Source organism: Vibrio sp. 10N.222.55.A1 (assembly GCF_041473835.1).
GTDB lineage: Bacteria > Pseudomonadota > Gammaproteobacteria > Enterobacterales > Vibrionaceae > Vibrio > Vibrio crassostreae_C.
In genome coordinates this window covers 1-57,671 of sequence record NZ_JBFRSX010000012.1, presented here as the reverse complement: position 1 = coordinate 57,671, position 57,671 = coordinate 1, and the positions used below count along the sequence as shown (strand labels likewise).

At 43.5% G+C, this 57,671-nt stretch carries 49 protein-coding genes and 1 pseudogene (1 of these 50 running past the window's edge); 20 read left to right on the top strand and 30 right to left on the bottom strand.

Translation table 11 applies throughout. The features are described from left to right. The 9 genes from AB4493_RS03625 to cobB form a co-directional block, all read left to right on the top strand. A protein-coding gene (locus tag AB4493_RS03625) for a 4Fe-4S dicluster domain-containing protein (RefSeq protein ID WP_372154526.1) crosses the window boundary here: on the top strand, window positions 1-1,517 show its 3' portion. The gene continues 151 nt to the left of window position 1, outside the view; 1,517 of the gene's 1,668 nt are visible here — the last part of the coding sequence; its start codon lies beyond the left edge, outside the window; its stop codon occupies window positions 1,515-1,517. Between the two features lie 9 nt (window positions 1,518-1,526). After that, window positions 1,527-2,165 carry a molecular chaperone gene (locus tag AB4493_RS03620; protein ID WP_017059621.1) on the top strand — a complete coding sequence of 213 codons (639 nt, stop codon included), beginning with the start codon at window positions 1,527-1,529 and terminating at the stop codon, window positions 2,163-2,165. Between the two features lie 78 nt (window positions 2,166-2,243). Then, window positions 2,244-2,444 carry a twin-arginine translocation signal domain-containing protein gene (locus AB4493_RS03615; protein WP_008217926.1) on the top strand — a complete coding sequence of 67 codons (201 nt, stop codon included), beginning with the start codon at window positions 2,244-2,246 and terminating at the stop codon, window positions 2,442-2,444. A gap of 10 nt (window positions 2,445-2,454) precedes the next feature. After that, window positions 2,455-5,310 carry a formate dehydrogenase subunit alpha gene (locus AB4493_RS03610; protein ID WP_372051345.1) on the top strand — a complete coding sequence of 952 codons (2,856 nt, stop codon included), beginning with the start codon at window positions 2,455-2,457 and terminating at the stop codon, window positions 5,308-5,310. Window positions 5,311-5,321: 11 nt separating this feature from the next. Further along, complete coding sequence (fdh3B, locus tag AB4493_RS03605; protein ID WP_004742271.1) at window positions 5,322-5,930, top strand: formate dehydrogenase FDH3 subunit beta; 609 nt, start codon at window positions 5,322-5,324, stop codon at window positions 5,928-5,930. Window positions 5,931-5,943: 13 nt separating this feature from the next. Beyond that, window positions 5,944-7,017, top strand: a complete 1,074-nt coding sequence (locus AB4493_RS03600; protein ID WP_372154525.1) for a formate dehydrogenase subunit gamma — start codon at window positions 5,944-5,946, stop codon at window positions 7,015-7,017. Then, entirely contained in the window at window positions 7,001-7,417 is a 417-nt protein-coding gene (locus AB4493_RS03595; protein WP_048658737.1) for a hypothetical protein, read from the top strand. Before AB4493_RS03600 ends, AB4493_RS03595 begins: the two co-directional genes overlap by 17 nt. A gap of 378 nt (window positions 7,418-7,795) precedes the next feature. Beyond that, entirely contained in the window at window positions 7,796-9,016 is a 1,221-nt protein-coding gene (locus tag AB4493_RS03590) for an ammonium transporter (RefSeq protein ID WP_017059625.1), read from the top strand. A 256-nt stretch (window positions 9,017-9,272) separates the two neighbouring features. Continuing rightward, the gene (gene cobB, locus AB4493_RS03585) at window positions 9,273-10,007 is read left to right on the top strand and encodes a Sir2 family NAD+-dependent deacetylase (RefSeq protein ID WP_017063867.1); all 735 of its coding nucleotides are present in this window, start codon (window positions 9,273-9,275) and stop codon (window positions 10,005-10,007) included. A 94-nt stretch (window positions 10,008-10,101) separates the two neighbouring features. Here cobB and AB4493_RS03580 read toward each other — a convergent pair whose 3' ends face one another. From AB4493_RS03580 to potA, 5 genes are all read right to left on the bottom strand, one after another. Further along, window positions 10,102-11,139: an extracellular solute-binding protein gene (locus AB4493_RS03580; protein ID WP_017059627.1), complete on the bottom strand. Its 1,038-nt coding sequence runs from the start codon at window positions 11,137-11,139 to the stop codon at window positions 10,102-10,104. A 210-nt stretch (window positions 11,140-11,349) separates the two neighbouring features. Next, on the bottom strand, window positions 11,350-12,384 hold the full coding sequence (locus AB4493_RS03575; RefSeq protein ID WP_017059628.1) for an extracellular solute-binding protein: 1,035 nt from the start codon (window positions 12,382-12,384) through the stop codon (window positions 11,350-11,352). Window positions 12,385-12,533: 149 nt separating this feature from the next. After that, window positions 12,534-13,304 carry a spermidine/putrescine ABC transporter permease PotC gene (gene potC / locus AB4493_RS03570; protein WP_017059629.1) on the bottom strand — a complete coding sequence of 257 codons (771 nt, stop codon included), beginning with the start codon at window positions 13,302-13,304 and terminating at the stop codon, window positions 12,534-12,536. Further along, a complete protein-coding gene (potB, locus tag AB4493_RS03565) occupies window positions 13,304-14,161 on the bottom strand; it encodes a spermidine/putrescine ABC transporter permease PotB (protein ID WP_017059630.1) in 858 nt (285 codons plus the stop codon). Before potB ends, potC begins: the two co-directional genes overlap by 1 nt. Continuing rightward, window positions 14,145-15,260 (bottom strand): spermidine/putrescine ABC transporter ATP-binding protein PotA, encoded by a 1,116-nt coding sequence (gene potA / locus AB4493_RS03560; RefSeq protein ID WP_017059631.1) that lies wholly within the window; start codon window positions 15,258-15,260, stop codon window positions 14,145-14,147. The genes potB and potA overlap by 17 nt, the downstream gene beginning before the upstream one ends. Window positions 15,261-15,589: 329 nt before the next feature. Here potA and AB4493_RS03555 point away from each other — a divergent pair, with 329 nt between their 5' ends. The 4 genes from AB4493_RS03555 (at window position 15,590) to ttcA (ending at window position 19,235) form a co-directional block, all read left to right on the top strand. After that, window positions 15,590-16,405 (top strand): membrane protein, encoded by an 816-nt coding sequence (locus tag AB4493_RS03555; protein ID WP_017063864.1) that lies wholly within the window; start codon window positions 15,590-15,592, stop codon window positions 16,403-16,405. Next, a complete protein-coding gene (locus tag AB4493_RS03550) occupies window positions 16,398-17,249 on the top strand; it encodes a glucosaminidase domain-containing protein (protein WP_372154524.1) in 852 nt (283 codons plus the stop codon). Before AB4493_RS03555 ends, AB4493_RS03550 begins: the two co-directional genes overlap by 8 nt. A 122-nt stretch (window positions 17,250-17,371) precedes the next feature. Then, the gene (locus AB4493_RS03545; RefSeq protein ID WP_017063862.1) at window positions 17,372-18,022 is read left to right on the top strand and encodes a DUF2987 domain-containing protein; all 651 of its coding nucleotides are present in this window, start codon (window positions 17,372-17,374) and stop codon (window positions 18,020-18,022) included. 319 nt (window positions 18,023-18,341) lie between these two features. Further along, window positions 18,342-19,235 carry a tRNA 2-thiocytidine(32) synthetase TtcA gene (gene ttcA / locus AB4493_RS03540; RefSeq protein WP_017059635.1) on the top strand — a complete coding sequence of 298 codons (894 nt, stop codon included), beginning with the start codon at window positions 18,342-18,344 and terminating at the stop codon, window positions 19,233-19,235. A 104-nt stretch (window positions 19,236-19,339) separates the two neighbouring features. On the opposite strand, the gene uspE is transcribed toward ttcA, so the two are convergent. From uspE to ccoN, 10 genes are all read right to left on the bottom strand, one after another. Beyond that, window positions 19,340-20,290, bottom strand: coding sequence for a universal stress protein UspE (uspE, locus tag AB4493_RS03535; protein WP_017070547.1), 951 nt, complete (start codon window positions 20,288-20,290; stop codon window positions 19,340-19,342). Window positions 20,291-20,422: 132 nt separating this feature from the next. Beyond that, window positions 20,423-21,169, bottom strand: coding sequence for an FNR family transcription factor (locus AB4493_RS03530; protein WP_017059637.1), 747 nt, complete (start codon window positions 21,167-21,169; stop codon window positions 20,423-20,425). Between the two features lie 86 nt (window positions 21,170-21,255). Beyond that, entirely contained in the window at window positions 21,256-21,930 is a 675-nt protein-coding gene (locus AB4493_RS03525) for a sulfite exporter TauE/SafE family protein (protein ID WP_017059638.1), read from the bottom strand. Continuing rightward, window positions 21,920-22,156 carry a cbb3-type cytochrome oxidase assembly protein CcoS gene (gene ccoS, locus AB4493_RS03520; RefSeq protein ID WP_017059639.1) on the bottom strand — a complete coding sequence of 79 codons (237 nt, stop codon included), beginning with the start codon at window positions 22,154-22,156 and terminating at the stop codon, window positions 21,920-21,922. Before ccoS ends, AB4493_RS03525 begins: the two co-directional genes overlap by 11 nt. Continuing rightward, the gene (locus AB4493_RS03515; protein WP_136974290.1) at window positions 22,156-24,528 is read right to left on the bottom strand and encodes a heavy metal translocating P-type ATPase metal-binding domain-containing protein; all 2,373 of its coding nucleotides are present in this window, start codon (window positions 24,526-24,528) and stop codon (window positions 22,156-22,158) included. The genes ccoS and AB4493_RS03515 overlap by 1 nt, the downstream gene beginning before the upstream one ends. 5 nt (window positions 24,529-24,533) lie before the next feature. Next, a complete protein-coding gene (locus AB4493_RS03510; RefSeq protein ID WP_017059641.1) occupies window positions 24,534-25,013 on the bottom strand; it encodes a FixH family protein in 480 nt (159 codons plus the stop codon). 108 nt (window positions 25,014-25,121) lie between these two features. Continuing rightward, window positions 25,122-26,096 carry a cytochrome-c oxidase, cbb3-type subunit III gene (gene ccoP / locus AB4493_RS03505; protein ID WP_017063857.1) on the bottom strand — a complete coding sequence of 325 codons (975 nt, stop codon included), beginning with the start codon at window positions 26,094-26,096 and terminating at the stop codon, window positions 25,122-25,124. Continuing rightward, window positions 26,096-26,269 (bottom strand): CcoQ/FixQ family Cbb3-type cytochrome c oxidase assembly chaperone, encoded by a 174-nt coding sequence (locus tag AB4493_RS03500; protein WP_004733679.1) that lies wholly within the window; start codon window positions 26,267-26,269, stop codon window positions 26,096-26,098. Before AB4493_RS03500 ends, ccoP begins: the two co-directional genes overlap by 1 nt. Window positions 26,270-26,278: 9 nt before the next feature. After that, window positions 26,279-26,899: a cytochrome-c oxidase, cbb3-type subunit II gene (ccoO, locus tag AB4493_RS03495; RefSeq protein ID WP_017059643.1), complete on the bottom strand. Its 621-nt coding sequence runs from the start codon at window positions 26,897-26,899 to the stop codon at window positions 26,279-26,281. A gap of 11 nt (window positions 26,900-26,910) precedes the next feature. Further along, window positions 26,911-28,344 carry a cytochrome-c oxidase, cbb3-type subunit I gene (ccoN, locus tag AB4493_RS03490; protein WP_009846707.1) on the bottom strand — a complete coding sequence of 478 codons (1,434 nt, stop codon included), beginning with the start codon at window positions 28,342-28,344 and terminating at the stop codon, window positions 26,911-26,913. A 252-nt stretch (window positions 28,345-28,596) separates the two neighbouring features. On the opposite strand from ccoN, the gene AB4493_RS03485 reads away from it, so the two are divergent. The 5 genes and pseudogenes from AB4493_RS03485 to AB4493_RS03465 all read left to right on the top strand — a co-directional run bounded on the left by AB4493_RS03485 (window position 28,597) and on the right by AB4493_RS03465 (window position 34,218). Continuing rightward, on the top strand, window positions 28,597-28,962 hold the full coding sequence (locus AB4493_RS03485; protein ID WP_372154523.1) for a hypothetical protein: 366 nt from the start codon (window positions 28,597-28,599) through the stop codon (window positions 28,960-28,962). A 114-nt stretch (window positions 28,963-29,076) separates the two neighbouring features. Beyond that, window positions 29,077-30,261 carry an FIST signal transduction protein gene (locus AB4493_RS03480; protein WP_017063855.1) on the top strand — a complete coding sequence of 395 codons (1,185 nt, stop codon included), beginning with the start codon at window positions 29,077-29,079 and terminating at the stop codon, window positions 30,259-30,261. Beyond that, entirely contained in the window at window positions 30,261-31,982 is a 1,722-nt protein-coding gene (locus tag AB4493_RS03475) for an ATP-binding protein (protein ID WP_372154522.1), read from the top strand. The genes AB4493_RS03480 and AB4493_RS03475 overlap by 1 nt, the downstream gene beginning before the upstream one ends. Before the next feature lie 512 nt (window positions 31,983-32,494). Next, window positions 32,495-33,169, top strand: a complete 675-nt coding sequence (locus AB4493_RS03470; protein WP_108100428.1) for a hypothetical protein — start codon at window positions 32,495-32,497, stop codon at window positions 33,167-33,169. Between the two features lie 446 nt (window positions 33,170-33,615). Next, window positions 33,616-34,218 (top strand): annotated as a pseudogene (locus AB4493_RS03465) (DUF2971 domain-containing protein). 100 nt (window positions 34,219-34,318) lie between these two features. Here the strand turns inward: AB4493_RS03465 and AB4493_RS03460 are convergent. The 4 genes from AB4493_RS03460 to matP all read right to left on the bottom strand — a co-directional run bounded on the left by AB4493_RS03460 (window position 34,319) and on the right by matP (window position 36,888). Next, complete coding sequence (locus AB4493_RS03460; protein ID WP_017066879.1) at window positions 34,319-35,539, bottom strand: hypothetical protein; 1,221 nt, start codon at window positions 35,537-35,539, stop codon at window positions 34,319-34,321. A 144-nt stretch (window positions 35,540-35,683) separates the two neighbouring features. After that, window positions 35,684-35,995 carry a hypothetical protein gene (locus AB4493_RS03455; protein WP_017059671.1) on the bottom strand — a complete coding sequence of 104 codons (312 nt, stop codon included), beginning with the start codon at window positions 35,993-35,995 and terminating at the stop codon, window positions 35,684-35,686. A 105-nt stretch (window positions 35,996-36,100) separates the two neighbouring features. Next, complete coding sequence (locus tag AB4493_RS03450; protein ID WP_372126218.1) at window positions 36,101-36,409, bottom strand: DUF3634 family protein; 309 nt, start codon at window positions 36,407-36,409, stop codon at window positions 36,101-36,103. Between the two features lie 23 nt (window positions 36,410-36,432). After that, window positions 36,433-36,888 carry a macrodomain Ter protein MatP gene (gene matP, locus AB4493_RS03445; protein ID WP_010440786.1) on the bottom strand — a complete coding sequence of 152 codons (456 nt, stop codon included), beginning with the start codon at window positions 36,886-36,888 and terminating at the stop codon, window positions 36,433-36,435. A gap of 189 nt (window positions 36,889-37,077) precedes the next feature. Here matP and AB4493_RS03440 point away from each other — a divergent pair, with 189 nt between their 5' ends. Together AB4493_RS03440 and fabA are read left to right on the top strand one after the other, a co-directional pair. Then, the gene (locus AB4493_RS03440) at window positions 37,078-38,730 is read left to right on the top strand and encodes a Lon protease family protein (protein ID WP_017066880.1); all 1,653 of its coding nucleotides are present in this window, start codon (window positions 37,078-37,080) and stop codon (window positions 38,728-38,730) included. Between the two features lie 70 nt (window positions 38,731-38,800). Then, entirely contained in the window at window positions 38,801-39,316 is a 516-nt protein-coding gene (fabA, locus tag AB4493_RS03435) for a bifunctional 3-hydroxydecanoyl-ACP dehydratase/trans-2-decenoyl-ACP isomerase (protein ID WP_017059675.1), read from the top strand. A gap of 252 nt (window positions 39,317-39,568) precedes the next feature. On the opposite strand, the gene rmf is transcribed toward fabA, so the two are convergent. The 11 genes from rmf to AB4493_RS03380 all read right to left on the bottom strand — a co-directional run bounded on the left by rmf (window position 39,569) and on the right by AB4493_RS03380 (window position 57,571). Then, window positions 39,569-39,742: a ribosome modulation factor gene (gene rmf / locus AB4493_RS03430; RefSeq protein WP_017059676.1), complete on the bottom strand. Its 174-nt coding sequence runs from the start codon at window positions 39,740-39,742 to the stop codon at window positions 39,569-39,571. 161 nt (window positions 39,743-39,903) lie between these two features. Further along, window positions 39,904-41,640, bottom strand: a complete 1,737-nt coding sequence (locus AB4493_RS03425; protein ID WP_372082593.1) for a DUF3466 family protein — start codon at window positions 41,638-41,640, stop codon at window positions 39,904-39,906. A 9-nt stretch (window positions 41,641-41,649) separates the two neighbouring features. After that, window positions 41,650-43,566 carry an ABC transporter ATP-binding protein gene (locus AB4493_RS03420; protein WP_017068914.1) on the bottom strand — a complete coding sequence of 639 codons (1,917 nt, stop codon included), beginning with the start codon at window positions 43,564-43,566 and terminating at the stop codon, window positions 41,650-41,652. Continuing rightward, window positions 43,544-43,804, bottom strand: a complete 261-nt coding sequence (locus AB4493_RS03415) for a glutaredoxin family protein (RefSeq protein WP_019823251.1) — start codon at window positions 43,802-43,804, stop codon at window positions 43,544-43,546. The genes AB4493_RS03420 and AB4493_RS03415 overlap by 23 nt, the downstream gene beginning before the upstream one ends. Window positions 43,805-43,829: 25 nt before the next feature. After that, window positions 43,830-45,950 (bottom strand): bifunctional 23S rRNA (guanine(2069)-N(7))-methyltransferase RlmK/23S rRNA (guanine(2445)-N(2))-methyltransferase RlmL, encoded by a 2,121-nt coding sequence (gene rlmKL, locus AB4493_RS03410; RefSeq protein WP_372154521.1) that lies wholly within the window; start codon window positions 45,948-45,950, stop codon window positions 43,830-43,832. Between the two features lie 508 nt (window positions 45,951-46,458). Then, entirely contained in the window at window positions 46,459-47,007 is a 549-nt protein-coding gene (locus tag AB4493_RS03405; protein WP_017059680.1) for a cell division protein ZapC, read from the bottom strand. Between the two features lie 206 nt (window positions 47,008-47,213). Beyond that, window positions 47,214-48,224 carry a quinone-dependent dihydroorotate dehydrogenase gene (gene pyrD / locus AB4493_RS03400; protein WP_017063847.1) on the bottom strand — a complete coding sequence of 337 codons (1,011 nt, stop codon included), beginning with the start codon at window positions 48,222-48,224 and terminating at the stop codon, window positions 47,214-47,216. A gap of 330 nt (window positions 48,225-48,554) precedes the next feature. Further along, on the bottom strand, window positions 48,555-53,396 hold the full coding sequence (locus AB4493_RS03395) for an NAD-glutamate dehydrogenase (RefSeq protein ID WP_372154520.1): 4,842 nt from the start codon (window positions 53,394-53,396) through the stop codon (window positions 48,555-48,557). 228 nt (window positions 53,397-53,624) lie between these two features. Further along, entirely contained in the window at window positions 53,625-53,843 is a 219-nt protein-coding gene (locus tag AB4493_RS03390) for a DUF2835 domain-containing protein (protein WP_081325156.1), read from the bottom strand. 219 nt (window positions 53,844-54,062) lie between these two features. Continuing rightward, the gene (pepN, locus tag AB4493_RS03385) at window positions 54,063-56,669 is read right to left on the bottom strand and encodes an aminopeptidase N (RefSeq protein WP_372154519.1); all 2,607 of its coding nucleotides are present in this window, start codon (window positions 56,667-56,669) and stop codon (window positions 54,063-54,065) included. 218 nt (window positions 56,670-56,887) lie between these two features. Further along, window positions 56,888-57,571 carry a hypothetical protein gene (locus AB4493_RS03380; RefSeq protein ID WP_017059686.1) on the bottom strand — a complete coding sequence of 228 codons (684 nt, stop codon included), beginning with the start codon at window positions 57,569-57,571 and terminating at the stop codon, window positions 56,888-56,890. Window positions 57,572-57,671: the final 100 nt, after the last annotated feature.

Below are 57,671 nucleotides of genomic sequence, written 5' to 3'. Positions count from 1 at the left end.
TCATCGAAAGTGCTGCGGCGCAATTGCCTCAGTTAACAAGCCTGACACTGCTTTCAACCGATGGTGTAAAAGCTACGAATACTGAGTCAGAGCTTTACTACGCGAACGCGGTTCAAGTTTCTGGTTTCCTTGGTACGTTCGAAGTTCTTATCGAGAGCAAAGGCCTAACCAATAACCTAGCGAAAGTGGCGATTAATCATGACTGCTTTGATGTGGTTTTGGATTTATGCCTAAGTAGCTGTATGACAGAAGAAGTGCCTGTACCGGGTTATTACCCAGTAGGTCGTGGCTATCCAAAACTTGCTGAAGCACTGGAAGAGATTCCAACGCTTATGGGCACATTTGATAAGCCTAAGTTCTTCCGTCTCGACACTGACCTTTGCGCGCACAGTTCTCGTGGCGTAAAAGGCTGTGAGCGTTGTGTAGATGCTTGTCCTGCTGGCGCACTATCAAGTGAAGGCTCTGATAAGACGGGTCACAAGATTGAGATTAACCCTTACCTATGTCAAGGCGTTGGTACTTGTGCAACTAGTTGTCCTACAGAAGCGATTACCTATGCGCTGCCAAACCCTGATGACACTCAAAAGTTTATTGAACGTACGCTAGCTAATTATGAGCAAGCGGGCGGTCTGGATCCAATCGTACTTATCTGTAGCTCTCGTCATGAGACTTACAATGTAATGGCGCTAAAAGCACTGCCAGATAACGTGATTCCAATTGTCGTAGAAGAACTGCCATCTATTGGTATCGATACTTGGTTTGCAGCTTTAGTTAATGGCGCAACTCAGGTTCTGTTTGCCGCATCTCGCTTTATGCCAGAAACGATCATTCGTGTTCTAAATAACGAAGTAGGGATTGCTCAAGAACTACTAGATCAAATCGGTATTCCAAAAGAAACCATCGATATTCTGTACTTAGAATCTCTACGTGAATGTCCTCCAACACTTTGTGTGGATTCACTCGACCTTGCACTTGGCGGTCTTCAAGGCAACAAGCGCCAACGTCTATTTACAGCACTTGATGCGATGTCTTCAGCTCGTATTCCTGTTGAAAATATTGTTGAGCTTCCGTCAAACGCACCTTACGGCAACGTTTCGTGTGATAGCAAAGATTGTACGTTATGTATGAGCTGTGTGGCTGTGTGTCCGACACGTGCACTTCATACCGACGGGGCTTCTCCATCACTTAAATTTGTAGAACAAGACTGTATTCAATGTGGCTTGTGTGAAAAGGCATGTCCTGAAAATGTTCTGACTCTTACGCCTCGTATGAACTGGGTAAAAGAAGAACGTCAAAAAGCAGTTGTGATTCATGAAGAGAAAGCTGCGGAATGTGTACGTTGCCATAAACCATTCGCACCTCAGTCTATGATTGACATGTTACAGAACAAGTTACGCGGTCACTCTCACTTTTCAGATGAAGCAGCGATTAATCGTATTGCTATGTGTGAAGACTGCCGTGTGGTGGATATGTTCGATTCAATGGCTCAAGACCCATTGAAACAATTGAAATACTAGGAGTTAGCCTTGGAAACGAATTTGGATCAGGCACAAGAACAGACACTAAGAACTGAGATCTATTTGGTTCTATCCGCACTGTTTCGCAGCGCACCTTCTGAAGAGGTGATCGACTTTCTAAAAACACTCGATATTGAAGCGTCTGAAAGCGCAATGCAAAAGGCTTGGATTGCCATTCAACAAGCGGCAACAGAATCAAACCGTGAAGCTCTTGAAGACGAATATCAAGATTTGTTCATCGGTATTGGGCGTGGAGAAGTCGTTCCATTTGGTTCTTGGCATCGCACTGGCGCCATGATGGAAAAACCATTGGCAGAGATTCGTCATGACTTAGAGCTTTTAGGCATTGAGCGTGACGATCAAGTGAAAGAGCCGGAAGATCATATCGCAGCACTGTGTGAAGTGATGGCGATGCTAACGGCTGAAGAAGAAGCACTGCAACAGGCGGTATTCAATAAGCACCTTGGCCCTTGGTTTAACTCTTTCACGCGTCAGCTTGAAGGGGCAGAAAGCGCGAACTTCTACAAATCGGCCGCTCAACTGTGTGAAGCATTCTTAACGTTAGAACAAGTGCGTTTTAGCGTGAATACAAAAAGCAGTAAGCACAAATTAAAGATTGATGTGAAAAACGTCACTGATTACGAGTAATCGAGCAGTACGCGATTATATCGATAGAGGGGCATTAAGCCTCCAAAAAAAGATCTACCGTAAGGTAAGGAAGCAATGATGAAAGATAATAAAGATATAAATACAAGCCGTAGGGATCTACTCAAAGGCTTGACGACTGCAGCCGTTGCTGGTGCCGTTGTCGCTGGTACAACTAAAGTGGCAACCGCTTCAGAAACTGTTGAAATTTCGAAAGAAGACGTGAAGAAGACAGGGTATCGTGAGACGCAACACATTCGCGATTACTACGACACACTTTAGGAGATAACGGATGAAACTTGTCAAACGCTCCGATAGTGTGAGCAAAGAAACCAATCAGCTAGGTGTGTCTCGACGTGCCTTCATGAAAAACACTTCATTAGCTGCTGGTGGCGCAGTGGTAGGCGCAAGTCTATTTGCACCAGGTATGATGAAGAAAGCACAGGCTAAATCAGTCGATCCAGAAGCGAAAACAGAAGTGAAACGTACTATCTGTTCTCACTGTTCTGTGGGTTGTGGTATCTACGCTGAAGTTCAAAATGGCGTATGGACAGGTCAAGAGCCTGCATTCGATCACCCATTCAACGCTGGTGGACACTGTGCGAAAGGTGCAGCACTTCGTGAGCACGGCCACGGTGAACGTCGTCTTAAGTACCCAATGAAATTGGAAGGCGGTAAGTGGAAGAAGCTTTCTTGGGAACAAGCGATTGAAGAGATCGGTAACAAAGCGCTAGAACTTCGTAAAGAGTCTGGCCCTGATTCAGTTTACTTCCTAGGTAGTGCGAAACACAGTAACGAGCAAGCTTATGCATTCCGTAAGATGGCTTCGCTTTGGGGCACCAACAACGTTGACCACCAAGCACGTATTTGTCACTCAACCACAGTAGCCGGTGTTGCGAACACTTGGGGTTACGGTGCAATGACAAACTCGTTCAATGACATGCACAACTGTAAATCGATGCTGTTCATTGGTTCAAACCCAGCGGAAGCTCACCCAGTAGCGATGCAACACATCTTGATCGCGAAAGAGAAGAACAACTGTAAGATCGTTGTTGCGGATCCTCGTCGTACGCGTACTGCTGCGAAATCAGATCACTACGTTTCTCTTCGTCCAGGTTCTGACGTTGCGTTTATCTGGGGTGTGTTATGGCACGTCTTTGCAAACCAATGGGAAGACAAAGAGTTCATTAAACAACGTGTATTCGGCATGGACGAGATCCGTGAAGAAGTCGCGAAGTGGAACCCAGCAGAAGTTGAACGCGTAACTGGTGTTAGTGAAAAAGACGTATACCACACCGCGAAACTACTTTCTGAAAACCGTCCGGGTTGTATCGTTTGGTGTATGGGTGGTACTCAGCACACGACTGGTAACAACAACACACGCGCTTACTGTGTACTTGAGCTTGCGCTAGGTAACATCGGTAAATCAGGCGGCGGTGCAAACATCTTCCGTGGTCACGATAACGTACAGGGCGCAACTGACCTTGGCGTACTGTCAGACACACTTCCAGGCTACTACGGCTTGTCTGAAGGTTCTTGGCGTCACTGGTCAAAAGTTTGGGATATCGACTTTGACTGGGTGAAAGGCCGTTTCGACGACAACGCATACGGCGGTCAAAAACCAATGAACAGTGCAGGTATTCCTGTATCTCGTTGGGTTGATGGCGTACTTGAAGACAAAGACAAGATTCGCCAACGCGAAAACATCCGTGCCATGTTCTACTGGGGTCACGCGGTGAACTCTCAGACTCGTGGTCCAGAGATGAAAAAAGCGATGCAGAAGCTGGATATGATGGTTATTGTTGACCCATACCCAACGGTTGCAGCGGTAATGAATGATCGTACCGACGGCGTTTACCTGCTACCAGCAACGACTCAGTTTGAAACCTACGGCAGTGTAACGGCGTCAAACCGTTCTCTACAGTGGCGTGACAAGGTTGTTGATCCTCTATTCGAATCTAAACCTGACCACGAAATCATGTACCTGCTTTCTAAGAAGCTTGGTTTCTCTGATCAGCTGTTCAAAAACATCCGTGTTGAGAACAACCAACCACTGATTGAAGATATTACACGTGAATTCAACAAAGGTATGTGGACAATCGGCTACACAGGCCAAAGCCCTGAGCGTTTGAAAGAGCACCAACAGAATTGGCACACATTCCACAAAACGTCTCTAGAAGCAGAAGGCGGTCCAGCAAATGGCGAGACTTACGGTCTACCTTGGCCATGTTGGGGCACACCAGAGATGAAACATCCGGGTACACACATCCTTTACGATACGTCTAAGACGGTTGCTGAAGGTGGTGGTAACTTCCGTACTCGTTTTGGTGTTGAGTTTGAAGGTCAAAGCCTACTGGCAGAAGACAGCTACTCGAAAGGCTGTGAGATCAAAGACGGCTACCCAGAGTTCAGTGACAAACTACTGAAACAACTGGGTTGGTGGGATGATCTAACTGCAGAAGAGAAAGCGGCTGCTGAAGGCAAAAACTGGAAGACTGACGTTTCAGGTGGTATCCAACGTGTGGCAATTAAACACGGCTGTATCCCATTTGGTAATGCGAAAGCACGTGCGATTGTTTGGACATTCCCAGACCGTGTACCACTGCACCGTGAGCCACTTTACACGCCACGTCGCGACCTAGTTGCTGATTACCCAACGTGGGACGACAAAGAAGCTATCTTCCGTGTTCCTACGTTGTACAAATCCATTCAAGACCAAGATAAGTCTGGTGAATACCCGATTATTCTTACGTCTGGTCGTCTGGTTGAGTACGAAGGTGGTGGTGAAGAAACACGTTCAAACCCATGGCTAGCAGAACTTCAACAAGAGATGTTTGTTGAAGTGAACCCGAAAGACGCAAACGACATTGGCTTCAAAGATGGCGATGATGTTTGGGTTGAAGGTGCTGAGAAAGGCCGCATCAAGGTGAAAGCGATGGTTACTCGTCGTGTTAAACCGGGTTTGGCGTTCTTGCCGTTCCACTTCGGTGGTAAGTTCGAAGGCGAAGATTTGCGTTCTAAGTACCCAGAAGGCACTGATCCTTACGTTATTGGCGAAGCAGCCAATACAGCAACCACATATGGTTACGACCCTGTCACCTTGATGCAGGAAACGAAAGTAACCCTTTGTAATATTCGTAAAGCGTAAGGAGTCTTAAAATGGCTAGAATGAAATTTCTTTGTGACACCAAGCGTTGTATCGAATGTAACGGTTGTGTCACTGCATGTAAGAATGAAAATGATGATGCTCTGGAATGGGGTATTCAACGTCGTCGCGTTGTGACACTGAACGATGGCGAACCAGGTGAAAACTCTATCTCAGTAGCGTGTATGCACTGTACTGATGCCCCTTGTATGGCAGTTTGCCCGGCAGACTGTTTTGAACATACGGAAGACGGCATCGTACTTCACAATAAAGATCTGTGTATCGGTTGTGGTTACTGCTTGTTTGCTTGTCCGTTTGGCGCACCTCAATTTCCTAAACAGGAAGCCTTTGGTGAGCGCGGTAAAATGGACAAATGTACCTTCTGTGCTGGCGGCCCAGAAACAGAGCCAGGTTCTGTGGAAGAACGTCAGAAGTACGGTGCGAACCGTATTGCTGAAGGCAAGCTACCAATGTGTGCTTCTTTATGTTCGACCAAAGCACTGCTAGCGGGTGATGCAGAGAAAGTCTCTGATGTATTCCGCCAGCGTGTTGTTGAACGTGGTGCGAAGGGTGCAGGCTGGACAGACGGCAATGACCTTTCTTACGATGCGACTAAGAGCTAAGTAGGAGAGACATATGCTTACAATGTTTAAGCGTCTCTTCCTTGTTGTGCTGCCAATGTTGGCAGCACTAACAATGCTGTCTCCTTTGAGTCATGCATCTGAGACGAACTCATCACAAACTCAATCGAGCTCTGCTCAACGAGAAATCACACAACTTGCTGGCGCCGATTTTTGGCGACAAGTGAGAAACGGTGAGGAAGGTTACACCACATCTCAATCAGCTGAGCATGGTGTGTTGATCAGTACTCCAGGTCAAACGTGGTACATATTGAAAGAGAAGTGGATGTCACCAGCCGGTGCCGTCGCTATCTTTGGCAGTATTGCTTTCGTGACTTTGATGTACGTTGTGATTGGCCCGCTAATGCTAAGCGCGCCAAGAACAGGCCGTAAGATCAAACGTTGGTCTCGACTAGACCGTGCCTTGCACTGGAGTATGGCGTTTACCTTCTTAACACTGGCGTTCAGTGGTTTGATGTTGGTTTACGGTAAGCACTTCTTGAAGCCGTACATTCCAACAGACCTTTGGGGCTTCATCGTTCTATTGGCGAAGCAATACCACAACTACATCGGCCCGATTTTCTATGTGCTGTTGATGGCTGTTCTCATCAAGTGGTGGCGCAAGTCTATTTTCAAGATGGTCGATGTACAGTGGTTCATGAAACTGGGCGGTATGGTTGGGAAACATAAAGGTACTCATCCATCTGCAGAGTTTTCGAACGCGGGTGAAAAAGCACTGTTCTGGCTATTGATTGTTATGGGTAGTGTGGCTGCGATCAGTGGCTTGGTTTTAGACTTCCCAATCTTCGGTCAAACCCGTCGAGATATGGAGCTCTCAAACCTAGTCCACATGTTGGCTGCTTTGATCCTTATCTGTGGTTTCGTGTTCCACATCTACATCGGCTTGTTCGGTATGGAAGGGGCACTAGAAGGCATGGTAACAGGCGAAGTTGATGAGACTTGGGCTAAAGAGCACCATGATCTTTGGTACAAAGAAGTGATGGAACAAGAGAAAAACGGCGTTGAACAAAGCGCTAACGCAGCAACAGAGAAAACGGAAGGGGTGAATAAGAATGAACAAACCTCATAAAGGTATTTGGGTCGCTTACATACTAAGCTGCTTTACGCCATTTACTTGTCTTCTCTCTGGTGTGGTTGCCATCATCTACGCGGGCTATCGTTTAGATAAAGGTGAAGACGGCGAAGTAGTGGATACCCATTACTACGGCTTGATTCGCTCGTTCTTCTTGAACTTGACGTTCTTTGTTGTACTTATCGTGACAGTAGCGACCTCTAATGGCGTGTTGATCGGTGTGAACGATTACTGGTATCAAAATCATATTATCGATGACATCGCTTACTACATACCGTATGTAGGCATGTTGTTCGGTGGTGTTGCGATTGTGGTTTGGTTTATCCGTATGTATCAAGGCATGCAGCGTTTAAGTCAAAACCTACCGCAAAACCCGTCGACAGGACCAAACCTGTAACGCTGAGACGTTAATGACATATCTAAAGAAAGCCCAGTGATTCATTGAACTGGGCTTTTTGTTTTTAAGTCCCCGGAACCGTAAATAGTTGTCAGCCGCTATCTGCATCAGAACCTACTTATTGACCGCTTCAATATGGTGCAACTCCCTTATTTGGTGCAATTGTCGTTGCGATTTTTTTTTGGTGTAAAGGACCATAAAAGTGCACCTAAATATTTAGACTTTAATAATCAATAAGTTAAAAACAAAACCTGTTGCACGAAAATTACCCCTCATACTTGGAACGCATCTTGCGTTCACTGTTGAGTCTTTAATTAATTACAACATTGAATCGCACGATATCAGTGCAAATCAGATAAAGCGAAGGAGAATGCTTTAATGAGTGAAACGGTGACTCAAGTTCATAGTGCAGTACAAACCCTTACCCAAAGTTCAGATACTTTATTCCTATTACTCGGCGCAATCATGGTCTTCCTGATGCATGCTGGCTTTGCGTTTCTCGAAGTCGGTACCGTGCGAAAGAAGAACCAAGTCAACGCGCTGGTTAAGATCCTTTCCGACTTTGGTGTCTCCGCCATTGCTTACTTCTTTATCGGTTACTGGGTTGCTTACGGTGCACACTTTTTTGCAGACGCAGAAACACTTTCGCAAGGCAACGGATATGAACTGGTTAAGTTCTTCTTCCTAATGACATTCGCAGCGGCAATTCCTGCGATTGTTTCTGGTGGTATCGCAGAGCGTGCTCGTTTCTATCCAATTTTGATTGCGACACTGTTTACGGTTGGTTTCATCTATCCATTTTTTGAAGGCATCATTTGGAACGGCAACTTTGGATTCCAAGATTGGCTAGAAGGTCAGTTTGGTTACGTGTTCCATGACTTCGCAGGCTCGGTAGTGGTTCACGGCGTAGGTGGTTGGATTGCTTTGGTCGCAGTTTACTTCTTAGGGATGCGTAAAGGTCGAATCCGTGCAGGCAAACACACCAACTTCGCACCATCGAATATCCCATTCTTAGCACTAGGCTCTTGGATCTTATGTGTGGGTTGGTTTGGCTTTAACGTGATGTCAGCTCAAGCGATCAATGGCATCAGCGGTCTCGTGGCAATGAACTCTCTCATGGCCATGGTTGGCGGTATTCTTGCGGCTCTAATTGCAGGTAAAAATGACCCGGGCTTCATCCACAATGGTCCTTTGGCTGGTCTCGTCGCTATCTGTGCGGGCTCAGATTTGATGCACCCACTTGGCGCTTTGGTGACGGGCGGTGTGGCAGGTGCGCTGTTTGTTTACCTATTTACTTATATGCAAAACAAAACACAGATCGATGATGTACTGGGTGTATGGCCTCTACACGGCGTATGTGGTGCCTGGGGTGGCGTTGCTGCTGGTATCTTCGGCCAACAAGCTTTCTGGGGTCTAGGCGGCGTGAGCTTTGCTTCTCAGTTGATTGGTACAGTCGCAGGTGTTGCTGTTGCTTTCGTCGGCGCGTTAATCGTATACGGTGTGTTGAGCAAACTAACAGGCCTACGCTTAAGTGAAGAAGATGAATTCAACGGTGCGGATCTTTCTATCCATAAGATCTCTTCTATCAACGAAGACTAACGTTGTTCACTTGGTGGGGTAAAGCACATCAAGTAGACAACTGTTGAACAGAACTAAGCGGCTTCGGTCGCTTTTTTGTTTCTATGGATAGCAAAACAGAGAATTTGAGTAACAACAACCACAACTATCAAGCGAGTTATGTCACAAATAGCCAATGAATTCAGTTGCCTAAGACTATGGTCTAATCCCCAAAACTATTGTTGGAATTTGAACAGTGCTAAGCTGTTACAAAGTGACATATCTAAAAGGACGTTATATGCATTTCCCATATCGAAATATCGTAATTCTTACTGGCGCTGGCATCTCTGCAGAGTCGGGGATACAAACATTCCGAGCACAAGACGGGCTATGGGAAAACCACAAAATCGAAGATGTAGCGACGCCTGAAGGGTTCGCAAAAGATCCTGACTTGGTACAAGCCTTCTATAACAAGCGTCGTCACGGCCTGCAAAGTGAGAGCATTCAGCCCAATTCAGCCCACAAGGCGCTAGGAGAGCTCGAAGACAAGCTTGATGGCAAAGTTACCATCATTACTCAAAACATCGACAATTTGCACGAGAGAGGCGGTAGCAACAACATTATTCACATGCATGGTGAACTTTTAAAAGCGCGTTGCAGTGAATCCAATCAAGTTGTAGAGCACAAAGGCGATATTGAAACGGGTGAACTTTGTCATTGCTGCCAAATCCCTGCACAAATGCGTCCACATATTGTTTGGTTTGGCGAAATGCCACTAAGAATGGGCGACATTTATTCCGCACTGGAAGAAGCGGATCTGTTTATCTCTATCGGAACTTCAGGTGTTGTTTATCCAGCGGCAGGCTTTGTTCACGATGCGAAAATGCATGGTGCACATACTATCGAGATAAACCTCGAACCAAGTGCGGTTGAAAGTGAATTTGAAGAGAAGCGCTACGGCAAGGCGAGTATCGAGGTGCCTAAACTGGTTGGCGAGTTATTATGTACAGAGAAAGGTTCTTTAACGGCCTAAGCCTTGTCTTTAATAACACACATCAGTTTCTGAATCTGAAAAAATAAAGCGGCTTACGCCGCTTTATTTACTTAACTTCTTAACTAACAATAACTTAGTTGTTTACTTTAAGTTTTTGGAAGTACTCGTCATAAATAACGCTCGCTTCACCAACTTCATCTTGCCACACACCGTTATCCATCACTGATTGTGGTGGGAAAACGTTCTTGTCTTCAGCAAATTCTTTAGGAAGAAGAGGGTAAGCGGTTTTAACTGGTGTCGGGTAACCGATCTCTAGAGCAATTTTCGCAGCGTTCTCTGGGCGAAGAAGGAAGTCGATCATCTTATGAGCCGCTTCAGTGTTCTTAGCGCCTGCTGGAATTGCTAGGCTGTCCATCCAGAAGATAGCGCCTTTTTCTGGCCAGATAATGTCAATCGTTGCGCCTTCTTGGCGTGCCATGTAAGCAGAACCATTCCAAAGCATACCAAGAGACACTTCACCTGCTAGGTAAGGGTTCGCTGGGAAATCTGAGTTAAATACCAATACGTTTGGCATTAGCTTACGAAGTTCTTCGTAGGCTTCTTTGATTTCTTCAGGGTTAGTCGTGTTTGGAGAGTAGCCCAGTTTAGATAGAGCGATATGGAAAACCTCACGAGAGTCATCCATCATCATCAGTTGACCTTCCCACTGCGTATCCCACAGATCGCCCCAGTTTTTAACTGAAGACTTGTCTAGCATGTCTGAGTTGATACCAATACCCGTCGCACCCCAGATGTATGGGATTGAGTAGTTGTTATTTGGGTCAAATGGCTTATCTAAGTAATTTGGATCCAAATCTGCAAAGTGGCTTAGCTTGGTTTTATCAAGCTCTTGAAGCATGCCTTCTTTACGCATCTTAGAAACGAAGTAAGTAGAAGGAACCACTAAGTCGTAACCCGTACCTTGAGTTTTTAACTTAGCGTACATGCTTTCGTTAGACTCATAAGTTGAGTAGTAGACTTTAATGCCCGTCTCTTCTGTGAAGTCTTCTAGTACTTCATTTGGAATATATTCAGACCAGTTGTAAAAATACAGTTCTTGGTCAGCTGCGAAAGAGGGTGTAGAAAGTAAAGTAGCAGCACACAATGCGCCGGTATACAGTGTTTTTTTCATTACTGTTCCGTTCATTTGTTTGATTTGGAGCTGGGTAGTGAACCCAAGGTAAAGGATTTCGAAAAATCGCGCTATATTATAGCAGCGATATAATAAAATAGGCAGCCTAAGCTGCCTATTCATTGATATTCTTATTTTTAACTTATTGATTATCTACGTTGACCTGTTAAGTAAACTGGTTACTTAGCCACAGTTAGATAATAAGCTAAATTACTGACCTGCTTTAAGTTTCATGAAGTAATCTTCATACTTCACTGTCTTATCGCCAACCGCAGCTTGCCATTCAACACGATCAAGGTCTTCTTGCGATGGGAATAGCGCAGGGCTATCTTTGAACTTCTCGTTAGACGCTTTAACGGCCGTTAGGTAGCCTGTGTCACGAGAAATTTGCTCAGCAATTTCAGGGCGAAGTAGGAAATCAATCATCTTATGAGCTGCTTCTACGTTTACCGCACCAGAGCTAATCGCAAAGTTATCAACCCAACCGATACCGCCTTCTTTAGGGAAAACTAGTTTGATTGGTAGACCTTCGTTTTGCGCTGCAGCAGCAGAACCGTTCCACAGCATACCAAGACCCACTTCACCAGACATGTAAGGCGCGCCTGGGTTGTCTGAGTTAAATACTAGAACGTTTGGCATAAGCTTTTGTAGCTCAGCGTACGCTTCGTCGATCTCTTTTTCGTTGGTTGTGTTACCAGAGTAACCTAACTTACGCAGTGCGATGTGGAACACTTCACGAGTGTCGTCCATCATCATCAGTTGACCTTCAAGCTCTGGCTTCCATAGATCAGCCCAGCTTTGGAAATCTTCTGGATCGTACATGTCAGTGTTAACAGCAAGACCTGTGATCGCAACTACGTGTGGAATAGAGTAGTCGTTGCTTGGGTCGTACGGCTTATCTAGATAGTTAGTATCTAGATTCTTGAAGTTGTTCAGCTTAGTTTTGTCGATCTTTTGTAGCATACCTTCGTCACGCATCTTAGATACGAAGTAAGTCGACGGCACAACTAGGTCATAGCCTTTGTTGTGTGTTTTTAGCTTTGCGTACAGGGTTTCGTTCGACTCGTAAGTCGAGTAGATCACCTTGATACCAGTTTCATCAGTGAACTGTTCTAGAATCTCACTGTTGATGTAAGGTCCCCAATTCATGAATACCAATTCTTTGTTATCTTTTGCAAATGATGGTGCAGATAACATTGAAAGCGCACATGCACTACCAGCTAATAGAGTAGCCCATTTTTTCATTGACGTTAGCTCCAAACTAAACGTTGCCCGAAGGCAGTAGATAGAAAAACAGAATGGCAATTTACCATTCTGTTTATGATTAACACTTTTTTTGAACTTGAAGTCTCTTAACTTCTTAATCAAGCCAGTCTCTATATAGAGTAGGAGACTTACTTGATTTTTTCTCTCGCTAATGACTGAGAAATGATCACCAGTATTAACGACACCACTAACATCACTGTTGCTAGGGCGTTTACCTCAGGAGAGATACCCACTTTAACCATTGAGTAAATCTTCAGTGGTAAGATTTCATACGTTGGGCCGGTTACGAAAGAGCTAATGATTACATCGTCCAAAGACAGAGTGAAGCTCAATAACCAACCCGCAGCAACCGCTGGCTTAGCAAGAGGCAGAATGATCTGTTTTAGAATCGTCCATTCACTTGCACCTAAGTCTTTTGCTGCTTCTAGCATCTTCACATCAAAGCCATTCAAGCGACTGTATACCGTTACTACAACAAACGGTAGACAGAAGGTAATGTGAGCAGCAAGTAGGGTAAAGAACCCAAGTTGAACACCCATTACCAAGAATAGCGCAAGAAGCGAAATCGCCATTACGATATCTGGAGACATCATTACGATGAACAGCATGCCATTTACGATGCCTTTACCTTTAAATTGGTAACGGAATAGGGCTACTGCTGTAAGGCTCCCGACAATCGTTGCGGCTGTTGCTGAGAACACCGCTACGTTGATCGAGTGCCACGCAGCCTGCATTAGGCTGTCGTTGTTAATAAGCGCGTCATACCATTTAGTGGTGAAGCCACCCCATTTCATACCAAACTTATTGGCATTAAACGAGTTGGCGATCAATACGATAATAGGTAGGTATAGAAAGGCGTATACCAGCGCCATAAAGCTGAACTTAACTGTGCGCCCCATTAGTCTAGCTCCACTTTCTTGTTCAATAGCTTACCTGCTCGGTAGTAGGCATACAGCATCACAGCCATTGCCATGGTCAGTGCGATACTCGTCGCTGCACCAAACGGCCAGTCTCGAGCGTTGAGCACTTGGCTCTTAATCACGTTACCAATCAATAGGTTCTTAGCTCCGCCTAATAGGTCAGAGATGTAGAACATACCTAACGCTGGCAGTAGCACTAACAAACAGCCGCCAATAATGCCCGGCATTGTTAGTGGTAGTACCACTTTCAATAGCGTTTGCAGTTTGTTCGCACCTAAATCTTTAGCCGCTTCTAAATACGTATCGTCCAGTTTTTCAATCGCTGAATACAGCGGCAGAATCATAAACGGAAGTAGGATGTACACTAAACCGATCATTACTGCGGTTTCTGAGTACATGATACGTAGCGGTTTATCAATGATATCTAACGCTAACAAGCTTTTGTTCAAGACACCTTGCGTACCCAGTACAATTTTTAATCCGTATGTACGAATCAAAGAGTTCGTCCAGAATGGTACTATCACTAGGAACAACATGATTGGACGCCACTTCGCCGGCATTTTTGCCACGATGTAAGCGAATGGGTAACCAATAATCAAACAAAGTAGGGTTGCGACAATTGCCATATAGAAAGAGTGCATCAACACTTTAAAATACAGCGGGTCAGCCAAACGCACGTAGTTATCGAGAGTGAAGGTCATCTCGATCAAGTTCGCTTCATCACGAGTTAAGAAGCTAGTACCAATGATCATGATGTTTGGAATCATCACGAACAACACTAACCAACCTGTGATTAAAGCAACAATTGCGTTTTGTAAATTAAACTTCTTGCTCATCTTCTAATACCACTTCCCAGCTCTCAACCCAAGTTACTGCAACTTTTTGGCCCAGTGAGTGATCAACATCAGGGTCATCTTCGTTGAAGAATTCGCTAACCATGACACGCATACCAGATTCAAGTTCTACGACTGAATCTAATGTCATGCCTTTATAGGTTCGCTCGACAATGTGGCCAACAATACCGCGTTGCTCTGACTCTTTAATTTCTTCGATTCGAAGATCTTCAGGGCGAAGCAATACTTGCAGTTTTTGACCCGGTGTTACGTCTTTATCGTGATAGATAATGGACTCTTCACCTTCGATTGTCGCAACAATGCGTTTTTCATCTTGACGAGATTTCGCTGTCGCTTCGAATACGTTAATTTCACCAATGAAACGCGCTACAAATAGGTTCTTAGGCTCTTCGTAGATCTCTCTTGGTGTTCCGTCTTGTTCAATCACGCCATCACGCATAACAATAATACGGTCAGACATAGACAGCGCCTCTTCTTGGTCATGCGTTACAAAAATGAACGTGATACCAAGTTGGCGTTGTAATTGTTTCAGCTCGATTTGCATCTGTTTACGTAGTTTGTAATCCAGAGCAGATAGAGATTCATCCAACAAAAGAACTTTAGGCTTATTAACGACAGCACGAGCGATTGCGATACGTTGCTGTTGGCCACCAGATAGCTGGTGTGGCTTTCGTTGTGCCATTTGTTCTAGGCGCACCATTTTCAAAGCATCCATTACACGAGGTTCAATCTCGCTGTTTGGAACTTTCTGCATGCGTAAGCCAAATGCCACATTGTCGAAAACGGTCATATGCGGGAATAGGGCATAGCTTTGGAATACAGTGTTTACATGCCTTTGTTCAGCAGGAACTTGGGTTACGTTTTGTTCAGCTAATAGTATTTGACCACTATCTGCCGTTTCAAAACCCGCAATCATTCTTAGCACGGTTGTTTTACCACAACCTGATGGGCCTAAAATCGTGAGAAACTCACCATGATTTACGTTTAAATCCAGATTGCCGATGACTTCCTTACCATCGAAACTTTTACTGATGCCAGTTAGCTGTACTACTGGCTTTCCTACTGATTTTTTAGCGTTCAACGTCTGTTTTTCTCCACCTTGGTTCTATTTGAGACCTGTTGCTATACACCTTTAAGGCGCGCATCATAATCACCAAAAACGTGAATTCAAAGCATTTTTTACCTTTCGAAGATAAAAAATTTCGCAGGTAAAAGTAAACATCCTTTACCATACTGTTATTTACTGGGTTTACACCCTAACAAGTGTCTAATTATTAACCATCAAGACGCAAAAGCAAGCCTTGTTACAGATTCATATTTTAGTTTGTATCCGACATATGAGTATAATGAAGGTAATTTTTTATCAATAAGTTAGGTGGCTTCGCTTAATCGGCACACCTAGGTATCAATATGAACAACGACATCGAAAAAGATTTTAATTTGGGCGGTAGTATCAACCGTGCACTTTCTGGCGATTATGAGCTCAAAGCAACGGCTGTATTCCAAGAAGCTTGGAAACATACGATAAGTCACTTTCTTTCGTTTTCCCCAGCGATTATTGCTTTGATGTTTGTGCAGCTCGCTATCTTTTATATCGCACTAAAACTACAGCTTGGTGATCCCGCGGTTATCTTAGATGCAGTTATCGACCCAGAGTCGTTTACGCCACAAATCGTTGAATCGATTTTTATCGCGAACTTTAGCTATGAAGTGATCAGTGCGCCTATCTATGCGGGTATCTGTTTAATGGCAATGAGTCACGCCGCTGGCCTACAAACCAAAGTACGCCACATCGGTAAAGGTTTGCAGTTTACGGTTCCGGTTATTCTAGTGACTTTGTTTAGCCTAATGCTTCAAGGCATCGCAGGTATGATTCTGCCGTTCTTGTCTATCTACTTCTCACTGGCGTTCAGCCATTCGATTCTGCTGATTTGTGATAAGAAAGTGCCGCCAATGCAATCGCTGCTGCTTTCTCTGCGTGCTGTCAACAAAAAAATCTTCACCGTTGCTTCTATCTACCTATTAGTAATGCTGATGTTCATCGTCGCGGCAATGATGTACGGCATTGGCCTTATCTTCGTTTTACCTTTCTTCTTCCACGTGAAAGGGATTCTTTACCGCGAGATGTTTGGCATTAAACTCAAACTGATCGCGTCAGACAGACCAAAGAGCGACGACGACCACAACGGTAGCAACAATAAAGACCCACAGGTATTCGATGCATAACAACTCTAAATTAAGCGCAAGTAAATCACTTGCGCTAAAAGTGACAGCATTAGCCTTAGTTGGCTCGATCTCGTTAGTTGGCCCAATGCTTTACCAACAAGAAGAAGAGCGCAGGCGAGCGGGGCAAAAGGCTCCAGACTCAGAGCAAAACTTTGGTGACTTGACCGTCTCTTCTGATAAGCCAAATTTCGCAGCGATTGAAGATGTAAATAAAAAGAAAGACACCTTCTTTTCTTATCTTCGCCCAAGTATCAACATCGAAAACAAGCGAATCACCAAAGAACGTGCGTTTCTAACCAAGTTTTCAGAGACGGGGTTGAACAATGTTGACTCTGAAGACGCGTCATACGCAAAGAGACTAGGGAAGCTGTATAGCCTGCCTGTACCTTCATCGGGCTTAGATGACGCTTGGCTGAAAGAAATGTTGAATCGTGTAAACGTGCTACCTGAAGCGCTTGTGTTAACTCAGGCGGCCAATGAATCAGCTTGGGGTACATCTCGTTTCGCCACTAAAGCAAATAACTATTTTGGACACTGGTGTTACACCAAAGGTTGTGGCCTTGTTCCGCTACAACGTAACGAAGGTAGCTCGCATGAAGTCGCAACATTCTCTTCAAGCCAAGAATCCGTACATCGGTATTTCATGAACCTTAATCGTAATCGTGCTTACGCCGATCTAAGAGTGATTCGTGCAAAACTTGATGCGCAAGGTGATGATCTTTTAACAACCGCAACGGCGACAGAGCTCACCAATGGCTTGTTAAAATATTCTGAGCGAGGTTCCGACTATGTGACTGATTTACAAGCTATGATCCGTCACAACGAGGTATACTGGAAAAAGTAACTCATTTTGATACCAACTTGGTTGCCTTCGATAGTCGGCTTATACCAGTAATATCACAAAAAGAGCAGCTCATTGGCTGCTCTTTCTATTTATAAACGCTCAACTTCGACAAGATTATAATAATGAAAAAGACAGCACTCGCTTTATTAGCCTCATTAAGCCTTGGGGTTTCTCTTCCTGCTTCAGCGCAAGAATACATGTTCACGTATTCTAAGCTTTATACTCAGCTGAAAAACAACACCAAAGAAGGGCATGATGATGTCAAAGTTGCGGTCTTCTTTGTTGATCAACAAGCTCAGCAAACCTGTCACATCAGCAAAGCTTGGATGGAAAAAGAAGAGCACTACGAAGAGCTAAAAGTCTCTCCGGCCAATGAACTGCTTCTACCGGTAGATCAAAACCTACGCTCAGCAAACCCTCTTATCTTTGTACAAACTCAAGAACAGGAATGTGCGTATTCTTTTGTGGTGATGACTCAAGAGCCTTTAGCTGGCACAGTAGAAGTTGCACAGATAGAAAACCTATTACCACAGATGCAGGCGATGCTTGAAGACGTCAGCGGTATGTTCTCTGGTTGGTTCACGCCAGATATCCAAGGGTTAACGCTAGAGTTCGCTAATAAGCTGGAAGGCAACATCGAGCTTTCAAATGGCAAGCAACTACCAATCAAAGAAGGACGTGCGAAATTCACCTTAGAAGAACTGAATGGAAGTGACAGCATCACGTTGCCAGAACCAACAGTTCGCGTATTGCCGTACATTCCCGCGCAATAATTTTTAACAGAATCATTGTTAGTGAAGTAAAAGCTTAGCGAAATCATCCCCCTAAGTTTTTGCGACATATCTTAAAGCAGCCTCATCGAATAAGATCAGGCTGCTTTTCTTTATCTATGATACCAACCGAGAGCTTGTGAAGCCGCGTTTCTCTGCCGTTTAGGCGCTTATCGAACAATAAAAGCAGAATCTTTCTATTACTCAGCTTGTTTATCCGGCCGTTACTATTTCAACATCAAATAAAAATCCGTATAATCCACGCCCTAAAACAGTCCCACTAGCAATCTACAGTCGGTAATACGACGGTGTGAGAGTCGCAATGAACCAAAACGATAATAGAAAAGAAACACTTGAATTCAACAAACTTCAGAAACGTCTGAGAAGAAATGTTGGAAATGCCATCATCGACTACAACATGATCGAAGAGAATGACGTAGTAATGGCATGTATTAGTGGCGGTAAAGATTCATTTGCGATGTTAGATATTTTGCTACGTTTACGTGAAGCAGCACCGATCAAATTTGATGTTGTGGCAGTAAACCTAGATCAAAAACAACCTGGGTTCCCTGAACACATTCTTCCTGAGTACTTTGAAACGCTGAACATTCCTTACTACATCGTAGATAAAGACACGTATTCAGTGGTTAAAGAGAAAGTGCCAGAAGGTAAAACAACGTGTGGCCTATGTTCTCGTCTTCGTCGTGGTACTTTGTACTCATTCGCAGAGAAGATTGGTGCAACTAAGATCGCTCTGGGTCACCACCTAGACGACATCGTTGAGACCATGTTCCTAAACATGTTCCACGGTGCGCGCTTAAAGGCTATGCCACCAAAGCTTCGTTCAGATGATGGTCGTAACGTTGTTATTCGTCCACTGACTTACTGTCGTGAAACGGACCTAATCAAATACGCAGAACATAAAGAGTTCCCAATCATTCCTTGTAACCTATGTGGCTCTCAAGAGAATCTACAGCGTCAGAACATTAAAGCGATGCTAATTGATTGGGATAAGAAAACGCCAGGTCGTGTTGAGAAGATCTTCAAGTCAATCCAGAACGTAAGTCCAAGCCAACTGGCTGACCGTGAGCTGTTTGACTTCGTGAACCTTCCACTAGACCGTAGTGAAGACCGCAAAGCGTACGAATTCGAAGAAGCTGAAATTTCATCTTCTAACATCGATGAGTCAATGTTCATCGACGTAACGAACGTATAATAAGAATAATCGTTGTAGAGCAGTAGATGCGCCTACAACAGACAAACAAAAACGCCTCAAGCAATGCTTGAGGCGTTTTTTTATAAGTTAAACTTTTCCCTGACCTAACCTTTCGAAAGGTTAGGGTCTAGTGGGCTGACGTAACCAGACGGTTTAAGAGCCAACACATCACAGTTAATCTTATCGATAACATGTTCCGCGGTATTACCAATAAACACGGCAGACAAGCCAGTACGACCCGTTGTACCCAGAATCACCATCGCAGCGTTATTTTCAGAAGCGACGCGAGGAATAACATCTTCTGGCAAGCCTTGTTCAACCACAGTTTGTTCTTCACACATACCGTGCTTCTGGCGCAATGCTTTCATTGCCGTTAAGTGATGGCCACGAACCGCATCGGTATAAGACGTTGGATCAAACTCTGGCAGTTCAATGGTAATATTCGCAGGTGTCACAGGGTAGGCATTCACCAAGAACGGTTCCGCATCCAAACGACCGGTGATCTCTAGCAATCTGTCGACCATTGTATCGTTAAGCTCTAAATGAGCTTCTGTTTCAGAACCTACATGAACGGAAGCAAAAATCTTCGCGTGATCTGGCCAGAAATCGTTTTTAACCAATAGCACTGGGCTAGGGCACTTTCTCAATAGATGCCAATCGGTTGGAGTGAAGATGACAGATTCCAAAGTATCATGCTTACGCGTGCCTTTGATTAAGATGTCGTGTTCGCCACTGTAAACCTCGGCTATGATCGCTTCGTACGGGCGGTTGTGCCAAACCACTTGTACGTTAAATTCAATAGAATCATCTAGGTAAGGTTCTGCGACTTTATTCATCCAAATTTCGCGTTGATGAATTACGCCTTTGCGCATTGCGTCTCTTTCATCGATAGAGAGCATAGATGTCATTTCATACGAGAAGTCGTATATCGACAAAAAGAAAGTGATGTGGCTTGTTGAGGTGCTTTTCTTAGCAAGTTGGATAGCACGAACTAGAGCAGGTTGCTCATCGTGATTAATGTCTGCGACAACTAAAATTTTGTTATAGATACTCATAACTAAGCCTACTTTTCAGACCGAACATATAAATAATGTAGCGTAGTTATGGAGAGATTAAGAGAAATATAAGAGGTTTTAAGAGAGAAACATGATGTAGCTCATTATTGAACTACATCATTGATATCTAGACTATTCTTTTGAAACGCCAGCAAGTTCCATCAACGCATCGTGATCTTCGATAGTGATATATTTGCCTTTAACGCTCAAGATGTCTGCTTTTTGGAAGCGACCTAGAAGACGGCTGATTGTTTCAACAGTCAAACCAAGGTAGTTACCAATATCGCCACGAGTCATCGTTAGGCGGAACTCACGCGGGCTGAAGCCACGTTGAGAGAAGCGAGTCGAAAGGTTGTAAAGGAATGCAGCAAGACGCTCTTCCGCGTTCTTCTTAGAAAGAAGCAGAATCATTTCTTGGTCACCTTTAATCTCGTTACTCATCAGGCGCATAATTTGCTGACGCAATTTAGGCATTTTTCCTGATAGGTCATCAAGAATCTCATATGGGATTTCACATACCATAGAAGTTTCTAGCGCTTGTGCAAAACTAGGGTGTTGGTCACCAGTAATCGCATCGAAGCCAACAAGATCGCCCGCTAGGTGGAATGCAGTAATCTGCTCATCACCTTGCTCGGTAATCGTGTAGCTCTTGATCGTTCCAGAGCGAATAGCATATAGAGATTTAAGCTCGTCACCGGCTTTAAATAACTCTTGGCCTTTTTGAATAGGCTTTTTTCTCTCAATGATCTGATCAAGTTGATCGAGTTCAGATTCATTCAAAGTAAACGGAATACAGAGCTGGCTAATACTACAATCCTGGCAATGGATCGCACAGCCACCAGACTGAACACGTTTCGTCACAGGCTTTTCAGAAATCATAACAATCTTTCACTATTTGATATACGTCAATATTTTAGCATTCCTTTATCCAGTTGGGTAGTAAAAAAACCGGATTTAAAGATCACCTATACGGTATAAATAATGAGCTGCAATGCCATATATCCGGTATAGAAACCGTAAAGGAGGATTAAAATTGCGCCTAATTGGCGAAATAAGTCAGCTTGTTGCAGTTTTTTGAGGAAATTAGCGCCCATGCCTACTGTGAGCATTGCTGGAAGCGTACCTAAACCGAAAGCAAGCATGATACCGGCACCGTTGTACCAACTTCCTGATACGGCCGCCCACGTAAGCATTGAGTAAACTAAGCCACATGGTAGCCAACCCCAAATAAAGCCAAACGGCAAAGCATGGCTAGGGTGCTTCAAGGGTAGAAATGATTTACCTAAAGGAGAGATATAGCGCCATAGTTTCTGCCCGACTTTTTCAAAGAACAACAAGCCGAACCACCATTTACCGATATACAAACCTAAGACGATCATAAAGCCAGCTGCAAATAATCGCAGCCAACCTAGCAGAGCGTTAAAATCGCTTAGCTGACCTATCGAAGAGATTGCACCGCCAATCACACCACCAATCACGGCATAACTTAGCAAGCGCCCTAGGTTATAAAGTAGGGGAATAACAGGGGAAGGTTTACTGTTGCCAATCGAAAGAAGCGACGCAATACCACCACACATTCCCATGCAATGGCCTGCGCCGATCAATCCAACAACAAAGGCTCCGATCCAATCAGGCGTCATCGTTCTTTTTGTCTACGTTAGTTTGGCTTTCGCTGTTAGCTTTCTCATTCTTGACAGGTTTACTATCAGAATGGTTGTGAGCCTTTTCGTCTTCATCAAACAGTATATTGTGACCTTGACGTTCTAGGTCTTCAAACTGTTCGCTCTTCACCGCCCATAGAAAAATACCAACAGCGATGCACACCAGTACAATCGCAATGGGGATCAGGATGTATAAACTTTCCATTATTTACCTTGCTCTTTTAAAAGCCTTAACGAGTTAGACACAACAATAATAGAGCTGGCAGACATGCCCACAACGGCAATGTATGGAGCAACCAAACCCGCGACAGCCAATGGAAGGATAAGTAAGTTATATCCTAATGACCAAGCTAGGTTTTCACGAATTATCTTACGTGTTTTTAACGCCAAAGTACGCGACTTAAGTAATCTATCGAGCTTATCACCCAGTAACACCATATCCGCAGAAGCTTTCGCCACGTCTGTACCGCCGCCCATAGCGACAGAAAGGTGGGCACCTGCAAGAATAGGGGCATCGTTAATGCCATCGCCAACCATCATGGTAATGTCACTTGCATCTCGAGAGTTCAGGTAAGCAAGTTTATCTTCAGGTTTCGCGTTAGCAACAATATCAGTAATACCAATCTCTTCAGCAACAGGCTTCGCGTTAATCAAAGAATCGCCAGTAAGCAGAGTTGTTTTGATGCCCGCTTCTTTAAATTGCTTAATAAACTCGATGCTTTCTTTACGGATTGGATCTTCATAAGTAAATGTAGCGATATGACGACCCGCCATCGACAAGTAAATGCCGTTGCTTTCCGATGGTTGAGCTTCACCTAGAATGAATTCACTACTACCAATCGCAACTTCTTGGCCATTCCACTCACCAGTGATACCTGAACCAATCACGTTATTAACTGACTCTACTTCGATCTCATCAGAAAGATGAGTCTTGAACGCTTTAGCGATAGGGTGGTTAGCGTGTTGTTCCAGGCTCGCCGCTACTTTGAGACAAGTGTCTTTATCAAGTTCAGCGAAGGTTTCAACTTGGCTGATACGAATATCACCCTCAGTCAATGTACCTGTTTTATCGATGATCAAGTGATTCACTTTGCACAAGGTTTCGAATACGTGGCCTTTGCGCAGCAAAATACCGAAGTTACCCATGCGAGACGTTGAACAAGTAATCGCCGTCGGTGTTGCCAGTGACAGAGCACAAGGACACGTTGCGACCAATACCGAAAGCATGATCCAGAAAGCGTCTTCTGGTCGTGTTTGGTGCCAGTAAAACCAAGTGCCGAATGAGATGATTAAGATAACCGCAACAAAGTATCGAGCCACAACATCAGCAATTTCTGCAATGCGAGGTTTAGACAGTTGCGCTTCGTCTTGCAGGCGAACGATGTTGGAAATCACCGAATCCGCTTTTGATGTCATCACTTCCAGTTCAAACGACTCGTCACCATTCAATGTACCAGCGTAGACAGTATCGCCTTCGTTTTTGACCACATGGATAGATTCGCCAGTCAGCATCGATTCATCGATATGAACTCTGCCAGACAATACTTTGCCATCGGCAGGAATGTGCTCACCCGGTAGAACGCGAATTTGGTCGCCAACTTTTAAGGTTTTGACTGGAACTTGTTCGCCATCTAACGTTGTTGCCATAGCAGGAACGAGCTTAAGCAGGTTACCACTAGCAGCGGCGGCTTTACGACGAGCGCGCATTTCAAGGAAACGACCAAGCAGTAGGAAGAAGGTAAACATCGAGATAGATTCGAAGAATACTTCACCTTTCTCTGTCACCGTTGCGACCAAACTTGCAACGTAGGCAAACAAAAGAGCGATCGACACAGGTACATCCATACCCAATGTTCGACCTTTGAGGCTACGCCACGCGTTGATATAGAAAGGCAATGCAGAGTAGAGCAGAACCGGTGTTGCAAAGATTAAGCTCACCCAACGGAAGTAGCTTTTGAATTCGGGCTCAAGGTTACCGAAGACTTCAAGATACAACGCCACAGCCAGCATCATGACCTGCATGGTTGCTAAACCAGCAATACCAAGACGATAGAGATAATTCTTCATCGATCGATGATAGGCGGCTTCTTGTTGATCAGCCTCAAAAGGTGCGGCTTTGTAGCCTAAGGTATGGATTGCAGACAACAGCTCGCTCAGTTTCGTCTGAGTGTTGTCCCAACTGAGCAGGGCGCGGTTAGTCGTGGTATTAACACGAATACTAACAACCCCTAACTTTGAAGAGACTTGCTTTTCAATAAGCCAAGCACAAGCAGCACAAGAGACACCTTCTAGTGACAATGTCACTTCAGAGGTGTTTTCAGAGTTACGGACGAACTCCAATTGAACATCTTCGTTGTCGTAATGACTGAGTGCCAGAAGTTGCTCTGGCACGAGATCCGCTTTTTCAGCTGGAGCGGTACGATATTGGTAGTAAGAGACCAGACCGCTATCAACGATTGTCTGGGCTACGGTTTCGCAACCCGGACAACACATAGGTCGCACCGATCCTAAGATTTCTACTTTAAAATCCGTTTCCGCTGGTACATCTTCACCGCAGTGATAACAGGATTCACACATAAGATTTAGTTCGTTAGTTGAGTAGGAGTATCAATAGGGAAGTTCATGCGACCTTGCACTAACCATTCAGAATCATGCGGAGAAAGCTCGATAAACCATGGACCTTGCATTTCATGATCCAGAGTCAACGTGTAGTTGCCTCTCGCATCAGCGGTCAGTAGCTGAGTAAAATCACGGTCAGGCAGCGTTCGGTGCACGAACATTGCGCTAATAGCAGGGAAGTGGTCTAGTTTGCCTTTGTCGAGAGTAATGATAACTGAGTTACCTTTCTCGCTAACTGAAGCTGATAAGCCAAGCTCTTTAGCAACATTTACTTTCGAAATGTCGACATTAATACCTTTACCTTTTTTATAGTAATCTTCAGTGACAACGTTAACTGAATGGTTGGTAAGTATCGCGACTCGAACCAATGTTAGCATAGAAACGCCAACGGTTAGGAAGATCAAAAACCACGGCCAAAACTGCTTATACCAAGGTTGTTCCATATTATTATTCTCAATATATACAATGAAATAAAACTAATTTTTACAAACACTTAAGGTTATAACTGTAAAAGAAAGACAGCCCCTTAAGAAGGGGCTGTTATTATTATGTTACTCTTTATCTGAGTTGCTGAGGCTCCAGACGTAGGCAGAGACGAGCTGAACCTTATCCTCACCGAGGATGTCCTTCCAAGCCGGCATTACACCAGAACGTCCGTACATGACTGTTTCCGTCACATCAGCGCGAGAATCGCCGAATAGCCAGTCGCGGTCAGTCAGGTCAGGGGCGCCAACAGCAGGGTTACCCTTACCATCAGTACCGTGACACGCTGCACACACTACAAAGCGAGCTTTACCAGCCTCTGCTTCACGTGCGTTTACGCTACGACCAGAAAGGCTAAGCGTGTAGCTAACTACTTCTTTTACGCCTTCTTCGCCAAGAGCGTCTTTCCAACCTGGCATTTGACCGACACGACCATGCATGATGGTAGTAACGATAGCTTGTGGTTCACCACCATATAGCCATGCGTCATCAGTTAGGTTCGGGAAACCTTTCTGACCACGTGCATCAGAGCCGTGACACTGAGAACAGTTTTGTAGGAACAAACGTTGGCCCACTTTGATTGCATCGGCATCTGATGCAATGTCAGGGACAGAACGTAGACCGTTTTCGTCGTGAGCTAGCTTTCTGAAAGCTTCACCAAAGTAGGTGTCAGCATCATCAAGTTCTTTCGCGTATGCGTCTAACTGTTTGTTTGCTTGCGCAGCAGCGATTGCAGAGCGAGACTCTTCTACGCTACGAACTGTTTGGTTTGAACTCGTCCAACCTAGTAGACCTTTAAAGTTGCCAAGGCCTGGGTATAGAGCTAGATAAACAGCTGCAAACACAATTGTGCTAACGAAAAGGTATGTCCACCATTTAGGTAGCGGGTTATTAAGCTCACGAATACCATCGTATTCATGGCCCATATCCTGACCTTCTTCTACACCTGTTTTATCGTTGGAACACCAACGAAGTAAGGCTGCACAGCCAATCAATGTACCGATTGTGATTACTGTTACCCAAATACTCCAGAATGTACTCATTACTTCGTCACTCCTTGATTTTTATCTTTCGCAGGTGCTTCATCAGCGAACACTAGGTTTGCATCTTCGTCGAAGCGCGACTTACGATTTTTACCGAAAGCCCACCAAACGATGCCGATGAAACAAGCAAAAACAGTAACAGTCCAAACACTTTGAAATGTAATAATGTCCATAATTATTCCTTATTTCATTGCGTGGCCAAGCGATTGAAGGTAAGCGATGATTGCATCCATCTCTGTTTTTCCTTCAACATCTTGTTTAGCGTTAGCAATTTGTTCGTCTGTGTAAGGAACACCAAATTGATTACGGAAGATTTCAAGCTTCTGTTTAGTCAATTTGCCATCAAGTACATTCTCAGCAAGCCATGGGAAACCAGGCATGTTTGATTCAGGAACAAGTTCGCGAGGGTCGATAAGGTGAACACGGTGCCACTCATCAGAGTAACGATCACCAACACGCGCTAGATCAGGACCAGTACGCTTAGAACCCCATAGGAATGGGTGTTCCCAAACACTTTCGCCAGCTACAGAGTAGTGACCGTAACGTTCAGTTTCAGAGCGGAAAGGACGAATCATTTGGCTGTGACATACGTTACAACCTTCGCGAATGTAGATATCACGACCTTCCATTTCCAGAGCAGAGTAAACACGTAGGTTTTCTACAGGTTCAGTAGTCTGCTTTTGGAAAATAAGCGGGGTAATTTCTACTAAAGCACCAAAACTGATAGCAATAACGATAAGAATCGCTAGTAGGCCAACATTCTTCTCTACCAACTCATGGCGATTATTTGAATTTGAGCTCATTCTAAATCTCCTTAAGCCGGTTGAGGGATAGCTTTAAGGCTATCTTTAGGTGCAGAAACAGTTTTGTACGTGTTGTATGCCATTAAGAACATACCAGATAGGAAGATGAAACCACCTAAGAAACGTACAAAGTAGAACGGGTAAGACGCTTCTACAGATTCAACGAAGCTGTAAGTTAATGTACCGTCAGAGTTAACTGCACGCCACATCAGACCTTGCATCACGCCAGAGATCCACATTGCTACAATGTAGAAAACCGTACCAATCGTTGCTAACCAGAAGTGAACATTGATTAGGGATACAGAGTACATACGCTCTTGACCAAATAGTTTAGGAACTAAGTGGTAAACCGAACCGATAGAAACCATTGCAACCCAACCTAACGCACCAGAGTGAACGTGACCGATAGTCCAGTCCGTGTAGTGAGATAGTGCGTTAACCGTTTTGATTGCCATCATTGGGCCTTCGAAAGTCGACATGCCGTAGAATGATAGAGAAACGATTAGGAAACGTAGGATTGGGTCGTAGCGAAGCTTATGCCACGCACCAGATAGAGTCATAATACCGTTGATCATGCCACCCCAAGATGGAGCAAACAGAACCAAAGACATAACCATACCTAGAGATTGAGTCCAGTCAGGAAGTGCAGTGTAGTGTAGGTGGTGAGGACCAGCCCAGATATACAGAGACACGAGAGCCCAGAAGTGAACAATCGACAAACGGTAAGAGTAAACAGGGCGACCAGCTTGTTTAGGAACGAAGTAGTACATCATGCCTAGGAAACCAGCTGTCAATAGGAAGCCTACCGCATTGTGTCCGTACCACCATTGCACCATTGCATCGATCGCTCCGGAATAAATCGAGTACGATTTAAACGCAGAGACAGGAACAGCTAGGCTGTTAACGATGTGCAACACGGCAACCGTGATAATGAAGGCTCCGAAGAACCAGTTTGCTACGTAAATGTGCGATGTCTTACGTTTAATCATGGTTCCGAAGAACACGACCGCATAAGCTACCCACACAAGAGTAATAGCAATATCGATTGGCCATTCAAGTTCTGCGTATTCTTTACCAGAGGTTAAACCTAACGGTAAAGTAATTGCAGCGGACAGGATAATCGCTTGCCAACCCCAAAAGGTAAAGGCTACGAGAGGGCCACCAAAGAGACGCGTCTGACAGGTACGTTGTACAACATAATATGATGTTGCAAACAGCGCACTTGTACCGAACGCAAAAATAACCGCATTAGTATGCAGGGGACGTAAACGACTGTACGTCAACCACGGCGTATCAAAGTTTAGCTGTGGCCAAACTAATTGAGCGGCAATCAAAACACCAACGCCCATACCGACAATACCCCACAAAATTGTAACTAGGGTAAATTGACGGACGACCGTATAGTTGTAGTTTTGTTCAAGCTGCTTTTCTTGGCTCATTTGCATGCTTCCAATTTCTTATTTACTACACTTTACTTCCAACACGACTCACGTCGTAATGCCACCCAAATTAGAAAAGGAAATTCAGCCTATTCAGGGCTTTATTTCCACTTGCTGATTTTTAAAAAAAGTGGCATTTTCAACGCGACACTATACTTGAATTAACAAATCAATGACAGAGTAGTAACCTTACGCTTGGTCTGGAATTGGATTTTTATTTAAAAACTTTGAACTTTGTAACAAGGAGTAAAGATTATAATGGCGGCACAAAAGCTAACAAAAGGCAGGCTTGTTCAAATTATCGTCATGTTGGTTATTTTAATAGCTGCATTTACTTGGAGAACAGTAACATACGATAATAACGAAACAGCAAACTGTATAGTTTCAAAACCTTGTAAATTTGGTATTGATAATCATAATGTTTCAGTTTCAAGCAATAACCTAGGGTATTCGATCGAAACATCTAAAACTGGCAAATTTATCATTAGCTATAATGAAAGCGGAATTCTGGAAGAAAAAGGACCATCAAATTGGCTGTTACAAACTAGTGATAAGACCTCCTCAATAACGGTTACATTTCCACAACAGGTGAGCACGTTTTCTGTAAACCTTTCTAAGGAGTAACAGAGAGAAACTGGGGCACACCTCGGTTCTTTTGATAGAAACATGTACCAAATCAGTGAAACACAATGCATTAAAGTGTTATAAAGAGAGCATTAATAAAGTTACCCAGAATCTATGAAATTTCTATCAAAAGTCTCTTACTCCCTAGACGATAAAATCGCAGTAGATGAGTTGCTCAGCGGGGTGGAAAACCCTGACGATATTGCTTGTCTTATTTGCTACTGCACAGAAGAGTATTCGACACTCGCTGTGCAGAGATATTTCGTAGATGCTCTCCCGAACACTCCCATACATGGCTGTACTACTTGTCACGGCATTATGACCGAAACTGGTTTTCATTCTGGTCCAGTCATTGGCGTCCTCATTATTCATGACTCGGGGATCAACGCCTATGGTACGGGAATCGAACATTTCAGCGACTCCATAGACCGCAGTACCTTCAGCGCGATAGACAAAGCACTCAAGAACGCCAACCGAGAAGGTGAAATTCCTGATCTTATCTTGCTGCATTCCACACCGGGTAACGAAGAAAAGGTGATGGCGGCTATCGATAAGAAATTTGGTACTGAAGTGCCAATTATTGGTGGCAGTGCTGCAGACAACCAGGTTTCCGGAAATTGGAGTATCTTCACCGAAGAGTCGCTGTCTATAAATGGTGTGTCTTTAACGGTAGTGTTTGCGTCTCAGTCCATCTATTCCTCTTTCAGCGCGGGTCATACGCCTACGCGGTATTCAGGCACCGTGACCAAAGTAAGAAACCGAATTTTGTTGGAGATAGACCACAGGCCAGCCGTCACCGTTTACAACGAATGGACTAATTTCCACTTAGATGGCAGTGATGATGGCTACATATTCGAAAAGTCGTCAGTCTACCCATTAGGCAGGAAAGTCGGCTCTTCTTACGATTACCCATATTTCAAATTATCTCATTCGATCAGAGAGACGGAGTGTAATGGGATTGAGCTGTTCACAGACATCAGTGAAGGCGACACCATCTACCTGATGCAAGGGTCTAAGCAGCAGTTGATTAGCCGCGCCGCGAATATCATTCACTCCTCATACTACAACGACATGGATCTTGAAGAGAAACTAGGGGCGATCAATATCTTTTGTGCAGGCCCAATGTTGAACCTTAAACAAGATATGGATGAGGTTTGTGACCAAATAAATCAAGCACTTAATGGGCTCCCATACATATGTCCGTTTACGTTTGGTGAACAAGGCAGGCTCTCTGGTGGCGAGAATGCACACGGGAATTTAATGGTATCGTCTGCAACGTTTTATAGGTTGAAAAAGTAATGGGTTCTGAAGGTCAAGAAGCGCTGCAAGAAGCACGTATTGAACTGCAAAAACTAAAAGCCCGTGAGCGAAAGCTGGCTGAAGAGAACAGGGTGATCTTATCAACCATCTCTGCGATCAGTAAGGCAAGTAACATATCTGAGATATTCTCCAGTCTCGAGTTCGTGCTCAAAAAATACATTAAGTTTGATGACTTTATCGTGGTATCAAGGGTAGGGAACGAAGGCAGTTTCAAAACCCTGCTAAGCAATAACAAAGTCTTCGAACAGATGAATTGGAGTGATTGTGGCAAGTTATCTCGAGTGATCAATGGAGAATGCGCCATCCTTTTTGAACCCAAGTCTCTGGGTGAATTCAATTCCTTACATCCCATTATCCTCGATCAAATCAACTCTGTTCTAATTACTGGTATCGATAGCGGACTAACACAATCCGTCATCATCTTTATCCACTCGAATACCAAGCACTTTAGTATTGAAACTAAGGCCACACTAAACCGTTTTCGACCGTTGATAGAGCGTGCTGTTTTCGATATTGAGAACAAAGAAAAGCTTGAAGCAACCGTTCGAGAACGTACCGCAGAGCTTGTCACAGCAAGAAAAGACGCAGAAAGAGCCAACAAGGCCAAGTCTGAATTCCTCGCGATGATGAGTCATGAATTAAGAACACCGCTAAATGCCATAATTGGCCTAATAGACACCCTAAAATCCACATCATTGAACGAAGAACAACAGTCTATACTGCTTAATATGAGCACATCATCTGAGCTATTGCTGGCAATTATCAGTGACGTATTGGATTTTTCTAAGATTGAATCTGGGTGTTTCTCGTTGGCTCCTCAATGGAGCAACGTAAGAGACACTGTAACTTTTGTATTGTCTGAACAAAAGAAGACAGCAGACGATAAAGGTTTGCCGCTAACAGTAACTAGCGATATCCCTGAAGGTGAACTTCATTACATCGACCCAAGTCGCTTGGCACAAATCCTATTTAATTTGATCGGTAACGCGATTAAGTTCACTGAGCGTGGGCATGTCCATGTTTCTATAAAGTACCAGCAGAGCTCTTTCTATATAATGGTGGAAGACACAGGGATTGGCATTAGCTCGCAACAACTTTCGTCGCTGTTCAGTCCATTTGTGCAAGCTGATAGCACAATCACACGTAGATTTGGTGGCACAGGTTTAGGCTTGGCCATCACTAAAAGACTGGTTGAACTGATGCGCGGGCGCATATCGGTAAAGAGTGAGCCTGGAAAAGGCTCCAAATTCGAAGTACAGTTGCCAGTGCTTACTAGAGTTACGAATAATCTGGCTAACAAAGAAGACGAATCTTCACGAGAGTTAAGAAGCCGTTATTCAGTGTTAGTTGTCGAAGACAATCCAACGAATCAAATGGTGATAAAGTTAATCCTTACAAGACAAGGCCACGAGGTTTTCATCGCAAGTAATGGTGAAGAAGCGATTGGCTTTATTGAAAGAGGCAACGAATCAATAGACATTATCTTAATGGATGTGTCGATGCCGGTCATGGATGGATTAACCACAACCAAATACATGAGAGACGCAAACATCAAAACACCAATCGTTGCGCTAACAGCACACACATCAGTAGAAGACAAATGTTCGTGCTTAGATGTCGGCATGAATGATTTCGTGACCAAGCCAGTAAGAACTAAAGAGATCACAGAAGCAATTGATCGATTAATGCTTGAAGTCTAATAAACGTATTCTTAATCGAAGATTAGGAAATATGTTTATTAGGTATTTTATGGTAAATAGCCTTACTGTTAAATAGAACATCGATTTGGTAGATAAACAAGAGGCAGGGCATCGCACAAAGATACCTGCCTTATAAATACCAAACACCATTTAACATAATACACATAATACGCAGTTAATATGTAAGCCCCAGATAGTAATGTCACTTTTGAGCTAGATTAAAATGTCCTCCTAAGCTTACCTATATTGGTCTGCTTAGGAATTATCCGGATGCTTATTACAATGGACGTTTGTGGCCGTCAAGTTAGCTTAAGCCCTCCTGATAGAGTTGGTATGAGCATTTATTTTTATGTAGCAAAGAACGAGTCCTATCAAAAACACGGTTTCTCGATTCAATGAACCAATCAATACCACCAATCAGGCAGTCAAAATAACCATTTTAAATCAATGATATAAAAGTAGTTGCAAGTTTCATCTATACTCCGTCGCTGTATTAAATCGGAGCCAAAATTTTGCAAACAAACAATGACCAAAAGCAAGCAATTATCTTATGCGCACTACTAATCATTGGATCTACTTTCTTTAATGTTGACCTAATGGTGGCGAGTACTGGTGAGCAAGTCATCTCCTTTGTTTCTGCGTTTATCACATACGTTGCCATTATTTGTTTGTTCTTACGATTCACTAATGTGGACGTTATCAGTTCTAATTATCGAATCTTGATCGGTGTTAGTTTTGTTGGCATGACGATCTTAGAGAATGTTTACCCGGTCATCCTGTACAGTGACCAAATATTTATTACTGAGTACTACGTTATCTTTTGCATCGAACTCGTTCTAAGTATCTACGTTACGAACGTCATAATTAATGTATCCAATATACTTGGCATGTTGGGAAGGCTCTCTCTACTCGATTCATTGCAGGCGAAGAGAAAAGTAAGACGAGATTCAAAAGCTGAAGCAACTCGGGTATATAAAAAGCTCTATCCAGTATTGGAGCTCCTTCTTGATCAAGGCTATAGTTTTGATTCACTGGAAGTTAAAGGTATTGTTAAAGTGTTAGGCGACTTGCCAGCATTGGGAAAGAAGCGAAAGAACTTCGCTAAATCTTATCTCAGAGATGAATTCACATTACGTAAGTTACCGCGTGATCCTTCACACTTAAAAGGGCAAACGCTGTGGCATTAATATCTTCAGATAAAACACTGACACCTAAATCAATTGTCCGTTAGCGCACTTCGGCATTGCATCAACAGACGTGTCAGACCAATCGACTTACGTCATCGCTAGATAAAGCGTTAAACACACTATCGCACTCTCATTGGTAAGGCCGTATGCCATCAATTTTTGGCCTTTCTGGGCTGTAGCTAGTTTCAGCCTCAAGAAGGAGTTGTTAAAACTTCCGAGCAATCCAACAAGTTACGTTGTATCTTCCTAAAAAGCTACAACTTGAAAGCTTAGCCTTTATGCAAAATAAACCACTTTAACAGGCTACTATTTCGTGTTTAAATTTTGATCTATCAAACAGTTATATGAATAAATTTGGTGATTAAGCAATCAAATGCTATGCATTCAATCCTTAAAAATAAATTAAAGTGTTAACATCAGGCAATTTTGTAAACTAGGTGTTTGATATGTTGCCTAAACTTTATAAGTTCAGATCGCTCCACGACAGAAACATACAATCTATTTCCGAGTGTTCGTTGTGGTTTGATTACGCTAAAACTTTTAATAACCCTTTTGAATCTAACCACGTATTCAACAAAGAGCTTCAACAAAACTTTAAGATCATGTGTTTCTCTCAGTCGAACGACCACCCAATACTATGGTCGCAGTATGGTGACAACTTTAAAGGCATGTGTATCGAGTATGATCTCAACTGCTATAACGGCTAGGCCAATCTCAACTGTTTTGAAGTCCAGTATGAAGACGAACCGAATATGTTCCGCCCGGCATCGCTAAGAGGTTTACAAACATCAAGACTGGGAGCTGAGATATTCAAAATTAAGCATTCTAATTGGCGTTATGAAAAGGAATACCGCTGGGTATTACCTGATGACGAGATGATCGGAAATAAACTCTACCTTAATAGAGAGTGCCTAAGCTCGGTGATTCTGTCAGAGCACGCTCCTGCCGACAGGAAATTGAAAGTTCTGATGACTTGCCAGCGCCTTGGTATCCCTGTTAAACACGCAATAGCAAAGCAAGAGTCGTTTACCTTCGAAGTGGTCAGTTAAGTAGAGTGTAATCCTACTGTTTAGCGCCAAAACAAGACATTCACATAAAGTTACAGCGCAACAAAAAAGAGAGCGACATTAATGAGACTCTCTCTTTTTATTACATGTTCACCGTAAGCTTTCCCAATCCTTTATCTTGCATCTGCTCAATCGTCGCGATAGACATTTGAACAGTTGAAAACCAATAAGGTCGGTGCTTAACGTTAAATAGTTCACTATTATCTAACGCCTCGAAAACAGAATATTTTCTACCTTGAGCCAAAGCTGCACCATAAACCGTTCGCTCAAGTACTGGAATGTCATTCACTTCCTCTAGAAGTGCCCTCTTGATGAACTGATTTCCAGGGCTCCAATCTATAAATTCAACGAGGTTTTTTAGTAGCTTAAGCTCTAGCTGCTCGACCATTGATTCAAGAAACTGTGTGTTTGGCATCACCTCAGTACAAGCATAATATTCGTCATGCTTGTCACTTGCTTCACGATAACCAAGCATCGTTTTTACCAATGCGTCTTCAAACGTTGAAGAAAAGTGGTTACAAATTAAAAACAAAGGCAGAACTCTCAACACACCAAGTAAAATGCCTACGTTAGGATCTTTAACCGACGTTTCTTGAAGTCGAATTCGAGTCGCATTTGACGTCACGACCAAGTGTTGCCAAACCTTAGGTGTGATGTGTTTAATGTTGCCATCATTCCACTTAATCAGCTGTTGACTCATTAACAATGGGAACAATAAACGACAATTTTCTATTCCTATTTGTCGTGCTGCAACTTTTGGATCGAGAATTACCTTAGATTTCTTTCCATATTTATCTGCAAACTCTTGATTGGAAACAAACTCGATTAAACTTGAGCTCAATGGCCTACTTTTCGCGGATATTTCATGGAGTTTGGAAAAGTTTAAAGATGGCGAATACGCAACACTAGCGAACTGATTGTAATCGGGTAAGTCTGAAAACAACGAACTTATTAAGGTACCTTGAAGCTTCTCAAGCATTAGCGCAGAAGCGGCATTGCTGACATCATCGATAACGTATCGTAAGGTTTGTTGCTTCGCGTCGACTTTTTCACGATGAGCATTGACTCTATCCTGCTCGCAGCGCAATAAAATACGTTGATTGTGAGATATGCGGTCAGATTCATCAAATATGACACTATCACAATACCTATTTTCCAAACTTAGTAACGTGTCTACTGTAGATTGTGCGAGCTTATATTCAGGTGAGATTAACCATCGATTAAAGCGAGCTTCAACATTGATTGAGACCTTCCTTGAGATCTCAACTACTTCAGGGGTATAACTTTTATTTGCTAACAACAACCGTGACTTTCCTTTGCCGTAAATGCTCTTGTATCGGCATATCCTGCCTTTATAACAAAACTAATATTAATAGAAATTAGAGATTGGTTCACGAAATTGTTTCAATAAAATTAAGGATATTTAGTTATAGTGCGTTGAGAGTGGCTAGTGTGTGATATGTAGCCGGATATACTTTTCTGGAAAGCTGTATTTGAACCTTTTCTTCGTCGGTAGGTGTTTTTTCGCCTGCTTGCAAACTTTACTATCTCCAGACGTTCTCACCTTTTTGATTCTTGCATAACCTTTAGAGTGCTTCATCTCAATCATCAGATCGCAATAACCCTCGAAATCAACATTACTCTTGTTGAGCCCTTTCATGACGGTGACTTTTATCTTTTTAGCTACAGGATTAACCAATGCATCGTCGGGAAAAGCGACTGGGGATAAAAAACATAATAGTAATACTAGATATCTCATACTGCTCTCTCTTTGTTGAGGGTGAGAACAGTATGCGGAGATTTAAGAGAAATGAAGGATTAACTTAGTATGAGGATTGACCAGCTAACGCGTAACTCTCAACGATTACGCTTTCTTTGAGCCTTTAGACTTAAAACCATTATGCGGGAACACGTTACGAATACGTTGCTGTACGTTTTTAGGAACATCTTTAGTGAACTTGAGATTGTAACCAGAACGTTTTGCATACACTTTTAGCTCGCCTTTAAAGATATTGTTATGACCAATCTCTTGAAGGTTGTGCTTAAAGCTCGGTGGAAGATGCCCTTTAACTTGTTCGATCGCCCCGTCGCTAAATTTAATTTTCAATACCGGTCGATCGACTGCTACTAACCAAAAAACTAATACCGCACCGATTAAGATTACGTACATCATAATGTCACCACTACTGTTGATGGTTATTTATCGTCAGAAAGGAGCTTGCTTAAGTCTTCTTTGAGGCTAGTCACCGTCTTGCTGGCCTGCTCACTACGAGACGCTTCGCTAACCAAATACTCGATGGCATCTGAGAGCGTACAACCTAGCTCGTTCGCACGTTGAGATAGCTTTTCCCATACACGGTAATCAAGGTCGATTGATTTCTTCTTTGTATGAACTTGTTCAGCATTGAAGTGGCGTTTTCGCTTAGCTCTGATCGCTTGTTTAAGCTTGTTATCGAGCTCAGGAGACATGTTGTTAGAGATCCACTCAAGAACACCCGTAGGCTGGTGTTCCAGCTTCAATAAGGCTTGAACAGCAACGTCAGCTTCACTTGAATCAATATGGCAAGTAATCGATTCACCTTCTTTCCACTTTTTGACCAGATAGTTCCATTTCCAACCACATTCCAAGTTTTCAAGTTGCTGATATTTCATGTCTAATCTCGAGAGTTAATCCTAGTGACAGCGTAACCCAGAATGGGTTATTTCACAATTATTGTCTTGAAAGAATAGACCAAGATCATACTTATATTAGCTTAGTGATTAGTAACTACCACATAGAGCTACAAGCGAGATCGGTTTTTCTATATACTCCCTACCTCATTATCATAATCAGAAACTTAAATGACTCAAGTAGATTGGCGACATGTTACGCCTCAGTACGACGAATATAGCGCTCAATTAGAGCAATTCCCTGACATCTCGCCTTTCCCGTTTTCAGATATTCAACATAGATTCAAAGATGCGCTAACCCGCTTTGTTCGCTTGTCTAACCTTTCGCGCGTTTTACTGGTAAATGCTCCGGACAATTCAATCTATCGTCAAATGATTGTTGAATCTCTAGTCACTGCTTTAGATGATCACACTCTGCCGGTTATCAAAACTGAGTCTTTAAATGCTGCCTCTCTATTTGACCAAGTTCAATCGAAAGACGGTAAGGTTATTGCGACAAAACCTGGCCTACTGGCTAGAGCAAACAACGGTTATCTGATCGTTTCAGCAAACCTGATCTTGGCAAACCCAGGAAGCTGGTTACTGCTTAAATCTGCGCTGCTTGGTGAAGCTGTAGAGCCTATCAGCAGTAACCCTGAACACTTGAATCAGTCGCCAACCTTACCTCTTACTTACAATATTAAGTTAATTGTAGTTGGAGACAGAGCTCAACTAGGTGACCTTGATTACCTAGACAGCGATATTCAAACCGGTTTTTGCCTATTCAGCGAAATTGAACAGGACATTAAGCTCTCAGAAGACACTCTGACTCAATATCTTGGTTACCTTAAGTGGCTTCAACAACGCTATGAATTACCAAACATCACGCAACAAGCGTTGACTGGCATTCTTACTGCCGGAGCAAGAGAAACCGAAGATCAAAGCTATATCCCACTGTGCCCTATTTGGCACAACGCGTTATTGAACGAAGCTTTGATTGAAGCCGACAATGGTGAGATTGATATTCACCATATCCAGCAAGCTCAACAGCACAAATACAACCGTGAATCTTATCTACCAGAACGCGCCCTTGATGATATTCGTGATGGCCAAGTCATTATCGAAACTGAAGGTGAACAAGTTGGTCAAGTTAATGGATTGACGGTCATCGATGTACCGGGGCACCCAATATCGTATGGTGAACCTGCACGAATTTCCTGTGTTATTCACTTTGGTGATGGTGATATTGCCGATGTTGAGCGCAAAGCCGAGCTGGGTGGTAATCTTCATGCTAAAGGCATGATGATCATGCAAGCATTTGTGAGCAGCGCACTAAACCTTGAAGATCCATTACCATACGCAGCTTCCGTAGTATTTGAGCAGTCTTACTGCGAAGTAGATGGCGATAGTGCTTCTCTTGCGGAGTTGTGTTCTCTGGTTAGTGCTTTGTCTGAATACCCTATCAATCAACAAATTGCGGTTACAGGTGCAGTTGACCAATTTGGACGTGTGCAAGCTGTTGGCGGGCTAAACGAGAAAATCGAAGGCTTCTACCATGTGTGTAAGCACAACGGCTTAACAGGCGAACAAGGTGTGATCCTTCCAAGATCGAACTTAAGGCATCTTGCACTAAAGCCTGACCTTATTGAAAGCATTAAGAATGAAGAATTCCATATTTGGTCTGTGTCTAATGTAGACGAAGCAATTCCTCTCATTATGAACAAACCATTTAGAGACGATGAACAAGAAAGCGTTCTGAGTAAAATCGCGGAACGTATTGAAAACTTTGAAAGACATGAGCACCCTATTGGAATCGTTGGACGCATTAAAAACTGGTTTGTCTAGTACTGATCGGACTTGTTTAGCGTACACCTGTTCACTAATATGCACCTATCAAAAATCGGAGTAATTGATAATGCAAAACAAACGTGATTCTTACACTCGCGAAGAGCTTCTAGCATCAAGCCAAGGCGAACTATGGCCACAAGGCCCTCAACTACCAGCACCGAACATGCTAATGATGGATCGCATCACTAAGATGTCTGAAACTGAAGGTGATTACGGTAAAGGTTTAGTTCTTGCTGAGCTGGATATTACTCCTGACCTATGGTTCTTCGATTGTCACTTCCCAGGTGACCCTGTAATGCCTGGTTGTCTAGGCCTTGACGCAATGTGGCAGCTGGTTGGTTTCTACCTTGGTTGGGTTGGCGGCGAAGGTAAAGGTCGTGCTCTAGGGGTTGGCGAAGTGAAATTCACTGGTCAAATTCTGCCTACAGCGAAAAAAGTAACTTACGAGATCCACATGAAGCGTGTTGTTAACCGTCGTCTAGTTATGGGCCTTGCGGATGGTCGCGTACTTGTTGATGGTAAAGAGATCTACGTTGCTAAAGATTTGAAAGTTGGCCTTTTCCAAGATACGTCAGCATTCTAATCTAATAGTTAGATTTTTAGTAAAGCAGCCCATGGCTGCTTTATTTTCGTTCCAATAAATTTAGTTATAGTGCATTAAAGTATCCCGTATTAAGCTTGAAACAGGATAAATCCACCAGCGATACGCTTATGATAGCGAAACTATAATACTTTATAGCTCTGGGGAGCTTATCACTCGTCTGAAACTAACAAGGCTCCAGCCGTTGTAATCAACAGACAATGGAGCCCTGACCTTGAATTCTTTACGCCCTATCTACTTATAGAGACCTGATTGCTTGTCATCTTTGGCGTCACGCCATCCACCTAACCAATAAGACCGAGAATCCATTTGGCTATATGGGCAAGCTTCTTGCGACCGTCCATTTAAACCAGCCTTGTAGCCTTGAGATTGTGCTCGTTCTAGTCGATCACGCTTTTGTCTCTTCATAGTGCAGTCCTCATACGGGTGTTCCATTTACTAACATACAATGATTACAACTTTACGGAGTTTTTGTGACTCCAACTTTAAGAATCGGTCAAATTTTCACTTTTCTCAAGGCGAAAAAAAGCCCGAGTTCAGAATTGTGAACTCGGGCTCAAGAGATAAAATTATTTAAATTTTCTGCGGAACCCTAATAGACCAAGCACAGTCAAAGTTAACCAACCTAGGCTACCACCTTGGCGCTCAACTTTCTCGGTGTCGGTGCTACGAGTTACTACGCTATCAATGTCAGAGCCAGTGTCATACCTTGCTCCCTTGATTGGGATAAGCTTAACAGCTACAACCTTTTCGACTGCGTTAGATGAGGCACCACCACAGTATGAGTTGTGTGATGTTGTGTCATAAGGCTTATCATTACCGTCGACTGTACATTTGATAGCCGTTGCTGAAATCACGCCAGCATCATTGATATCCGTCGCATCAATGATTCTAAATTGGTTATTGTGACTAGACGCATCACCATCATTTGTTAAGTCATCTAACCACCATGCTTTACCACCAAAAATATCAACACGGCGTTCATCAGTTGAAGACGGGAGATCGTAAGGGTAAATAAAGCCTCTATGTCTTCTTTCGCTGCCATCGACTTCACGCGTCGTTTCCGCATCGATCTGGCCAACAAGTTCATTGTAATTATTTACCGCTTTAGCTTCACCGCTTGAGCCACTGAAGAAGATACCGCCAGACAAATACGTTGCTGTTGGGTTTTTAGCATCCGTTACAATAAAAGGCTTATTACCGGCACTACCATTTTCAGGAACATAACCGTTACGTTTTGAATATCCAACTGCAAACAAGTTGTCGTTAATATCGGTTGCTACTGAGTTACTGTATCTAGCATCATCGTTAGATGAACCAGACTTAACCTCTGCACCGCTAATTTGTGTAGTTGTCCACGTTGCCGTAGCGAGATCGAGTGAAGTACTCACAAAGACACTTGCATTCATATCTTGTAGATCGCCGTTTCCATCAGCAGTATTATAGCCTACACCATAAAAAAGAGAGTCCGATTCAACAATTGAACGCATGCTGCCTTGGGCAAAATAATCGCCCTGTTGAGCGTTACCAGATCTAATCCAGTCGATCTCTTTCGTTATTGTGCCATCCCAAATAGCCGCCTTTGAACTAAACGTTGTATCTGACGTATCCGTTTTAGCTCCTTCCGTAGATACACTACCTACATTGTAAACTTTGTCGTTACTTGCTTTGATAGCGTGCCATGCACGAGTTTCCGAAGTGCCTGTTGGCCCATTTGGTGTAGTTGTGAACATCGCGTTATTACGAATACCACCTTCAGATTTAACCCCCAAAGGCTCAACTTCATCGGCATCGTTTATATAAAGCGAGTTAATTACCGTATTGCGGCTATCAAAGGTTTCGCCACCTTCAACAAAGGCTTTCGCATTGACATGAGTAAGGTCATTTCTTTCCTTACTCCAAGTGTCATTCCAACGGTTTTCAGCCCAACTTTCACATGTAGAATATCTCAGCTCTCGATAACAATAGTTTTCGAAATCATCACGCTCTTGAATGTACTGAAATGGTGCATCCATTGCGAATGGTACTTCTTCACGATAACTTACCGCTTCAAGCGTATCGCGAGTCTCACCAGCAAGTTTAAATGCACTATCGGTACAGTTGGTTGCAGCTGAATCGAAGCAACCTAACGCAAGCTCATTCGTTCCGTCTGTCGCAACACCAGGTTGAATCGCCACACCATAGATTTCAGAGGCACCTGTAATTGAAGGAGTGACTTCAACGACCTTGTAAAGCGCAGCATTGGCATTAGTTGCAGCAAAAACTAATGCTGCAACTGTTGTTAATTTAAATTTAGTACAAGTCATTATTACTTCTTAACTTTCCTGTTGTAGTGCCTCGAGCTCTTCCCAGCGCTCAAAAGCAACTTCAAGCTCCTGCTCTGCTGCAGATAGCTTATCTAATACTGGTTGTGTCTGCTCTACAGATTTTGAAAAGAAGCTTGGATCGTTGACTTCTTCCTGAAGAGTTTCAATTTGAGTTTCCAATTCTTCTAAACGCATTGGTAGCGCTTCTAGTTCTCGTTGTAGCTTATACGATAACTTCTTAGGTTTAGCCTTAACTGGCGCAGTTTTGGGAGTTTCCTCAACTACTTTCTCAGGCTTTGATGGCTTTTCAACCTGTCGGTACTCTAATGCTTGCTTTCTTTGCTGCTGAGCATCGTGGTAACCACCAACAAATTCTTCAATAACGCCATTACCCTCAAAGATCCAACTTGTCATCACTGTGTTATCAACAAACTGACGATCGTGACTCACTAAAAGCAGCGTACCCTGATAGTTGGCAAGCAAATCTTCTAAAAGTTCCAAAGTTTCGATATCTAGATCGTTGGTTGGCTCATCGAGAATCAACAAGTTGTTCGACTTAAGGAAAATACGCGCCAATAACAGACGGTTTTTCTCACCACCAGATAGTGCTTTAACAGGAGTGCGAGCACGTTTTGGAGAGAATAAGAAATCTTGTAAGTAGCTTAGAGCATGACGCTCACGGCCACCTACGGTCACTTCTTGCTTACCATCCGCGAGGTTATCAATTACAGACTTCTCAGGGTCTAGAATTTCGCGGTATTGGTCAAAGTAAGCGACTTCAAGCTTAGTACCACAATGCAAACGACCTGAATCAGGCTTAAGCTGGTCAAGAAGCAGCTTAAGTACCGTACTCTTACCACAACCGTTAGGACCAATCAGAGCGATACGATCGCCACGCATGATGTTGAAGCTGAAGTCCTTAACAATTTCTTTGCCTTCAAAGCCAAAGTTAAGATTCTCAGCTTCAAATACAATCTTGCCTGAACGCTGGCCATCGTCGATTTGGATAATCGCTTTGCCCTGCACTTCACGACGGTTCAAACGTTCTTCACGTAGCTTCTTAAGCGCACGAACACGGCCTTCGTTACGAGTACGACGAGCTTTGATGCCCTGACGAATCCAAACTTCCTCTTGAGCAAGCTTCTTATCGAATTCAGCGTTTTGCATTTCTTCAACACGAAGCGCCTCTTCTTTCTCAACAAGGTAATTTTCGTAATCGCCCGGGAAAGAGCTCAATTTACCGCGATCAAGATCGACAATACGTGTTGCCATCGATTTAATGAACGCACGGTCATGCGAGATAAAGATGATTGAACCGCGGAAGTCTTTCAGGAAGCCCTCTAACCATTCAATGGTTGCAACATCCAAGTGGTTAGTCGGTTCGTCGAGTAGAAGCACGTCAGGGTCACATACAAGCGCACGAGCAAGTGCCGCTTTACGTTGCCAACCACCAGACAAATCTGTCAGTTTGGTTTCAGCAGTCAGCTTAAGTGCTGCCAATACGTTACTTACACGATCTTCAAAACGCCATGCATTAGCATGATCCAGTTGTTCTTGAACGCGAGTAAGGCGGTTTAGATTCTTTTCACTTGGGTCTGTCGCGATGAGATCCAGAAGATCATGATAGATCTTCAGCTGTTCGCCGATTTCAGCAAGGCCACCAGCAACATAGTCATAAACTGTACCTTGTTCATTACGCGGTGGATCTTGTTCTAGACGAGACACAACCACATCTTGCGTGATTTGCATCTTACCGTCGTCCATGATGATGTTTCCAGATAGGATTTTCATCAATGTCGACTTACCAGCGCCATTGCGCCCTACTAAACATACACGTTCGTTTTCTTGCAGCACGAAGTCCGCACGATCTAATAATGGGTGATCACCAAACGCTAATTGCCCATTATGAATTGTAAGTAATGCCATTCTTCTTTAACCAATCATTAAGTTCTAACAAGCCAAATGGCCAGTTAAGCTCTGAGCTTTGAGAAAGGTCAGAGCTTTCAAATTTGAGCACCGGAATAGTGACCCCGTAACGGGAAAAGAGCTCATCATCAAATGCAATGTCAACAACGTTGACGTGATGGCTAATGTTTAACTGTTCCGTGAGTTGGAATGCCATCTCACATAGATGGCACCCTTCTGTACTGTAGAGAGTCAGCACTATATATCCTTATACGATCTCTTAACTACTTATGTGTAATCAACCAGCAGTTATGAATGTGCTTATTGCGAGAGAAGTCCAATGGAAGTGTCTTCGCTGAGATATTCTGAGCCTTAAGACCTAACTCATCTAGAGCTTCCAAGTCCATTTTGAAGTGACGCTTGTTGTTAGAGAACACAATCGTGCCTTCTTCACGAAGAAGACGTTTAAGGTTTTCCATCAGCTGAATGTGATCACGTTGAACATCGAAAGATTGATCCATACGCTTTGAGTTAGAGAACGTAGGTGGATCGATAAAGATCAGATCATAAGAACCCTGCTCTTTAGCTAGCCATTGTAGACAGTCAGCTTGAACAAACTGATGTTGACGACCAACACGACCGTTAAGCTCCATGTTCTCTTTCGCCCACTCTAGGTAGGTATTAGACATATCAACAGTAGTTGTAGAACGAGCACCACCCACAGCAGCATGAACAGATGCACTTCCTGTATAAGCAAACAAGTTTAGGAAATCCTTACCTGCGGCCATCTCACCGATACGACGACGAGTGATCTTATGATCTAGGAACAACCCGGTATCTAGGTAATCATGAAGATTAACAATCAGCTTAACGCCATACTCGTTCACTTCTAAGTTCGATGAGTCTTGAGCCAATTTCTGGTATTGAGAACGGCCTTTCTGTTTCTGACGAACTTTAAGCACAACGTTGTTTGCTTCTACGCCTGTTACTTGAATAGAAGCACGGATGATATCGGTTAAGCGACGTTTAGCCTTCTCTTCCGGTACATCTTTAGGCGCTGCGTATTCTTGAATCACAAGATGACCTGGGTATACATCAATCGCTACATTGTATTCTGGTAAGTCCGCATCGTAGATACGGTAGCAATCTAATTGCTCTTTCTTAGCCCACTTGCCAATTTTACCGATGTTCTTTTTAAGACGGTTCGCGAAGTCAGGAGCAATTAACTGTTCTTGCTCGCCCGTTGGACGTTCTGACATCGGACGATCTGAAATTGAGTAGTTCTTTTGGTGACACGGTAACGCACCGTTATTCAATTTGAACTGTTTGTCTGCACGCATGCGTAAGCAGCTCAGTAGTTCGTCTGAACTAGAGAAGATAGATGCGTTACAGCCGCCAAATTCAGCTTTAAGCTGCGCGCCAAATGCTGTGTAAAGAGCAATAAGACCCGGCTCTGTACCTAAACGCTCACCATAAGGTGGGTTAGAAACAATCACACCATCAGTAAACTCGGTAGGACGCTTAAGTTTTGCAGCATCACCTACTTCGAATTCAATCAACTCTTCAACACCAGCACGACGAGCACTGTCACGCGCTGTTTTGATCATGCGTTCGTCATTGTCATAGCCATAGAACTTACATTCTACTTTCTTAACGCCACGACGGCCTTGGACGTTCGCTTCTGCTTTAACTTCAGCCCAAAGCTCAGGCTCGAAATCTTCTAGTGATTCAAAACACCACTTCTGACGTTTAACACCCGGTGCTAGGTTTGCAGCCATCATTGCAGCTTCAATCACTAACGTACCTGAACCACACATAGGATCTAAGAAAGGTTTCGTTGCATCCCAACCACTACGAAGAAGGATTGCAGCAGCTAGTGTTTCACGCAGCGGAGCACGACCTGATTCTGGACGGTAGCCACGTTGGTGAAGACCGCTACCCACCATATCAACACCAAGAATCGCTTTATCACGGTGTAGACGAACGTGAATACGAACATCTGGGTTCTCTTTGCTGATAGAAGGACGAGGCAAAGACTTCTTCTCGAAGCAATCGACAACCGCATCTTTTACTTTCATCGCACCGTATTGGCTATTACGGATTTCGTTGTTCGTACCATTGAAGTCAACAACAAAACGCTTAGAGCTATGGAATTGATTTACCCAGTTAACCGCAGTGGTTGATAGGTACAAATCCATGTCGTCCATACAAGTGAATTCAGAAAGGACACGTACAAATCGAGAAGCCAAACGGCTCCACAAACAACAACGATAAATTTGCTCATTGGTGGCTTTGAATTTAACACCTGCTTGAACAGGTTTTGCGTTTGTAATCCCTAGTTGGGTTAGTTCTTCAACTAATAAATTCTCAAGGCCATTTGAGGTAACCGCTAGATATTGATTCATAGTGCTCTTTTATTGATAAAAATGAGCTCGATTATACCTGAATTTGTTACTAGAGCATCACACTAAACTCGTCTTTTCATTGAATCTTTCTTCTAACTGGCTAGCAAACACACAGTGTTGAAGCGATCGCTTACCCACATCCCCTTAGAACATAAGACTTATCAAACCAACACGATTCATGAGCAAATCCCCGTTAAAGCGACAATGTGAATTTATATTCACCCTAAAATTGGTATATACCAAATGAAGTTTGCAGGTGAAAGTTAGCTACAAAAGGACAAAAACAGGGAATAAAGATGGGTAAATTACACTTCTGGCGATAAAAACAGGCAGAAATTAAGGCGAAAAAATAGTCGTAAGTTCACTATTTAAATGGTTAAGCAGTGATGTATTTATCAGGATGAGGTTTTTTAGGCACAAAAAAATCGGCTAATGAGCCGATTTTGGGGAAGATTTGACAGGTTGATGCGTTGCGATGTGTTTGAGAAATGATGGACTAGATTGAAGGCTAACCGACCATCGCAATGTGCGTTTGATGAAGAATAGCGTTCGCGTCTATCATTCTATCGTGCATGACCTTAATCGAGTCGCCAAAGCGTAACCCTTTTGAAGGTGTAAGCAGAAACTCTTCTAGGTCGACAAATGCACATAGGCTCGCACACTCTCCCACTTCTAATACAATGAAATACCCTAAGCTATGCTCGTTATTCATTTGTACGATATCCCCTTCTTGAGGGTATTCGTGGCCAGCGCCCTGTGAGTCGAAGAACCAACTCTTAGGCTGTACAGGCTTGTGGAAGCGCTTTGCTGCCACGCAATAAAGCGCGAGTTCAGCTTGGCGAGGCTCAGACAGTTCTAAGCCAGAAATTTGTTCTTTGAAGGTTTGGTATGAAGATGCGTCATCAACGGTGAATTCATTATCTCTAAACGCGCAGTCCACCAGCTTATTTCGGACCAGATTCGTTTTGAAAATCATATCCTCTCCGAGGTTTAGCATTAATGAACATTGCTGCTCATCGTAATACCAACTCCATGTATCGCTAGGTTTAAGCATCATTTCGTCTCACACTGTTGAACCATTCCATTAGGTAAAACGCAAAATTACCTTCAATTACAGTAATTTTACTGAGCAATAGGCAAAAAAAAAGAGGAAATGAATTCCTCTTTCTTATCGCTTTTCTCTACAACTCAGTGAGTTACAGTGTCTCTTTTAGTAAGACGATGCCAGATTGTCGCTTTTCAAAAATAAAAGCAATTTTCAGCTTATAGATTTTTAACGATGTCGCCAACTAGGCCTGGGCCTTTGTAGATGAAACCAGAGTAAACCTGTACAAGCTTCGCGCCCGCCATCATTTTCTCTTTTGCAGCAACATACGAGTCAACACCACCTACTCCAATGATCGGCAGTTTGTCACCCAGCTCTTCGTGAAGTTTACGAACTACTTCAGTACTACGAGATTGAACAGGACGTCCACTTAGGCCACCCGCTTCATCACAATGTTTCATACCTTCAACGATTGAACGATCCAATGTTGTGTTTGTTGCGATCACACCATCGATCTTATTTTTGATCAATGATTCACAAATTTGGCGAATTTCGTCGTCGCTTAGATCCGGAGCAATCTTAAGAGCAAGAGGAACATATTTACCATGCTTCTCTTCCAGTTCAGATTGTTTCGTTTTAAGTTCAGACAATAGATCGTCTAGAGCTTCGCCGTATTGTAGAGAACGAAGTCCTGGAGTGTTTGGTGAAGAGATGTTCACAGCAATGTAACCAGCGTATTGATATACCTTCTCCATACAGATCAAGTAATCTTCAGCGCCCTTTTCAATTGGTGTGTCTTTATTCTTACCAATGTTAATGCCTAAGATGCCATCGTAGTTCGACTTCTTAACATTCTCAACAAGGTTGTCGACGCCTAGGTTGTTAAAACCCATGCGGTTGATGATACCTTCAGCTTCAACAAGACGGAATAAACGAGGTTTGTCGTTACCCGCTTGCGGACGCGGAGTCACTGTTCCTACTTCTACGAAACCAAAACCCATTGCGCCAAATGCATCAATACATTCGCCGTTTTTATCTAGGCCAGCAGCAAGGCCAACTGGGTTTTTAAAAGTAAGACCCATGCACTCTACAGGTCGGTGAGGTAATTGTTGGCGATACAAAAGATCAATAGGTGTGCCTGTGAAGCGCTTGAAATTTTGAATTGCAAGATCATGTGCCTTTTCGGCATCAAGTTGGAAAAAGCCAGTTCTGGCTAGACGGTAAAGCATTGTGCCTCCGATAGAAAAAAGCCCCGTGTAAACGGGGCGCTATTATTTACTTATTTACCCAACTATTCAATCTATTACTGTCTGTAAGGGTAAGATAATCAAGTTTGCTAACGAATGAGGTTCATTATTAAGCAAACGTTATCGTTTCTTCAAGTTATTAAGCCATTTCTAATCTCAACCTTAGTACAGCCATCAGGTCACTTAACAACAAACAACGTTTGCGTCGAAGTTTGTTCTTCAAAAGTCGTTAGGCCTATTGTTTCCACTTTACCGAAACGAAAAAGGCAGACCTTTTGGCCTGCCCTTATACTTTTTCGTCTTATCTAGTAACTAGTCTTTTGACATGCAGTTTAGATTCAACAGCATCAATTCACGCAGTGCTACTGAGAACTTAGCAAACTCATGAACAGAACCTACTTTGAATTCGTTTAGGATGCTTTCCCAACGATGTAGAGAAACAGAGTTACTTTCCATCCAGTCATCAAGCGCTTTAATCACATCGATATCTGAAGCACAACCACAGTTAAGTACTTGACCAGTTAACTGGCGTTGCTGCCAATCCAGATCTTCTCTGAATGCTGCACGCGCCAGTGCTTGCCAGTTGTTGTCTATAGCTTGGCCATTGATTTGCTTCAAGAACCAGTGCAGTGACAAACGGTCGCCTAGGTTGAAGTAAAGCTTAGACGCTTGCTGTACTGTTTTACCTGTTTCACGAGCCACTGTGGATATATCCAGTGCTGAGTACAGGCTAGACAAACGAGCCACTGAATTAGCCAGCTCAGCGTTTACACCTTGGTCAATCCATACTTGAGCCATTGCTTGATGCTCTTCTACTTCTGAAGCCACTAGGTTTTCATCCAGCTTCTCAGTAATTGCGACGACATCACCTTGGTAAAGCTCAATCAATGCATTCACTGACTGTTTACCGGTACGGTTTCTTAGCAACCAGCGTGCTAGACGACGAAGCGTACGACGTACATGGTAAAGCAATTCGTATTGAGCTTCAGAACTTGAGATGTTGTCCAGTTCACGGATGCTCTTCAATACCTTACCCAGGCCGTAGATTTCACGTGATGCCGCGTAAGCATTCGCAATATCAACAATGTTCGCGCCGGTCTCTTCTTGCAAGCGAGTCACGAAGTTACAGCCCATCTCGTTAACCATTTGGTTAGCAAGCGCAGTCGCAATGATCTCTGCACGAAGTGGATGGTTATCCATGTGCTGAGAGTAGTTACGGCGTAACTCTGTTGGGAAGTATTGCATCAGTTGTTGAGCATGGAACTCATCATTCGCAATGTCATCACTCACAAGATCTTCTTTTAGAACCATTTTACCGTAAGCGATCAATACTGATAGCTCTGGTCTTGTTAGTGCTTGGCCCTGCTTCTCACGTTCTAGCAGCGTTTCGTCATCTGGGATGTATTCCAAACCACGGTCTAAGTACCCGGCTTTTTCCATTGTGTGGATAAAGCGGATTTGCTCTTTCACTAAGCCTACACCTTGATGCTCAGTAACAGAGATAGACTCAGCTTGGCAGTAAGCGTCGTCTAGTACGATTTCACCTACTTCATCTTCCATAGATTCAAGAACTTGGTTACGTTGCTTAACGGTAAGATCACCATTAGACACCAAGCCATTCAAGAAGATCTTAATGTTAACTTCGTTATCCGAGCAATCTACACCACCAACGTTATCGACAAAGTCAGTATTAACTCGACCGCCCGTTAGAGCGTATTCAATACGACCCAATTGAGTCATACCCAAGTTACCGCCTTCACCAACAACCTTAGCTTTCAGGTCACGGCCATCGATACGTAGCACGTCATTTGCACGGTCACCCACATCGGTATGAGTCTCACTAGAAGACTTAACGTAAGTACCAATACCGCCGTTCCAAAGTAGATCAACTTTCATAGACAAGATCGCTTTGATCAAGTCGTTTGGTGCCATTGATGCTTTCTTGGTACCCAGCATTTTCTGAATTTCAGGTGTCAAAGAGATAGACTTCGCTCGGCGAGAGAAGATGCCACCACCTTGAGAAATCAGGTCTTTATTGTAATCTTCCCAACTTGAACGAGGCAGATTAAACAGACGGTCACGCTCTACCCAGCTTGATGCTGATTCTGGATTCGGGTCAATGAAGATGTGCATGTGGTTAAACGCAGCTTGCAAGCGAATGTGCTTAGATAGCAGCATACCGTTACCAAATACGTCACCCGCCATATCACCCACACCAATGGCAGTGAAGTCTGTGCTTTGACAGTTAATACCCATTTCGCGGAAGTGACGTTTAACCGATTCCCAGCCACCTTTCGCCGTGATACCCATGGCTTTGTGGTCGTAACCGTTAGAGCCACCCGATGCAAACGCATCACCTAGCCAGAAGTTGTACTCTTCAGCTACTGAGTTCGCTAGATCTGAGAATGTCGCGGTGCCTTTATCGGCTGCAACAACCAAGTATGGGTCATCTTCATCGTGACGAACAACGCTCTTAGGTGGGATAACCTCACCTTCAATGATGTTGTCTGAAACGTCTAGCAATGCACGGATGAAGCGCTTGTAACAACGTTGACCTTCAGCAAAGATCTCGTCTCGGCCAGACATCATGTGTTGACGCTTACAAACGAAACCACCTTTAGCACCAACCGGTACGATAACCGTGTTCTTAACTTGTTGCGCTTTAACTAGGCCTAGAATCTCAGTACGGAAGTCCTCTTGACGGTCTGACCAACGTAAACCACCGCGTGCTACTTTACCGCCACGTAAATGCACACCTTCAATGTCTGGTGCGTAAACGAAGATCTCAAACGCAGGAACCGGCGCAGGGATATCTGGAATCTCGCTTGGTCTCATTTTCAGAGCCAACCAAGGTTTAGACTGCTTATTCTCGTCTACTTGGTAGTAGTTAGTACGAAGCGTTGCAGTGATCATTTCCATGTAGCGACGAATGATACGATCATCATCCAAGCTTTCTACATGATCCAACTGTTCAGTGATCTTCTTAATAAGATCTTGTTGGCCTTTTACGCTGCCCTTCAGTTTCGGGTTAAAACGCTTGCCGAATAGGCTCACTAGCCCTTTCGCTAATTCTGGGTAATGAGACAATGTGTCTTCAATGTATTGTTGGCTGAATGGGAAACCAACTTGACGCATGTAACGAGCATAAGCACGTAAGATTGAGATTTCACGGCCAGAAAGACCAGCGCCAAGTACTAAGCGGTTGAAACCATCGCTGTCTAACTCACCCGCCCAGATTGCCGCAAAGGCTTGTTGGAAAAGATCGCGAGCTTCACGAAGATCAATGGTCTTATCGCTCTTGTGCAGCATAGAGAAATCAAGGATCCAATAGGTCACACCGTTGGTTTTACGCACTTCATATGGAGATTCACCGATAACGCGTAGGCCAAAGTTTTCAAGCATTGGCATAACATCAGAAAGGTGAATTGGCTCATCGCTGTGATAGAACAACTTCAAACGAACGGCTTTTGAATCTGCCGCTTCTTCTTGAGGACGGTAGAAAAGCATACCCAGTTTGTTGTCTTCACTTAGCGCTTCTAAACGTTCAATGTCGGCAACAGCAGAACCTGGCATCATGTCTTCTTTGTACGAACGTGGGAATGCACGCATGTACTCTTTCGACAATGGAAGACCTTTGCTTTCACCGAAGTTTGCAATGATAGATTCAGACAGACGGTCATCCCACGTAGACGATACTTCCATTAAATTTTGCTCAATTGTTTTCACGTCCACATCCATGTTGTTGTTATCAACACGAACAATATAGTGCGTTCTTGCTAGCGGGCTTTCAGAGAAGTACGTTGTAAATTCAACCTCTTCTTCACAACCAAAGTACTGTTTCAAGATGCGCTGTGTTTGGCGACGAAGCTCAGTGTTGTAACGATCTTTTGTTACGTAAACCATGCAGCTAAAGAAACGACCAAACGGGTCTTTGCGAACAAACAAACGCAGGAGATCGCGATCTTGCATTTGTACTACGCCCGTACCAACTTCTAATAACTCTTCTTCTCGAGCTTGCAGCAGTTCATCACGTGGGTAGTTTTCAAGAATGTTGTGCAGTGCTTTGTAAGAGTATGAACCTTCACGGTAACCACTCGCATCCAAAATACGTTCTACTTTCTCGCGAACAAGAGGAATCGTTTCAACGGTTTGGTTATAAACGGCAGATGTGTAAAGACCAGTAAAGCGGTGCTCACCAATGACCTTACCGTTCTTATCGAACTTCTTAATACCAATGTAATCGTTGTAAGCTGGGCGGTGAATGCGTGAAGCCGTGTTGCCCTTGGTTACGATAAGTACATACGGTTTTTTCGCTTCTAAACGTGCCGAGTCAGAAAACTCCGACAGCTTAACGTTGCGTACGCGATCTGAATTTGCGAACAAACCAAGGCCTTGCTCCTTAGTCGGCTGCAGTTCAGTGTCACCATTTACAGACACAAGATCGTATTCCTTGTAACCCATAAACGTAAAGTTGTGTTCGCCTAACCAACGAAGGAAAGCCAATGTTTCATCAAAGCGCTGGCCGTCTACTGGAATGCTCTCTTTTTGCTGTTCAACTTGATTGGTCACTTCTTCAAGTCTTTCAACCATCTTCAACCAATCGTTCACGACTAAGCTAGTGTCGGTAAAAATATCCAGCAGTTCCGTTTTAAGTGCCGTCATTTCAGCTTTGCTGCTAAGACGGTCAACTTCGATATGGAAAAGCGATTGGAATGCACCTTCGTTATTGCTTACACCGACAACACTGCCCTTATCTGAGCGAGAGATTTGTGTTGGGTTATGAAGCATAAGGTGAGAAGAAAGGTCTAGGCGAGTCAATGCCATTTTTACGGAATCAACAAGGAATGGGCTGTCTGGAACGACTATCTCAACGATAGTATGAGTAGACTGCCAACCTTGACGACTTACCGTCGGGTTGAAAACGCGTACAGAGATTTCGTCGGCTTTCTTTTCATTGATGTGATGCCATAAGCTAACTACAGCACCGTATAAATCGGATTCGTTTCTCTGAGTTAGATCGTCGTGAGAAACGTTACTAAACAAGTGTTGAGCAAGTTGAGTTACGAGAGGTCGATGAGCAAGGTCAAGTTTGTCTTGAATCAGCTTGTAAACTTTTTCAAGTAAAACTGGAACCACAGTTTCACGTGCGGTCATAGTCACACTCCACAATTAGAATTATATTTTATTATTAGGGGGATCACTTAATCTGGTGTTTGAAACGTGCCGTTGAGCTCTTTTCTACTAACGAGTTAAGCAAAGGTAATGCATTCATTTATTGTAAAAGCATTATTGAAAAATAGTTAATTGTTTTGGAGGTGGTAAGAGCTGAAATGTTTGATTATGTGATTAAGATTCCTTTTAACTCACTAGGCATGCCAAGGTTTACAGAGCTTCTAACTTAATAAACTTATTTTTTTGGTCAGTTGTCAGCCTAAACTGCCCTCTAACCCCTATTTGTGTAAGAAATGGTCTGAACCGAGTTGCAGGTAACTGTAAGCGTAAACCTGTTGTTGTTATCACTTGAACTTTACTTGCCGTACCAGAATAGCTGGCCAAAAACTGCTGATATGAGATGTTAAGTTGGAAAATATAGCGATTCATACGATACCTGTATAAATATACAGTGCCAGTGTTTTTTGGCACTTTTAGATGTCTGACGGTGAAACTGAACTTGAAGCTGCTCTAGCTTATCGAAAATTCGATGAACCAGAAACAAAAAATCAGTGGCAGATATTCTCTACCACTGATGACCTTTCGTTGTAGCAAACAGTTTATTAGTAAACCGCTTATTAGCAAACAGTTACCTGAATGCGCGCTGACTTAAGCCTCTAGTGCTTTCGTCACTTTCTCAAACAAGTCTTTTGCTAGGTTGTCCATGTTCTTTAACGTCTCTAGTTCTTTTTTGATCAGAGCTTGGCGTTCATCGTCGTACTTACGGAATTTAAGAAGTGGATCAATCAGACGTGAAGCCACTTGCGGGTTGCTGCTGTTCAGTTCACGTAAGATCTCGCCTGCAAATGCATAGCCTTGACCAGACTTGTCGTGGAATTGAACCGGGTTCATGTTTAAGAATGAACCGACCAAGTTACGGGTACGGTTCGGGTTCTTCAAACTGAACGCCTGGTGCGACATCGACGCTTTGATCACTTCAAGTGCGTTTGAACTTGGGTTTGTACCTTGCAATGCAAACCACTTATCCATAACAAGACCATCGTGTTTCCACTTGTCACTGTAATCCACCATCAAGGTTTCACGACATGGTAGTTGTGCACTGTTTGCCGCGCCCATTGCTGCCATCGTATCTGTCATGTTGTTTGCTTGCTGGTACATCGCAACAACCAAGTCATTACCCTGCTCTGTATGTGCTAAGTAACTTAGGCAAACTTTACGTAGAGTACGCTTACCAATCGAATCGTGATCGACCGTGTATTCTGTTAGTGCGTGGCTGTGATAAACCGCCGCTAACTCGTCTTCAAGTTCTGCAGCTAATGTAACTTTCATCGAGTTAAGAACCGATGCGACCGCATCAATATCAACACGCTCATACCAACCTGATACTTCATTGTGGCTTGGTAGAGAGAGCATTTCTGCAATAAACGCAGGCTCTAGTGAATCACTCAGCAGTACGCCACGGAATGCATCAACAACAGAATCAGAAAGCTCAAACGCTTGACCCTGTTGAACCTTCTCAACGTTACTGCGGATGTACTTCGCTAATAGCATTTGACCCGCATCCCAACGAGAGAACTCATTGCGTGCATTTACCATTAGGAAGATCAGTTCTTCATCTGAATAGTTGTACTCCAGTTTCACTGGCGCAGAAAATTCACGAAGTAATGATGGGATCGGTTGCTCAGAAACGTTTTCAAACACGAACGTTTGCTCTGCTTCTTTCACATCTAATACATTATGAACTGGCTTACCGTTACATTGTAACTCAACAACTTCACCCGCAGCTGTGTACAGCTCGATATCAAGAGGAATATGCAGAGCCTGCTTTTCCGTTTGCTCATGAGTTGGCGCTGTTACTTGGCGAGTTGTTAACGTGTACTGTTTCTTCTCTGCGTCGTACTTACTTTCAACAGACAGCGTCGGCGTACCAGATTGGCTGTACCATAAACGGAACTGAGATAGGTCGATGCCCGACGCATCTTCCATTGCCGCGACGAAGTCTTCACATGTTGCAGCCGTACCATCGTGACGTTCGAAGTACAGCTTCATGCCTTTTTGGAAACCATCTTCGCCCAACAATGTGTGGATCATACGGATCACTTCACTGCCCTTTTCGTACACGGTCAAAGTATAGAAGTTATTCATTTCTATCACTTTTTCTGGACGAATTGGATGAGACATTGGGCTAGCATCTTCTGCAAATTGTGGACCGCGAATGATACGTACATTGTTAATACGGTTTACTGCGCGAGAACCAAGATCAGATGAGAATTCTTGGTCACGGAATACCGTTAAGCCTTCTTTCAGACTTAACTGGAACCAATCGCGACACGTCACTCGGTTACCTGTCCAGTTGTGGAAATATTCATGGCCGATTACTGCTTCAATACCTAGGTAATCTGTATCCGTTGCAGTTTGGTCGTTTGCTAGAACGAACTTCGAATTGAATACGTTCAAGCCTTTGTTTTCCATCGCACCCATGTTGAAGAAATCAACGGCTACGATCATGTAGATGTCTAAGTCGTATTCAAGATTGAAACGTTCTTCGTCCCACTTCATTGAGTTAATCAAAGAAACCATCGCGTGGCTCGCACGGTCTAGATTGCCTTTATCAACAAAGATTTCTAGGTCAACTTTACGACCCGATTGTGTAGTGTATGCGTCACGAAGTACATCAAAGTCACCCGCTACTAAAGCAAACAAGTACGCTGGTTTTGGATGTGGGTCTTGCCACTTCACCCAATGACGACCGTTTTCACCTTCACCTTCATCTACACGGTTACCATTACTTAATAAGAATGGGTTCTCTGCTTTGTCTGCAATTACCGTTGTAGTGAATTTCGCCAACACATCTGGGCGATCCATGTAGTAAGTGATACGGCGGAAACCTTCAGCTTCACATTGAGTACAGAACGCGCCACCCGACTTGTACAAGCCTTCAAGTGCACTGTTCCCTTCAGGGTTAACTTCGGTAACGATGGTTAGAGTAAATTCTTTTGGAAGGTCATTCAGCGTAAGTTGAGTTTCAGACTGCTCGTACTGAGTCCATTCGTTGCCTTCAACCAAAACAGAAACCAACTTCAAGCCTTCACCATCAAGTACTAATGTCGTGCTGTCTTTCTCCTGCTTAACACTAGAAACAGCCGTAACAATGGATGCTGAGTCGTACAAATCGAAAGTAAGATCGATTTCAGAAATCGTGTGAGATGGTGATTGATAATCTTTACGATACTTGGCTTGAGGTGTATGTGCCATGACGGGTTCCTTTTGATCGTTATACGTAATTATTTTTTAACTGTATATATCTAAAGGTTGAGCGCCAATAAAACAAGGGGAATATTAAAAAAAGGAGGCATTGTAAGAAAATGCCTCCATGTTTTGCTATTTTATCAATCAAATCAGACAGGAACGCCTAAGAAATGTACTGTGCACAATATTATCAACGAGTACGCCGTTACTGCTAAAACTCACGATTATCGAATGCGATTGAGTACCGCAAACATATCTCCCTCTTCACCTTGCAGCGTTAACACATCGCTGTTCAGTGTATATCGAGTGCCGTGTTCACCGTTCTCATAAAGTAACACTAGTTGATCGCCTTCTGTGTAATACACCCCGCGACGAATGACTTCACCACCTTCTTCATCTGATACTCGGAACATGAATATAAAGTCCGGCTGAAGGACTAAATCCATTTTTTGAATGTTACTCGCACGTAGATCGCTTCCAGACAGTTGGGCACTTGACCAGATTCCCGCCAATGCATTTGGCAAGGCCTTGGTGAACATAACACCGTTAAGATTCAGCATGTTGTGATTACTGCTGTACGCGTAAACCTGAGGTTCTGAGGTATTCAAACCCAAAATAATCGTGTCTTCATTGGCGTTATACAAACCTTCCCAATGATCGACACTGTAGTCTTTCTTTTGGATATCGATAGTGAATGAGTAGTTTGAATCAAGAGTGAGCTTGATCGCTCTAAAGTTTTCAGTGCCTTGCTCAGGATCAGGATTCATCAAATACCAATCACCAAGCAACAGAGGAAGGTCAAAATGAGATAGATTACTATCACTTTTTGATTGTTGGCTACTCGAAGCGACCTCGCTCCCAAAAGCCACAAAACTTAAACAAGATAAAAATAGTAGAATCCATTTCATAAGCGTCCCCTCGTTTTCTTTAAGCTTAGGCACGTAATGAATAGAAAGCGAAAAAATATGATCTAAGTCACTAAATTTTAAGTGCGAAGTAACTTAAATG

Excerpts from the sequence above, each read along its gene's own strand:
- ccoO (WP_017059643.1), bottom strand. The coding sequence starts at position 26,899 with ATGAGCTCAAATTCAAATAATCGCCATGAGTTGGTAGAGAAGAATGTT.
- AB4493_RS03555 (WP_017063864.1), top strand. The coding sequence starts at position 15,590 with ATGAACAACGACATCGAAAAAGATTTTAATTTGGGCGGTAGTATCAAC.
- AB4493_RS03440 (WP_017066880.1), top strand. The coding sequence starts at position 37,078 with ATGACTCAAGTAGATTGGCGACATGTTACGCCTCAGTACGACGAATAT.
- ccoS (WP_017059639.1), bottom strand. The coding sequence starts at position 22,156 with ATGGAAAGTTTATACATCCTGATCCCCATTGCGATTGTACTGGTGTGC.
- AB4493_RS03550 (WP_372154524.1), top strand. The coding sequence starts at position 16,398 with ATGCATAACAACTCTAAATTAAGCGCAAGTAAATCACTTGCGCTAAAA.
- rmf (WP_017059676.1), bottom strand. The coding sequence starts at position 39,742 with ATGAAGAGACAAAAGCGTGATCGACTAGAACGAGCACAATCTCAAGGC.
- ttcA (WP_017059635.1), top strand. The coding sequence starts at position 18,342 with ATGAACCAAAACGATAATAGAAAAGAAACACTTGAATTCAACAAACTT.
- AB4493_RS03545 (WP_017063862.1), top strand. The coding sequence starts at position 17,372 with ATGAAAAAGACAGCACTCGCTTTATTAGCCTCATTAAGCCTTGGGGTT.
- ccoN (WP_009846707.1), bottom strand. The coding sequence starts at position 28,344 with ATGCAAATGAGCCAAGAAAAGCAGCTTGAACAAAACTACAACTATACG.
- AB4493_RS03500 (WP_004733679.1), bottom strand. The coding sequence starts at position 26,269 with ATGGACATTATTACATTTCAAAGTGTTTGGACTGTTACTGTTTTTGCT.
- AB4493_RS03405 (WP_017059680.1), bottom strand. The coding sequence starts at position 47,007 with ATGATGCTTAAACCTAGCGATACATGGAGTTGGTATTACGATGAGCAG.
- AB4493_RS03480 (WP_017063855.1), top strand. The coding sequence starts at position 29,077 with ATGAAATTTCTATCAAAAGTCTCTTACTCCCTAGACGATAAAATCGCA.
- AB4493_RS03530 (WP_017059637.1), bottom strand. The coding sequence starts at position 21,169 with ATGATTTCTGAAAAGCCTGTGACGAAACGTGTTCAGTCTGGTGGCTGT.
- cobB (WP_017063867.1), top strand. The coding sequence starts at position 9,273 with ATGCATTTCCCATATCGAAATATCGTAATTCTTACTGGCGCTGGCATC.
- AB4493_RS03425 (WP_372082593.1), bottom strand. The coding sequence starts at position 41,640 with ATGACTTGTACTAAATTTAAATTAACAACAGTTGCAGCATTAGTTTTT.
- AB4493_RS03590 (WP_017059625.1), top strand. The coding sequence starts at position 7,796 with ATGAGTGAAACGGTGACTCAAGTTCATAGTGCAGTACAAACCCTTACC.
- AB4493_RS03390 (WP_081325156.1), bottom strand. The coding sequence starts at position 53,843 with ATGAATCGCTATATTTTCCAACTTAACATCTCATATCAGCAGTTTTTG.
- AB4493_RS03580 (WP_017059627.1), bottom strand. The coding sequence starts at position 11,139 with ATGAAAAAAACACTGTATACCGGCGCATTGTGTGCTGCTACTTTACTT.
- AB4493_RS03450 (WP_372126218.1), bottom strand. The coding sequence starts at position 36,409 with ATGATGTACGTAATCTTAATCGGTGCGGTATTAGTTTTTTGGTTAGTA.
- AB4493_RS03395 (WP_372154520.1), bottom strand. The coding sequence starts at position 53,396 with ATGACCGCACGTGAAACTGTGGTTCCAGTTTTACTTGAAAAAGTTTAC.
- ccoP (WP_017063857.1), bottom strand. The coding sequence starts at position 26,096 with ATGAGTACATTCTGGAGTATTTGGGTAACAGTAATCACAATCGGTACA.
- AB4493_RS03455 (WP_017059671.1), bottom strand. The coding sequence starts at position 35,995 with ATGAGATATCTAGTATTACTATTATGTTTTTTATCCCCAGTCGCTTTT.
- potC (WP_017059629.1), bottom strand. The coding sequence starts at position 13,304 with ATGGGGCGCACAGTTAAGTTCAGCTTTATGGCGCTGGTATACGCCTTT.
- AB4493_RS03610 (WP_372051345.1), top strand. The coding sequence starts at position 2,455 with ATGAAACTTGTCAAACGCTCCGATAGTGTGAGCAAAGAAACCAATCAG.
- AB4493_RS03420 (WP_017068914.1), bottom strand. The coding sequence starts at position 43,566 with ATGGCATTACTTACAATTCATAATGGGCAATTAGCGTTTGGTGATCAC.
- AB4493_RS03515 (WP_136974290.1), bottom strand. The coding sequence starts at position 24,528 with ATGTGTGAATCCTGTTATCACTGCGGTGAAGATGTACCAGCGGAAACG.
- AB4493_RS03380 (WP_017059686.1), bottom strand. The coding sequence starts at position 57,571 with ATGAAATGGATTCTACTATTTTTATCTTGTTTAAGTTTTGTGGCTTTT.
- uspE (WP_017070547.1), bottom strand. The coding sequence starts at position 20,290 with ATGAGTATCTATAACAAAATTTTAGTTGTCGCAGACATTAATCACGAT.
- AB4493_RS03485 (WP_372154523.1), top strand. The coding sequence starts at position 28,597 with ATGGCGGCACAAAAGCTAACAAAAGGCAGGCTTGTTCAAATTATCGTC.
- AB4493_RS03600 (WP_372154525.1), top strand. The coding sequence starts at position 5,944 with ATGCTTACAATGTTTAAGCGTCTCTTCCTTGTTGTGCTGCCAATGTTG.
- potB (WP_017059630.1), bottom strand. The coding sequence starts at position 14,161 with ATGAGCAAGAAGTTTAATTTACAAAACGCAATTGTTGCTTTAATCACA.
- AB4493_RS03510 (WP_017059641.1), bottom strand. The coding sequence starts at position 25,013 with ATGGAACAACCTTGGTATAAGCAGTTTTGGCCGTGGTTTTTGATCTTC.
- pyrD (WP_017063847.1), bottom strand. The coding sequence starts at position 48,224 with ATGCTTTACCGTCTAGCCAGAACTGGCTTTTTCCAACTTGATGCCGAA.
- AB4493_RS03475 (WP_372154522.1), top strand. The coding sequence starts at position 30,261 with ATGGGTTCTGAAGGTCAAGAAGCGCTGCAAGAAGCACGTATTGAACTG.
- fabA (WP_017059675.1), top strand. The coding sequence starts at position 38,801 with ATGCAAAACAAACGTGATTCTTACACTCGCGAAGAGCTTCTAGCATCA.
- pepN (WP_372154519.1), bottom strand. The coding sequence starts at position 56,669 with ATGGCACATACACCTCAAGCCAAGTATCGTAAAGATTATCAATCACCA.
- AB4493_RS03595 (WP_048658737.1), top strand. The coding sequence starts at position 7,001 with ATGAACAAACCTCATAAAGGTATTTGGGTCGCTTACATACTAAGCTGC.
- AB4493_RS03525 (WP_017059638.1), bottom strand. The coding sequence starts at position 21,930 with ATGACGCCTGATTGGATCGGAGCCTTTGTTGTTGGATTGATCGGCGCA.
- AB4493_RS03615 (WP_008217926.1), top strand. The coding sequence starts at position 2,244 with ATGAAAGATAATAAAGATATAAATACAAGCCGTAGGGATCTACTCAAA.
- AB4493_RS03575 (WP_017059628.1), bottom strand. The coding sequence starts at position 12,384 with ATGAAAAAATGGGCTACTCTATTAGCTGGTAGTGCATGTGCGCTTTCA.
- matP (WP_010440786.1), bottom strand. The coding sequence starts at position 36,888 with ATGAAATATCAGCAACTTGAAAACTTGGAATGTGGTTGGAAATGGAAC.
- fdh3B (WP_004742271.1), top strand. The coding sequence starts at position 5,322 with ATGGCTAGAATGAAATTTCTTTGTGACACCAAGCGTTGTATCGAATGT.
- rlmKL (WP_372154521.1), bottom strand. The coding sequence starts at position 45,950 with ATGAATCAATATCTAGCGGTTACCTCAAATGGCCTTGAGAATTTATTA.